This is a genomic window from Vogesella sp. AC12 (assembly GCF_024437575.1).
GTDB classification, from domain to species: Bacteria; Pseudomonadota; Gammaproteobacteria; order Burkholderiales; family Chromobacteriaceae; genus Vogesella; species Vogesella indigofera.
This window is the reverse complement of sequence record NZ_JANFNU010000013.1, coordinates 1-56,814: the sequence shown is the minus strand read 5'-3', so window position 1 is coordinate 56,814 and position 56,814 is coordinate 1. Positions and strand designations below refer to the sequence as shown.

Here is a 56,814-nt window from a genome sequence, read left to right as displayed (position 1 = left end):
TGCCGCCGGTATTTGCATAAGTGTTTTTAATGGTGGGGATGAAGCTGTCGGTGGTGGCAATCTGGCTGCCCGGGGTGCTTTTGGTGACGAGAAAAAACAAAAAAGCCCTTGATTGCTCAAGGGCTTAGATGTTGGTCTGGCGGAGAGGGAGTCCGCCACATCAGTGTCCATTGGTTACTCATGACATCCAGTACAGCCTAGATTTTACCGACTTCTCTGCCTATTCTTCATCCAGTGAGTGCTAGTGAGCGCAGCAGAAATCCACATCCAAGGTATGGGCTGAAGTATGGGCTATTAGGGTATGGGCTGGCATGACACCTGAGGAGAGCGGCATGGGATCCCTGACGACCAAAACAGTCGAGAAGCTGGCAAAGGCCGCGGTGGCCGGCCTGACCAATGCCGGTGACGGTCTCTATTTCAAGGTTGGCAAAACGGGTGGGACGAGTTGGATATTCCGCTTCAAGATTGCCGGCAAGAGTCGGGATATGGGACTGGGACGCTACCCCGAGGTCGGCTTGGCCGAAGCCAGAGACAAGGCCACTGAGGCGCGCAAGCTGGCCAAGACCGGGACCGATCCGTTGGCCGTACGTGACGCTGAGCGGGAGGCGAGGAAAGCCGCCCAGCAGGCCGAAGCCGCCCGTGCCGTGACTTTCAGGGAGGTTGCCGCCTCATACATCGCCGCGCACCGGGCTGGCTGGAAAAATGCCAAGCATGCCCAGCAGTGGGAAAACACCCTTGCCACCTACGCTCATCCGACTATTGGTGCACTCCCCGCACAAGATGTGACGACTGCGCATGTGCTGGAAATTCTGCAACCGATCTGGGCGACCAAACCCGAAACCGCCAGCCGCGTACGTAACCGCATTGAGCTGGTGTTGGATGCGGCCAAGGCTCGTAACCTGCGGCAGGGAGAGAACCCGGCGCGTTGGCGTGGTCACTTGGATAAGTTGCTGCCGAAGCGCTCACGGGTTCGTGCTGTAAAAAGCCATGCGGCCATGGCATGGGTAGAGCTGCCAGACTTCTTGGCCAAGCTGAGGAAACTGGAGGCCATCAGTGCCCGTGCGCTGGAGCTGACGATCCTCACGGCCTGCCGCACCTCTGAGGTACTGGAAGCAACCTGGGCCGAGGTTGACCTGGTATCGCGGACCTGGACCATTCCCGCCACAAGGATGAAGGCAGGCAAGGCGCATCGCATACCTTTGTCCGACGCTGCGCTAACTCTGCTGGAACAGTTGCCTCGATTCGAGGGCTCTTCTTACCTGTTTTCCGGGTTGAAGGCCGGCAAGCCGCTGTCCAACCAGGCCATGACCATGACGCTGCGCCGCTTGGGTAAAGGGCACCTGACCGTTCATGGATTCCGCTCGACCTTCCGTGACTGGGCTGCCGAATGCACCCACTATCCGCGCGAAGTCTGCGAACTGGCGTTGGCGCACCAGATCGCCGATGGTGCAGAGGCCGCCTATTGGCGCAGCGATATTTTCGAAAAGCGCTATGCACTGATGAACGATTGGGCTCGGTATGTAACAACTCCGTCGCCTGCTGATCCCATCCGGTAGGTTTCAGGCCTGCCTGCACGTTTCCCTGACAGGGCTGTTCTCCTCGCCGCCACTGTCTGTAGGGGGCGCTAAAGCCCCCATTATTTATTACGGTGTACGGTGCCTTTTCTAGTAGTCAGTCATGACAGTGGAGGTAACAATGGTCTATGGCTTTAAACTTCAGCTTCCAGAGGGCTCTTTTCTGCATTTTTTTATGCCAAGTGTCTTGGTGAGCGACTTGACGAATGGCGATGAAGAGAAGCTGCGGCAACCGCTCAAGGTGCACGATGTGCGGATTATGGAGAATGGCTTTCAGTTTATTTTCGATAAAAATGAGAAGCTATCCGTTGCATTTATTAGGCACAAACCGGAATTTTTTGATGAGTACCTCTCCCTGCTGGTCGCCCAAGGGGTACCACTTTCGTTGATCCTGGACTCAAATACCGTGCGAGCGACAAGGGGTGTCATCCTGTATTGCAACTGGAAAACCCACCGAATCGCCGCCAAGCTCGAACGTGAGATCAGGGCGGGAATGCGGACCTTTGAGGAGGTTCGTACAACCCATAATGAAGTTTTCATGGTTCCATCTTTTCAGAAATTTTTTACTGAATGCTTCATGACCGACACAATGCCGAAGGCCAAAAAGGGAAAGCGTCGAACCCATGATCCGTACATCGAAGCGCTCTATGCCCTTGCCTGCAGGATCTATCGTGAAACTCTGAGACTGTCATTCGAGAAGGCTTGCGAGGCTGCCGTCGAGCAGCGGCCTGATCTTGTGCCGTTATCATGGCGAGAAGACCCTGTGGGTAACCTAAAGCGTGAGGCTACCCGTTACTGGGACAAATCAGCCTACAGTCAGCTTAGCTTGCGCCAGAGTCGGGACAAATAAGCGCGAATATTCGTCCCTGACTCGATCAAATCTATTGCATAAATTCTTAGCCACATCCACCACACGCCACTGAGCGCAAAGGAGATATGGCTATGCCAACCCCCACCGAACCCCGCCGCATCATGCGACTGCCAGAAGTCCAAGCCATCACCGGCTTTGGCCGCGCGTGGATTTACCACCTGATGAACGAAGGCAAGTTTCCAAAGGCCTGCCGCATCGGTACTCGCGCTGTCGGCTGGGACAGCGAAGCCGTCAGGGAGTGGATTGAGTCTCGCCTGGGGAGCCGCGCGTGAAAAACAATGTCCATCCCGACGCACAAATCGACTCCGCACAGGTTGCTTCAATCGTCGACCGCCTCCTACTCCTGCGCAACCTGCACGACATACTAGGCAACGCGCTGATGGTATTCATCCACGATGAATATGCAGCCGCAGCCCTAACCGACTACATGGACGTCTATGATCGTGCCGCTTGTTTGCTTCCCAAACTGGAGTATCACCAACTGCACCAATGGAACCGCATTTTTGTTGATCTACAACAGCGGAGCACCGACGTAGCAAAGTTGCTGCGCGCTGGCCGGATCGAGACCATCGCTAGGTAGTCAGGAGGTTGTATATGAGCATCGCTGTCGATCCTAACCAAACTGCCCGCTTCCTCGCCGAGCTTGATCTGACCACGACCGCCTGGACGTTTCAGACCTTTGATGATGGCCCAAACCGGCGACCCAATCTGGCCCGATCCCTGCATGGCACTTTTCAGCAGCACGCCTCTGATCTGACTAGGCTGAGTGCCCAAGGCGCGGGAATTTTCATCACGGTGAACGAAACGGATGGGAGCGGCCGGCGCAAGGCGACCAATATTCGGCGCGTACGCGCGCTCTTTGCCGACTTCGACAGCCCCGCCCCTGATATCCTTGAGCGGCTGCGTGCCGATGTGATGCCACCCTCTATGATCGTCGAGTCCAGTGCTGGTAAGTTCCATGCTTATTGGTTGGTTGACGGCGTGGCGCTTGAAGAGTTTACTGCACTGCAACGTGCCATCGCCCATTGCTGGGGCAGTGATCCAGCCGTGAGCGACCGGGCGCGGGTGATGCGCCTACCCGGTTTCCCGCACCAAAAGGGCGAGCCGCAGGCCGTCCTCCTGCTTGAAGTTACGGGGAGGCGTTATGGCGAAGAGTTGGCCAACCGCTATCGGTCTATCACACCAGCCACTAAGGAGCCGGAGTGGCCGCCAGTGGGGGGGCAGCTGGCGCAGGACAGTGTGCTGGGAGCCTATGCTGCTGCCGCTCTTGAACACGCCTGTCATGCCGTTGCGGCAGCCATGGAAGGTTGCCGTAATGAGATTCTAAATGCCCAAGCGTTTGGGATTGGCCAACTGGTGGCCGGTGGCGAGATTTCCGAGGCGCGAGCTTGGGGTGCTCTGCGGGCCGCCGCCATGAGTACCGGCCTGAGCCATGCCGAGGCCGCCGCAACGCTACTCAGCGCATTCCGGGCGGCAGCCAAGCAGCCGCGCACAGCACCGACTGTGGATGCCGACTCGTTGCTTGACGATCTGGATGACGAACCGCCGCTCCGCCGTAACCTGACCCAGGTTGCCCTGTCAAATCTGATGGTCGCCACCATCCCGTCCGTGTGTTTCATCTTCCAACCGCTCTTCCCACGCCGACATGTCACCTTGCTAGCCGCGCACGGCGGCACCGGCAAGTCGAGCTTGGCTATTATCTTGGCTGCCCATGTTGCCTGTGGGCGAAGTTGGGCGGGCTTTCCCGCCGAACCTGGACGCGCACTGCTGGTGAGCCTTGAAGATGACGGGGACGTGTGCCGTGGCCGCCTGAGAGCAGCCGTGCTCTCCTACGGTCTGGACCCCGAGGCCGTGGCGCGAGGGATGGTGATACTCGACGGCACCGAGGGTGAGGCCGCGCTGATGACAGAAAGTGAGTACTCGGGACGAGCCATCCCGACCGCATGCCTGCGGGAGTTGAGTGAAGTGGCGCGAGATTTCGACCTGATCTTGATTGACAACGCTTCGGATGCCTTCGATGCCAACGAAAACAGCCGCCGAGACGTGCGTGCTTTCCTGCGAGCGCTGGCTAGGATCGCCAGGAGTAGTGAGGCCGCCGTGGTGCTGCTGGCGCACATCGACAAGGCCGCCGCCAGGGATGGTGCGCATGGTAATAGCTACAGCGGATCGACGGCTTGGCACAACTCGGCCCGCTCGCGCTTGGCGCTGGTCGCCGATGAGGCCGGCATCGTCACGCTGACACAGGAAAAGCTCAACCTAGGCAAGAAAGCCGACCCGGTATCGCTGGCCTTCACTGTCGGCCATGTGCTGATGCCGCTCGCTCTAATCGACGAGAGGGACGACGAACGGGACGTCCGTGACGTGCAGGCCGCTCAGGACGCCCACGCCGTTTACGACCTGCTGGCGCTGGCCATCGAGGCCGACATTACCATCCCTGTCGCCTCCAGCGGCCCAACTACCGCCTGGCACGTCTTGGCTGCACTCCCGGAAATGGGGAAGGTCTGGCGCACCAAAGACGGGAAAAGGCGTTTCCAGGCCGCGTTAGTTCGCCTGCAACGTGAGGGGCGAATCATCAAGGAGGCCTACTCGAAACCCAACCGGCACACCGGGGAGCGCTGGAAGTTGGCTTCTATGACTTACGCTCCAGTAGGGGAAAACTCACAGGAGAAAGGTGACAAAGTGCGCGCCAATATATCCCCCATACCCCCTAGCGCCACTGGCGCGCTTGGGGAGCGCCGCGCCAATGCGCGGGTCGGGGCAAGACATCAAACTGGCGCAACTGACGCAGACGCCGATTTCGATGATCTGATCTAGTATATCCGCCAGTGGTGTCTATCAAGTTGTCGTGATTTTGTCCTCCCTATGAGCTTTGGCGGAGCCTATTGAACACTTCGAAACTTCCCGAAAACCGCGCTCGGCGCCGCCCCCGGAGGCCGAGAAACCGGCGGAAGTACCTGTAGCGAGGCCCTGCCGCCGGGCTGGCCCGCTGAAACCGTGAAGACGGGAAACCGTGAAACCGGATAAATCGGGATTCACTGAAACCCGAAAAAGGCGGATTCAGTGCGGCTTATAGGCCCAGGCGTGGCGGCCTGCTGTGCTGCCCTGGTGCTGATAGGTGGGGCTGTGGCCTGCCGTGCTGGCCTGGTGCTGATGTGGTGGGCCGCCCAGCGTTGCGCCGGGCGGCTTAGATCAGCGGGTTATTCGTCGTCTTCATCGTCGTTTTTACGGGTCACCGGCAAGCCTAGTTCAAACAGGCGGGTTAACACAATGAAGATTCCGGCGGCGATAAAATTGCCGTGAAACAGCTGATAAACGGCCACGCTCAGGCAAATTACCTGCAGCAAGTTTACGTCCTTTATCTGCTGCAGTGCTTTGTTGTAGGCCCGGATATTTCGGTATTTTTTCACGGCACCCCCCTGTCTCGATCTTGACTTTGGCTTCCCAGAACGAGGAGGGAAGTGCCTAATCATGGTGACGATTCATTGGATTGTAGACTGCCAGTTTCTGATATCTAGAGTAAGTTCTGAACGATGCCTGAGCCGTAGGATCCGATCGACGTTCCCCCGGTATTGAGTAGCACGTGACTTTAGAGTCCAATCAACCACACACGGAGATTGGACATGAAGAAACGATTCACCGAAGAACAGATCATAGGCTTCCTGCGCGAAGCAGAGGCAGGCATGCCTGTTGCCGAGCTGTGCCGCAAGCACGCCTTCTCGGAAGCCAGCTATTACCTCTGGCGCAGCAAATTTGGCGGCATGAATGTCTCGGAAGCCAAGCGGCTCAGGGAGTTGGAGACCGAGAATGCGCGCCTGAAGAAGCTCCTGGCCGAGACCATGCTCGAAAACGAGATTGCCAAGGAGGCCCTGCGAAAAAAGTGGTAGGCGCACCGTCACGGCGGGAGCTGGTGCGCCATCTGGTGGGCAAGGGACTCAGCGAGCGTCGATCGCTGCGTCTGGCAGGCATGAGCCCCAGTTCATTCCGCTACCAGCCCGCCATCGATCGTAATGCCGCCTTGAAAGCGAAGATCATCGCGCTCGCGCAACGGCACCGACGCTACGGTGCTGGCATGATCTATTTGAAGCTGAGGCAGAGCGGCATGACAGTCAATCACAAGCGGGTAGACCGGCTCTATGCCGAAGCGGGTCTGCAAATTCGCAGGCGGAAGCGCAAGAAGGTGCCGGTGTCAGACCGTCACCCGCTGGCTCGTCCCCTGGCCGCCAATCAGGTCTGGTCGATGGACTTCGTGTTCGACCGGACGGCAGAGGGGCGTGTCATCAAGAGTCTGACCGTAGTGGATGATGCCACGCATGAGGCCGTCGCCATTGTGCCGGCGACGCGATGAGCGGCCTGCATCTGACGCGTGTCCTCGACCAGTTGGCGACAACACGCGGCTTGCCCAAAGCGATCAGGACCGATAACGGCAAGGAGTTCTGCAGCCGCGCCATGCTCTCCTGGGCGCATGCTCGAGGCGTTCAGCTCTTCCTCATCGAGCCGGGCAAGCCGAATCAGAACGCTTATATCGAATCGTTTAACGGGCGCTTCCGGGATGAGTGCCTGAACGAACACTGGTTCACCAGCCTGCGCCATGCCCAGGTCGTCATCGAAGCCTGGCGTAGGGAATACAACAATGAAAGACCCAAGAAAGCGCTGAGTGGTTTGACGCCGACGGCCTACGCCAAATCACTCGCTGAGAAATCAGGTAAATTAAGCTCGGACTCTAAAGCCCTCTGCTACTGAAAACGGGGGGACGTCGCCTGATATCTAGAATAAATTCTGGACGATGTCTGAGTCGTAAGATTGCGATGGCGATGGCCACCTCTGCTGGTGGTGGCCAGATATGCGAATAGTGTGCCAGGGAGGGAGGGAGGGGCTTGCTCATGCCGTCATTCTATTGTCGGACGCAAGACATGATTTGTGAAACAAAGCCCCGCTAGAAGACAAACTGTTCATACTCTAATGGCACATTAAAAGACTCGCGTAAGAACGTCAGGTAAGCCTCGGCATCTGCCGTGAGAGCATGGGGGGAGACAATTACTAGGCGATCAGCTCGATCAGCGGAGCAGCCCCAATATGCATACTCCAACAGTTGCGGGATCGCTTGCCGAATGCAAGCTTTAAGAGTTCCTGCGGTCTTGATCTCGTAGAAAGTACAAGACCCAGGATGTTTAACTACTATGTCAATAGATGTGCCTTCACCGGTCGGCACCTCCGTACCCACATTGGCCTCTCCGTACTGAACACACATTCTCTCGTAGAGCTTATTCTGGATCTCGTTGTGCACGAGGTTTGCACTTTTGGGGGCGCCCGCATTAACGGCAACTGAACCTGTTTTCTTCGAGCTATGGCCAGCGACAAACTTGAAGCCTTCCCCAGATACCGGCCCATCCTCACCAGAGAAAAAATCAAGATCTTCAAGCCCCCCTTCTTCCGAACAAGCAGAAAGCCAACCGGAGAATTCTTGAGGGGGTACGCCAAAGACCTCATGAAGGTTTAGTGCAATGCACTCTTCCTCCACCGTGTTATTACCTGACCAGCCCGCTAATTTCAGTTTTCTGACCAACACTTTCTTTGCTAAAGGACCTAATCCCTGCAGGTTGAACAAACTGGACAAGTCATACGAAACCTTGCTTTTCGAATGAAAAGTACTGAACCCGAGTTCTTCGACGATGCAAGCAAAATTGGTAAAGGCCTTGTCTTTGAGCAGTCCATCTCGATTGACAGTTCCAACATAATGGCCCGTCCCCCCCGCCCGCATTGCATCAATCAGGTTCTTATGGCTGAAGATAATGGCAACAAAGACTAAGGCATTGATGTGGTTGCCACCAAACTGTCGGACTGTGTTCCACTCTTCTGGGACTGTACCGTCTGGCGCTACCGATAGATTTTTTCTCGCCTGCCCAGCATCAATATTGATGCCAAGTTCTTTACCCTGGACTTTCGACATGATTACGTCCTTGTCGAACTTTTTGAGTAGGGCGGCGATTTTATGGGCGCCATGTTTTGTCAGCGAGACGTTAAGCTTGGCCAGGTTAGTCATCTATGCACTCGGCGTTAAAAAATATGCCGAATGATAGCATTGGCGAGGACAATACGCCCCATCTGCATGACGGAGCATACTGCCACATTGACCTACCTAACTAAGAATAAACACTCCTCTACATCACGATGGCGATCTTTCTGGCGACCCAATGTCATGTGCTGGTGGTTAGTCAGCACGATCTCGACGCCTCTACCCGGACAGCATTCTTCGATGAGTTGCTCGATTTCACCTGGGGAGATCATGCCCGTGTTGCTGTAGCTAAGTACAAGTGACGAACTGGATTCCATGACTCCAGTAAACAGGTCTCTAAACGCTTGTTTCACTTGAGTAGCAATGCAGAAAGGGGACTGATGGCGCCCTTCTCTGTAGCGCCCCTTAACCACTTTCCCCCCTTTAACTTGAATTTCAGGGTAGTCGTAGAGGACTAACGTCTCAATGGCGTGGTAGAAGCGGCTGTAATGAACGAAACAGTAAGGTGGGTCCGCATAGACCGTACCACCAGAAAGACTCTTAAGACAATCTTTGAAGTCTAAGGTAGTTGTCTTATGTGGAACCGCTGGAGGTTGATCGGACAACGAAAATGCCACCTCCATGTATTTACGTCGGAAGTAACTGCTTACTTCACGCCGTCTGTATATTACGATATCTCTCAGCGATGACGTCGTCTTTGCATCTCGATACTGAGCATAATGGCCGGTCCCTTGACTGGTGTAGGCCATTGCGTACATAAGAGACGAAAGGATTAGGGGAAAAGAGGGGCTCTGACGGAACCGTTCAGCAGCTTGGCGAATTGCATCAATCCAAAGACACTGCTCCGCCGACCACCATGTTCCGGAGTAGTACTTGGTGAAAAGATGCCAAGCATCGGAGAATGGCTGATCAATTAGCTTCTGTTGAGCAAGTTCAATCGCTGCAAACTCCTCAAGAGAAAAATCTTGCTTGTAGTCGACAATCACATGACCAAGCGCAGGGGTTTTTTCATAGACGGTCTTTTCGGCTACTTCTAAGATTTCGTCAGCTGTCGGCATCCCTTTATATCTGTACACCTGCAGATAGGCTTGAGCCAAAACCTCAGAGTAGGCTTGGATGTCGTTCGAGTGGACAGGAACGAGGTGGCCGATGGCTCCAGCAAGTGATGCACTACCAGCAAAGAGATCGCACACAGCACCACCAGAATAAACGGAGTTGATGCCCTCTAGCACGAAGTCCATGATTGCGGACTTAGATCCCATGTATTTCACATAGTGCGGGTACGCACGTTCAGTGAGCATAAAACGATCTACTCCTTTTTCAACTAGCATGTATCTCTTTCAAAGCAGTGTGAAGCGAGTAGGCAGTAATGTACCTGATTGCTGCCATAGCACCGACCATCCCTTATGTCGGCAAGGGCCGACGATCTGCCCTTGCTCACGCTGGTGAGCTGCGGGTTGGTTCAAGAGGTCATAAGCTTCAAGGAATCATATAGAAGGTTACTGGCAAGTAGCTACCTTATTCCCCTGTCCACTACGTCCAGGGCATAACATTCGGCCGGACCCTCGCTTTGGGTTGTCACCATGAGGGGGGCACCTGAAGTGGCAGCTTTACCTAGCTTCAGCCAAGGTATGGGTTAAAGTATGGGCTGAAGAGGGGAAAACAAAAAAGCCCTTGATTGCTCAAGGGCTTAGATGTTGGTCTGGCGGAGAGGGAGGGATTCGAACCCTCGGTACGCTCGCACGTACGCCTGATTTCGAGTCAGGTACATTCGACCACTCTGCCACCTCTCCGACTCAGGCTGCACATTATAGACTTCGATTTTTGATCGGTCAAGTGTATTTCATGAATATTGGTGCAGGACGGTGGCTGCGGCATACTGGCTGTCGAAGACACGCCATGCTGCGTGCCCATGACGTTAACAAAGGGATTGCCGTGAAATTGTCAAAACGCCTGTCCGCCATTGCCCCGTTCCAGGTGATGGCGATTCTGGAAAAGGCCCGCGCCTTGCAGGCGGCCGGCCATGATGTGATCCATCTGGAAGTGGGCGAGCCGGACTTCGCCACACCGCAGGCCATCGTCGATGCCGGCCGTGCGGCGCTGGCGGCGGGGCATACCTATTACACCGCGGCGCAGGGGCTGGCCGAGCTGCGCCAGGCGATTGCCGCGTTCTACCAGTCGCGCTTCGGCGTGACGGTGGCGCCGGAGCGCATCATCGTCACGCCGGGTGCGTCCGGCGCGCTGCAGATTGCCCTGTCGCTGCTGGTGGACGAAGGCGACGGCGTGTTGATGGCCGATCCGACCTATCCATGCAACCGCCACTTCGTCAGTCTGCTCGGCGGCGTGCCGCAGACGGTGCCGGTCGGCGCGGCGACGCGTTACCAGTTGCTGGCCGACGAGCTGGATGCCAACTGGCAGCCGAACACGGTGGCGGCGATGGTGGCCACGCCGGCCAACCCGACCGGCACCGTGCTCAGCCGCGACGAGATCACCGCGCTGGCCGAACGCTGTCGCGCCCATGGCGGCGCGCTGATCGTGGACGAGATCTACCAGGGGCTGACCTACGGCGCCGATTCGTTCTCGGCCTTGCAGCTGGCGGACGACGCCTTCGTGATCAACAGCTTCTCCAAGTATTTCCAGATGACCGGCTGGCGGCTGGGCTGGCTGGTGGTGCCGCCGGCCTATGTCGAGCCGGCGATCCGGCTGGCGCAGAACCTGTTCCTGTGCCCGCCGGCGGCGGCGCAGCACGCCGCGCTGGCGGCATTCCAGCCGGCGGTACTGGATGTACTGGAAAGCCGCCGCGCCGAGTTTGGCCGGCGGCGGGATTTCCTGCTGCAGGTGTTGCCAACGCTGGGCTGGCGCATCGACGCAGTGCCCGACGGCGCCTTCTACGTCTACGCCGATGTGTCGGCGGTGACGTCCGACAGCTTTGCCTACTGCCAGCGCATGCTGGACGAGGTCAAGGTGGCGATTACACCGGGCGCGGACTTCGGCAGCAACCGCGCCGGCAGCTATGTGCGCGTCGCCTACACCACCGGCATCGACCGTCTGGCCGAGGCGGTGGCGCGCATGAAGACGGTGCGCTAGCCGCTGCGCGCCAGCCACAGCATCGCCAGCAGCGCGCAGGCGGCGTGGCTCCATGCCAGCCGGCGCAGTGCGCTGGCGGTGTCCTGCGGCGAGCGCCAGCTGATGATGAAGGGGCGGCGGTCGGCGGGGCGTTGCAGGTGATGGCTGATCGGGATGGCGGCCAGCGCGCGGTGGTTGCGGCCAACCTCGCCATGGGCGGTCTGGCGCGCTTGTTCCCACTCCTCGCTGCTGAGCGTGCCGTCGCCGTTCTGGTCGAAGCGGCGCAGCAGTAGCGCCGGGTCCTGTTTCCATTCGTTCAGCGTCAGCTGCAGGTCGTCACGGAAGGCCTGCCGGTCCGGCTGGCCGCCGAGGCTGCGCAGCTCGCCCAGCGCGTACAGCGGGTCGCCGATGGCGATCCAGCGCTCGCTCAGCACGTCGTCGCCGTCATGCCAGCTGCGCTGGTGGCGGGTTTCGATGCTCGCGCCGGCCGGTTGTACGATGATCTCGCCGCGCCGGTCCAGCAGCCGGAACGAGTCGTCGCTGCACAGGCGTTCGCTGCGCTGCGGGCGTTGCTGGCGACCGTTCGGACGCCGTTCCGCCTGGTACCACACGCAACGCATGCCGCCAAACGGGGTCACCAGTGGCGGGCCGTCCAGCGCCGCGGCCTCGCCAAAGCATTCGCAATAGCCCTGTGCCGCCGCCTGCGAGGTGGTGGTCGGGGTGTCGGCCACATGGCGGTACTGGCGGTAGAAGTGCAGCCACAGCGCCACGCCGAGCAGGGCGCCGGCCGCCGGCAGTAGCCGCGGTGGCAGTTCGTCCAGTTGCCAGGCCAGCAGGGATAGCAACAGGTAGGGCAGCAGCGAGGCGTAGCGCTGTTGCAGCGCCGCGAGCAGGGTCATGGTGGTGTGGCTCAGCGTTCGAACAGCGCCTTGACGTCGACGTCGCGTTTTTCCGCTTCGGCAAAACGCAGCGCGCGCGCAGTGCGGAAGCCGAACAGGTTGGCGACGAACACGTCGGGGAATTGCTCGATGCGCACGTTGTTGTTGTTGACCGCTTCGTTGTAGAGTTCGCGGCGATCGGCAATGCCGTCTTCCAGCTGGCTGATGCGCTGCGCCAGGTGGCTGAACTGCACATCGGCCTTCAATTCCGGATAGGCTTCGGCCACCGCGAAAATCTGGCCGAGCAGGCTGCGCAGCTGGCCTTCCAGCTCGCCGATGCGGCCAACGTTGCCGGCGCGGGCGGCCTCCGACATCGCGGCGCGCGCTTCCATTACCTGTGTCAGGGTGTCCTGCTCGAACTGGCCGTAGTGGCGGCAGACATCGACCAGCTTGGGGATCTCGTCGTGGCGCTGTTTCAGCAATACGTCGATATTGGCCCAGCTCTTGCTGACCTCGTGCTTCAGGCGCACCAGGCCGTTGTAGAGCAGGATGCCGTAGAAAAGCAGCACCACGAATGCAGAAACGAACAGGAAAAATGGCATGAGCGGGTGTCCTTTGAAATTCGATGCCATCGTCACCGCAGTGCTGGCGGGTGTCAAGAAAGGGGCGAGATGACTTCTCTCAATATTGTCGGCGGCGGGCGTCTGGGCAAGAGCGTGGCGCGGCTGGCGCACGCCAGCGGCCGCTACCGCATCGGCGCGCTGCTGTGCCGCAGTCAGGCGTCGGCGCTGTCGGCGCGGGACTTTGTCGGTGCCGGTGTGGCGCTGACGGATCTGGCGGCCCTGCCGGCGGCCGACATCACCCTGCTGGCGGTGCCGGACGGCGAGATTGCCGGCGTGGCGGCCGATCTGGCGGCGGCGCGGGTGATTGCCGCCGGTAGCGTGGTGTGTCACGCCAGCGGCGTCGGCGAGGCGGCCTTGCTGGCGCCACTGGCGGCGCAGGGCGTGCTCTGCGCCAGCCTGCATCCGGCATTTTCCTTTGCCGATCCGGCGCGTGCGGTGGCCGGTTTTGCCGGCACCCGCTGCGCGCTGGAGGGCGACGCGGCGGCCCTGCCGTTGTTGCAAAGCTTGGCCGCAGACATCGGCGGCGTACCGTTCGTGCTGGCGCCCGGCGGCAAGGCGGCCTACCACGCCGCGCTGTCGATTGCCTCTAATTATCTGGTGACTCTGCACGATCTGGCGGCGCGGGTGGCGGCGCAGGCCGGCATGACGGACGAGGTGGCTGCCGCGGTGCTGGGCGGGCTGATGCGACAAACGCTGGAAAACACGCTGGCGTTGGGACCGGCGGTTGCGCTGACCGGCCCGATCGCGCGTGGCGACGCCGGCACCGTGGCGCGCCACCGGCAGGTGCTGTCGGCGACGGACGACGCGCTGTACTGCGCCTTGGGCGCGGCGACGGCAAGATTGGCCGCAGATCGGCTGACGGCGGCACAGCAACAGGCGCTGGCAGCGGTGCTGGGGTCGCCGGCCGTTTAGCGTCAGGGTGTGATGGGTTCCGGATGGAGGAGTCGGGATGACGGACGACGGACTGCAGCAGGTGGTGCTGGCGGCGCTACAGCACGAATTGCGGCGCCAGGGCGAGAGTGATGACTATCCGGGCAGTTCCGCCGCGGTCGGGGCGCCGGAGCGGGCGGCCTTGTGCGGGGTGTTTGATCTGGAGGCGCTGGCCGAGGCGGTGTGCCGGGAGCTGCAAGGGCACGACTAAGGGATGCCGGTGCGGTTTGTTGTCGCGTCTGAACAAAGGTTGGCCGCAAGTGTTGCGGCCAACCTTTTGTTATCAGGCGGCGTGAATCACGAAGATCGCCGGTCGCTTGTGGAAGTCCGGCGCCTCCTTCGTCCAGTCCTTCACCAGCCGGCTGACGATGGTCTGCGTCGGCGCGGTCAGGTCGGCGGCCACGCACAGCCGGGTGGCCGGCGCCAGCGTGTCGCGCAGTTGCTGCAGCAGCGCGTTGTTACGGTACGGTGTTTCAATGAACAGCTGGGTCTCGTTGTTCTGCCGCGAACGCGCCTCCAGCGCCTTGATTGCCTTGCCGCGCTCTGCGGCGTCCACCGGCAGGTAGCCGTGGAAGGCGAAGCACTGGCCATTGGCGCCGCTGGCCATCATCGCCAACAGGATCGACGACGGCCCGATCAGCGGCTCGACGCGATAGCCTTTCTCGTGTGCCAGTGCCACCAGCTGCGCGCCGGGGTCGGCCACCGCCGGGCAGCCGGCTTCCGACACCAGTCCCACGTCCAGCCCGGCGGCCAGCGGTGCCAGCAGCGCGGCGACTTCCGCCGGCTTGGTGTGCTCGTTCAGCGTGTTCATCACCAGCTCGCGAATCGGCGTGCTCACGCCCAGCTGTTTCAGGTGTTTGCGGGCGGTTTTTTCCGCCTCCACCACAAAGTGGCTGATATGGGTGACGCGGGCGCGCTCGCCCTCCGGCAGCCACGGGGTGTCGCCTTCGCCCAGCGGGGTGGGGATCAGATACAGGGTGCCGGCCATCACAGGATCTCCACGCCTTCGTTTTGCAGCATGCTTACCAGTGCGAACAGCGGCACGCCGATCAGTGCGTTGGGGTCGTCGGCTTCCACCTTTTGCAGCAGTGCGCCGCCCAGCGTCTCGCTCTTGGCGCTGCCGGCGCAGTTGAGGGCGTCCGGCTCTCGCGTCAGGTAGTTGCGGATCTGCTGCTCGGTCAGCTGGCGCAGGGTGACTTTGGTGATGCCGACGTCTTCCTGGATGTGGCCGCTCTTGCTGTTGTACAGCGCCAGCGCCGAGTGAAATACCACGGTGCGGCCGCTCATCCACTTGAGCATCGTCACGCCGTTTTCGAAGCTGCCGGGCTTGCCGATCTGCTGGCCGTCGAGCAGTGCCACCTGGTCGCCGCCGATGATCAGTGCCTCCGGGAAACGCTCGGCCAGCGACATCGCCTTGCTGCGTGCCAGGCGCACGGCAGTGTCGAGTGCGGTTTCGCCCGCTAGCGGGGTTTCGTCGCACACCGGCGCCACGGCGGTGACCGGCAGGCCGAGGCGTTCCACGATTTCGCGGCGGTAAGGAGAGGTAGAGGCAAGCACGATCTGCATGTCGGTCATCCGTGGTAAAGAGGGTGCAGGCTGCCTGTTGCATCAATGGCTTGTTGCCGCCGCTGCCGCAGTCAGTATGCTGGTTTGTTTTGACAAAGTGATGGCGCTGATAATATCATGCCGGGTTTATGTCTAACCCGATTTTGATTGATCCGCTCGCGTTTGCCCGCGATGGCGCTTCGTTGCAAAACGAACGGCCGGTTGCGACGCTCGCCGAGCGCGTACATGAGCTGCTGGCATCCGATGCTGGCGTGGTGAAATTCGAAGTGGAAGGTTTTCAGGACCGTCTGCTGCGACCCTCGCTGCGTTACCGTCTGTCTGCCACGCTCAGCGTTGAATGTCAGCGTTGCCTGACGCCGATGCCGTTCGAACTGGAAGCAGGGGGTGTGATTACCCTGTTCTCCCGCGAGGACAAGCTGGAAGCAGCGGTAGAGGCCGATGACGAACTGGACGCCATTCTGGCGGAAGAAACTTTCGACGTTATCGCACTGATCGAAGACGAAATTATCATGGGCTTGCCGCTGTCGTTGATGCACGACGACTGCGACACGGAAGAACTGAAGCGCGCCAAGGCCGACAAGCCTAATCCGTTTGCGGTGCTGGCGGCGTTGAAGCAATCCAAGTCCTGAACGTTTAACTTGAATCCTTAGGAGTCGACCATGGCTGTTCAACAGAACAAAAAGTCCCCGTCCAAGCGTGGCATGCACCGCGCACACGATTTTCTGACCGCTCCGTCGCTCGCTAAAGAGCCGACTACCGGTGAAACCCACCTGCGTCACCACATCAGCCCGAACGGCTTCTACCGTGGTCGTCAGGTTGTGAAGGCCAAGGGCGAGTAATCGCTCCTTACGATTATCCTTACCTTCATAACAACAGGTAGGTTAACTACCGTGTCACGTTGATGACTATCACCGTAGCGGTCGATGCAATGGGCGGTGACGTTGGCCTCAAGGTCACTGTCCCTGCATCTGTCCAGTTCCTTAGCGACACTCCCGATGTCAATCTTGTACTGGTGGGCGATCAGGCGGCAATCGAAGCCGAGCTGATGGCACTGCCTGCCTCCGTGCGCGCGCGCATTACGGTTCGTCATGCCTCCGAAGTGGTGGGGATGGACGAGTCGCCGCAGCTGGCACTGAAGAACAAGAAAGACTCGTCGATGCGGGTGTCGATCAATTTGGTCAAAGAAGGCCTGGCGCAGGCAGCGGTTTCCGCAGGGAACACTGGTGCGCTGATGGCGACGGCCAAATTCGTCCTGAAAACCATTCCCGGTATTGACCGCCCCGCCATCGCCAAGATGATGCCCGGCATCAAGGGCAATACCTGCGTGCTGGATCTGGGTGCCAACATCGATTGCTCGCCGGAGCAGTTGTTGCAGTTCGGCATCATGGGTTCCGAACTGGTGGCCAGCCTCGAACACCGGACGAATCCAAGCGTCGGCTTGTTGAATATCGGCTCCGAGGACATCAAGGGCACCGAGTCGATCAAGCGTGCGGCAGAGCTGCTGCGCGAATCCGGCCTGAATTTCTACGGTAACGTCGAAGGCAACGACATCTTCAAATCGACGGTAGATGTGGTAGTCTGCGACGGATTTACCGGTAATGTTGCGCTGAAAGCCTCCGAGGGGTTGGCGCACATGATTTCTACGTTCCTGCGCGAAGAGTTTGCCCGCACGTGGTGGACCAAGCTGTGTGCCCTGGCCGCGATGCCGGTGCTCAAGCTGTTCAAGGCCCGTGTGGATCCCCGTCGTTACAATGGCGCCAGTTTTCTGGGGCTGCGGGGAATCGTGGTGAAAAGCCACGGTGGAACTGACGCGCTGGGATTTCGTATCGCGCTGGAGCAAGCTTGCGAGGAAGTTCGCGCCAACGTGATTGGTCACATTGCAGACCGGGTTGCCGTTCAATTACAAAATATCAAGCAATCCGAGTCAGAAGCTAAAGACAGCGCATGACCTATTCCCGCATTCTCGGTACCGGCAGCTACCTGCCGGAACTACTGATGACGAATGCGATGCTGGCTGAACGTGTCGAAACCAGTGACGAGTGGATTGTCTCTCGCACTGGCATTCGTGCGCGCCACATCGCTGCCGATGACCAGAAGACCAGTGACCTGGCCTATCTGGCGTCGCTCAAGGCTATTGAAAGCGCCGGTATCGAGGCCAGCGAGCTGGACCTGATCATCGTCGCCACCACCACGCCGGACATGGTGTTCCCCAGTACCGCCTGCATCCTGCAGGAAAAGCTCGGCGTGCCGGGCATTCCTGCGTTTGACGTGCAGGCCGTGTGCGCCGGCTTCATGTATGCGCTGGTGACCGCCAACAACTATATCAAGGCCGGCATGGCCAAGAAGGTGCTGGTGGTTGGTGCCGAGCTGATGAGCCGCATTCTGGACTGGGACGACCGCCGTACCTGCGTGCTGTTTGGCGATGGCGCTGGCGCCATGGTGCTGGAAGCGTCGGACGAACCGGGCCTGCTGCACGCCAAGCTGGCCGCCGACGGCCGCTACCAGGGCATCCTGAATACCCCGGCGCAGATCGCTGGCGGCAAGATCCAGGGCATGCCTTACCTGCACATGGACGGCCCGGCCGTGTTCAAGTTCGCGGTCAAGGCACTGTCCGATATCGCGGAAAAGACGCTGGACGAAGCCGGCGTGGCGCAAGCCGATGTCGACTGGCTGGTGCCGCATCAGGCCAACCTGCGCATCATCGAATCCACCGCCAAGCATTTGAAACTGTCGATGGACAAGGTGATCGTCACCTTGCCGGAGCAGGGCAATACCTCGGCGGCCTCCATTCCGCTGGCGTTTGACTGCGCGGTGCGCGATGGTCGCATCCAGCGCGGCCAGACTGTGCTGCTGGAAGGCATCGGTGGCGGCTTTGCCTGGGGCGCGGTGCTGCTGCGCTTCTAAGGGGCTGTGCGCGACAGGTGGTCGCCTGTCGCGCGCCTTGCGCTACGAAACTGTCAAAACATCGTTCAGCTGCAGTGAACTGCGGCGATCATACGAGCGTTTGACAGTTTCTTTTGCATAAATCGCAGCAAGCGGTCATCATTCACCCCGTTTCAAAAGGAGACCCCGAGATGGCGTTTGCCTTTCTTTTTCCCGGTCAGGGCTCGCAGAGCCTGAAAATGATGGACGGCTTTGCCGACCTGCCGGTAGTAAAACAGACATTTGACGAAGCCTCGGCCGCCCTGGGTGAAGACCTGTGGGCAATGCTGCAGGCGGAGACGCCGGAGGCGATCAACGCCACGGTCAATACCCAGCCGCTGATGCTGGCCGCCGGTGTGGCCACTTACCGCGCCTGGCTGGCGCAAGGCGGTGCCTTGCCGGCTGCCCTGGCCGGGCACAGCCTGGGCGAGTACAGCGCGCTGGTGGCTGCCGGGGCGCTGGATTTTGCTGATGCGGTGAAGCTGGTGCGCTTGCGCGCCGAGGCGATGCAGGATGCGGTACCGGCCGGTGAGGGTGCGATGGCCGCAATCCTCAACCTGTTCGATGACGACATCCGCACCGCCTGTGCCGAAGCGGCACAGGGCGAAGTGGTGGAACCGGTGAATTTCAATTCGCCGGGGCAGGTGGTGATTGCCGGCAACAAGGCTGCGGTGGAACGCGCGATGGAGCTGTGCAAGGCCAAGGGTGCCAAGCGCGCGCTGCCTTTGCCAGTATCGGTGCCGTCGCACTGCTCGTTGATGAAGCCTGCCGCCGACAAGCTGGCTGCAGCACTGGCCACGATCCAGATCAACTCGCCGCAGATTCCGGTGCTGCATAATGCCGACGTTGCCGCCTATGGTGACGCCGACCAGATCCGTGACGCGTTGACGCGTCAGCTGTACCGTCCGGTGCGCTGGACCGAAACCATCCAGCAGCTGGCTGCCGGTGGCATCGTGCTGATGGCCGAATGCGGCCCGGGCAAGGTGCTGGCCGGTCTCGCCAAGCGTATCGACGGCAACGTGAACTGCCACGCGCTGACCGATGCCGCCAAGCTGGAAGCCGCTCGCGCCGAGCTGGCGTAAAGACACAAGGTTGGCCGCATGCGGCCAGCCAGGAGAGAGACAATGAGTTTGCAAGGTAAAGTTGCGCTGGTCACCGGCGCCTCGCGCGGTATAGGTGCCGCCATCGCCGATACGCTGGCTGCCGCCGGCGCCAAGGTGATCGGTACCGCCACCTCCGAAGGCGGCGCCGCCGCCATCGGCGAGCGCCTCGCGCAGTGGGGCGGTGTCGGCATGGTGCTGAACGTCGGTGAAGACGGAGCCATCGACGCGCTGGTCGACACCATCAGCAAGGAATACGGCGATGTGGCGATTCTGGTGAACAACGCCGGCATCACCCGCGACGGCCTGCTGATGCGCATGAAGGACGAAGACTGGGATGCAATCATGGATACCAACCTGAAGTCGGTATTCAAGACGTCCAAGGCGGTGATGCGCGGCATGATGAAGGCACGCTGGGGCCGCATCATCAACATCGCGTCGGTGGTTGGCGCGATGGGTAACGCCGGTCAGGCCAACTATGCGGCCGCCAAGGCCGGCATCATGGGCTTCACCAAGTCGATGGCACGCGAAGTCGGCAGTCGCGGCATTACCGTCAACTGCGTGGCACCGGGCTTCATCGATACCGACATGACCCGCGCGCTGCCGGAAGCGCAGCGTGAGGCGTTGGTACAACAGATTGCACTGGGTCGCCTGGGCGCGGCACAGGACATCGCCGATGCTGTCGATTTCCTGGCATCCAGCCGTGCGGCTTACGTGACAGGCCAGACCCTGCACGTGAACGGCGGCATGCTGATGCCGTAAGCGGCAACGGCAACGAATAGTTTTGTGGTTTTTGCCAGTGCAGCATGAGCATGCTGGCGGGTCAAAAGCCGGACTGACTGCCGATTCGTGGCCAATATCATGGCAATGATGTGACTGCGGTAGGCTTGGGCAGGTTTTTTTTGTAGAATGGCGGGGTTTTGTTGTCCCGTACACAGAAAGGTAAAGGATTTAAACAAATGGAAAACATCGAAGCGCGCGTTAAAAAGATCGTTGCCGAGCAACTGGGCGTGAACGAAGCCGAAGTTAAAATCGACTCTTCGTTTGTTGACGATCTGGGCGCCGACTCCCTGGATACCGTTGAACTGGTAATGGCACTGGAAGAAGAGTTCGAGTGCGAAATCCCGGATGAAGAAGCCGAGAAGATCACCACCGTTCAGCAAGCAGTAGACTACGTTACGGCTCACCTGAACAAGTAATCCCCCCGGGGCTTACCAGGACCTCTGCCGGTGTAGCCTAGGCTCGCCTGCAGAGGTCTTTTGCTGTAGTGGCTCTGAAACGTGCGTTTGATTTAATGGTCCGCCATTAAGCGCCGTCCGTTCAGGACTATCGGGAGATTCCCTCCCTTTTTTCGCGGAGATACCCTGTGTCAAAACGCAGAGTAGTAGTGACCGGCCTGGGCCATGTGTCCCCGGTCGGCAACGATGTGAGCAGTGGCTGGGCCAATCTCCTGGCCGGCAAGAGTGGTATCACCACCATTACCCGCTTCGATGCCAGTGATATTGCCTGCCAGGTCGCGGGCGAAGTCAAAGGCTTCGACATTACCCAGTACATTTCGGCGAAAGACGCGCGCCGCATGGATGTGTTCATCCATTACGGCATCGCGGCTGCGCTGCAGGCGGTGGCGGATTCCGGCCTCGACGACGTGCCGGGCCTGGACAAGACCCGCGTCGGCGTGAACATCGGTTCCGGTATCGGCGGCCTGCCGCTGATCGAGGAAACCGGCGTTGCCCGCCACGAAGGCGGCATCCGCAAGATCGGCCCGTTCTTCATTCCTGGCTCGCTGATCAACATGGTTGCCGGTCACGTATCCATTCTCAAGGGCTATCAGGGTCCGAGCTATGGCATCGTGTCCGCCTGCACCACCGGTGCCCACTGCATTGGCGACGCCGCGCGCGTGATCCAGTACGGTGACGCCGACGTGATGGTGGCCGGTGGCGCCGAAGGCACCATCTCCAGCCTGGCGGTAGGCGGCTTTGCCGCGATGAAGGCACTGTCGACCCGCAACGACGATCCGGCGACCGCCTCGCGGCCGTGGGACAAGGGCCGTGACGGCTTCGTGATGGGCGAGGGTGCCGGGGTGCTGGTACTGGAAGAGTACGAGCACGCCGTCAAGCGTGGCGCCAAGATCTACGCCGAGCTGGTTGGCTTCGGCATGAGCTCCGACGCGCACCACATCACCGCGCCAAGCGCGGAAGGCCCGGCCCGTGGCGTGCTGAACGCGCTGCGTGACGCCAAGCTGAATCCCGAGGACGTGCACTACGTCAACGCGCACGGCACCTCCACGCCGCTGGGCGATGCCAACGAAACCAACGCGCTGAAGATCGCGTTTGGCGACCACGCCACGAAGCTGGTAGTGAACTCCACCAAGTCGATGACCGGCCACCTGCTGGGCGGTGCCGGCGGTGTGGAAGCGATCTACTCGATTCTGGCGGTGCACAACCAGGTGTCGCCACCGACCATCAACCTGCACGATCAGGATATCGAAGGCGGCTGCGATCTGGACTACTGCGCCAATACCGCGCGCGACATGAAAATCGACGTGGCGATCTCCAACTCCTTCGGGTTTGGCGGTACCAACGGCACGCTGGTATTCAAGCGCGTGTAAGCCACGGCAAACGGTGTCGAAACCGTTGACAGCCAAGACCGCTGCGATAAACTCGCGCGGTCTTTTCTTTTTGCGGCCAACATGACGTTGCTGTTGCCGCAAGATGGCGGGTAGTGCCGGCAGTCGCAGCCGCGCTGGCAAGGCATGGCGGCGGATGTATAGTCCTATTAGGTGGCAGGCGGCGACGAGCAAGTGACGCCGCCCGTGCCCGGTCAGCCGCCCCGCCATCCTTGCCGCAACCGAACCTCAGGCCCTGCTGCCATGCACTGTGAACTGCTGAGTTTTACCCCCGATCTGCTGGCGCTGCATGCCCATGATCGCGCCCGTTTCCCCTACCTGATGCAGTCGTCTGGAGACAGCGGCTGGGACATCCTGATGGCCCTGCCGCAGCAAACCCGCATCTATCGCGAAGGCGAGGGTGCGCAATTCCTCGACGACGTGCGCGCGCTGCCAGTGCCGCAGGCGGTGGCCAATCCGCACCGGCTGCCGTTCAGCGGCGGCTGGTTTGTCTATCTTGGTTACGACCTGCTGTCCGAGTTCGAACCCAGCGTGCCGCAGGCGATCAGCGACAGCTTCCCGCTGGCGGTGCTCAGCCGCATTCCCGCCGCGCTGCTCTACGACCGCGTGAAGCAGGAAAGCTGGCTGCTGGCGGAAACGCCGGCGCAGCTGGACACGCTGAAACAGGCGCTGGTGGAGTCGGAGCCGTTTGCGGCCAAGCCTGTGGTGCTGCAGGCGCTGGAAGAAGACCCGCCGCACTGGTACACCGACGCGGTGGTCAAGCTCAAGGACTACATCTACGAAGGCGACGTGTTCCAGGTCAACATCTCGCGCGGCTGGCGTGCCACGCTGAGTGAGGAAGTACGGCCGGTGGACCTGTACGCCGCGCTGCGCCGCGCCAACCCGGCGCCGTTCTCGGCGCTGGCCGATTTCGGCGACGCGCACATCGTCAGCTCCTCGCCAGAACGGCTGGTGCGTGTGCACGACGGCTGGGTGGATACCCGCCCGATTGCCGGCACCCATCCGCGCTCGCCGGATGCAGCCGAGGACGCGGCGCTGAAGCAGCGACTGATCTCCAGCATCAAGGAGCGCGCCGAGCACGTGATGCTGATCGACCTGGAGCGCAACGACCTCGGCCGCATCTGCCAGCCCGGCAGCGTGGAGGTCAACGAGCTGATGGCGGTGGCCAGCTACGCCTACGTGCACCACATCGAGTCCAATGTCCGCGGCCGCATCCGCGATGGCGTGGGCACCGTCGACGTGTTCCGCGCGCTGTTCCCCGGCGGCACCATCACCGGCTGCCCGAAAGTGCGCACCATGCAGATCATCCGCGAGCTGGAAAACAGCGCGCGCCGCGCCTACACCGGCAGCCTCGGCTATCTTAACCGCGACGGCACGCTGGACCTCAACATCCTGATCCGTACCTTCATGCAGCAGGGGCAGCAGCTGCGCTTCCGCGCTGGTGGCGGCATCGTCGCCGATTCCGATCCGCAGCGTGAATTGCAGGAAACCCGCCACAAGGCGCGCGGCCTGTTGCGGGCGCTGGGCGTGGAGCAGGCGTGATGCTGATCAACGGCCAGCCGGGCACCCAGATCAGCGCCAGCGACCGTGGTCTGGCCTATGGCGATGGTCTCTATCGCACGCTGGAAGCGCGGCACGGCACGCCGCTGCTGTGGCACTGGCAATGGCAAAGGTTGGCCGCAGACTGCGCCGCGCTGCGCCTGCCGTGTCCGGACGAGGTGCTGTTGTTAAGCGAGATTGCCACCGTTGCGGCTAACCTTGAGCGCGCGGTCATCAAGATCGTGCTCACCCGTGGCGTCGGCCAGCGTGGCTACGCGATGCCGGCAGAGTGCACGCCGACCCGCATCGTCAGCGCCAGCGCCTGGGCCGGTTACCCACAAGAGCGCGCGGCACAGGGCATCGTGGCGCGCTGGTGCGACACGCGGCTGGCGATCCAGCCGCGACTGGCCGGCATCAAGCACCTCAACCGCCTGGAAAACGTGCTGGCGCGCAGCGAATGGACGGACCCGGCCATCGCCGAAGGGCTGATGCTGGACATGGACGGCACGGTGGTGGAGGGCACCATGAGCAACCTGTTCATCGTGCGTGCCGGCGAGTTGATCACCCCGCTACTGGACCGCTGCGGCGTGTCCGGCGCCATGCGCGCCTGCGTGATCGACACTGCGGCCAACCTTGGCCTGCACGTGCGCGAGGTGCGGCTGTCACCGGATGAGGTGCTGGCGGCGGACGAAGCCTTCGTTTGCAACAGCCTGGCCGGCATCTGGCCACTGCGGCAGCTGGAGACGCGGCAGTGGCAGCCCGGCGCGCTGACCCGCCGCCTGCAGCAGCTGCCCTGATCTATCGCCGGCGGCTAGCGCAGGCCGGCACTCACCATCCTCCCCTGAGCTGAGCCTTGCCCCACTGCTGTTCGCCGCCATGCCGTCAGCGGCACCGGCTCAGTGCCATCCCGCCAGCGTGCGCCACGCCAGCAACAGCGCAAAGCCGATCAGCAGCACGCCGCAGGCCTTGTCGACCAGCAACTGCCCGCGTGCACCCAGCTGCGACAGCAGCCGACCACCGCCGTAGGCCAGCAGTAGCCACCATAGTGCCGAGCCGGCAAACACGCCCACCACCATCAGCATGCTGTCGGCCAGCGACGGCGTGCGCGCGCCGGCCAGCCCGGCGAAGATGGCGATGAAGGACAGGATGGTCATCGGGTTGGTCAGCGTTAGCGCCAGCGCGCTGCTGTAAGCGCGCGGCAGGCTGTGTACGCTGGCGGCACGTGCGGCGTGGCTGGCCGCGTCGCGGCGCAGGGTGGCGATGCCCAGATACAGCAGCAGCACGCAGCCGGCCAGCGCCAGCGGTGTCGCTAGCCGCGTCAGCAGCGCGATCAGCGTGCCGAGGCCGGCGGCGCCGATCGCGGCGTAGATGGCGTCGGCGGTGGCGGCGCCCAGCCCGGTGACAAAGCCGGTGGCCGCGCCCTGACGCAGCGTACGCTCGATGCACAACAAACCCACCGGCCCGACCGGCGCGGCAATCGCCAGCCCGATGAGGGCGGCTTCGACAAATAAATAGCTGCTTTGCATGGCGTCTTGCTCCTCGATGTGATGACTTAGTGTGCGATGGCAGCGCCGCGCGCACCATGGCGGATCTTCGCCAAAATGCGATGTCGGGTTTATATTCTTAGGTCAAACAGCAGAAAGGCTTGCAAATGGAAGTGGATAGCAAATCATGGCTGATCCTGCAGGCGTTGCAGGACAATGCGCGGCAATCGCTGACCGAACTGGCGCAGACGGTAGGGCTGTCCGTGCCTGCGGTATCGGAGCGGGTGAAGCGACTGGAAGAGGCGGGGGTGATCAGCGGCTACCACGCCGCGGTGGCGCCGCTGAAGGCCGGCTTCGCGCTGTCGGCGCTGGTCGGCATCACCGTACCGCAACCGGCGAAGAAGGTGCTGCTGGAAAGGTTGGCCGCAATGGCGGAAGTGCAGGAGTGCCACCACGTGACCGGGGTCGATTCCTACGTCTTTCGCGTGCTGGCGCGCGACGTGTCGCATCTGGAGCTGCTGGTATCGCGGCTGAACGATCTGGGCGAGACGCGCACCAGCATCATCCTGTCGACCCCGCTCAGCAACCGGCCGGTGTTGCCGCCGAGGTAGGGGAGGTGGAGCAGGTGGTCTTTCCTAAGAGTAGATATGCCTGCTATCGACCCAAATCGGAAGTTGGCGGCACATGGAATCAGTCGTTTGACCTCAGGTATGGACTGTTAGGGCTGTCGCACTAGCTGCGAATTGCTGGACTGCCGTTCAGGAATAAATAAGCGAATGTCTTGTTCCCAAGTGCCGAGCCCGTTTACTTCAAGCCCGATGCGGGCCGGCAGCCACCGATCCTCTGGCTGTGGAGCAAGAAGCTGGATGGACTTCACTTGCTCCACGCATTGGAAAGGAGTGTACTCTTCGTTGATGTCGCCATACGGTATCGCAGCAAGCCTAATCGCTTCAAGCTTGGCCAATTGTTCGAACCAGAGGGAACGACCAAATAACGAATAGTACTCCCCTAGCCGGGAGCCAAACCTCAGAGAAAATGGCGTCTCGCCCTTCTGATGCCATAGACACAGCTGAATTTTCTGAGGAAGTGCATCAATACCTGAGACGGTTGCAAAATCTCCATTTTCTAGGGAAATGTCACCATTAACTAGTTTTAGATCCCGTTTAAGATTCTGCGCGGCTATTCGAGGGGGTCTGTGCTCAACGGTTGCAGATACGTAAATTTTTCCGCTCTCTTTTCGCCACGCAGGGGCTTGGCTAAGAACTCTGCCATCACCTAGTGCGTTTACGAGAACGTATCGCTCATCTCTTGGTAGATCATCAAAATGCTCGCTCATCCTGATGAGGCGATCTGGCCCGCCAGATACAAAGTGATCGAGCCTGATTGTCCACTCCATAGCATTGGTTCCCACAACCTCCCCCGTGGCTACGATCTCAGGCCCCAATGCAATAAGTGATATAGCTTCTGCAAAACGGCTTGTACCGGCCAACTCAGTGGCAATTACTTTTTCATGCGCTTCCTTCATTTGCTGCAAAAAGTCAGCGGTATAAGTTGTCTCGTCTCTGTCAATCAGCGTGGCATGTGTAGCACACATCCAGATAGCGTTGCCGATACTTGAGCGCTCTTCCGACGTCATTGCTTCCAAGTATCTCCGAGCGCCTTTACCTGGAGCGGCTGCGTGAATGTGCGCAGCTACACCTACGTTTGCACTCGCACTTGGAGATTCATCGCTTGGTCCGATAGTAAGTCGATCGCACCCTGAAAATGAGCAGCGATAACCTGCTCGCAGAGCAATCGCCTTTTTCACCGCAGCCGTAAAGTCATCTCTGTTTGTCATGTAATTACAAGCCAATCTATCTTGGTAGTCATTGTAGTGGCGCCCTGCATGCAACAGCCATCATGTTGAATGTCTGCATTATGTAATTTTCGTGAGCGGCAGCTCCTAGCCGATAGCAATCATGCTAGCACACGGGCATGGCTATCCCCTCCAGCCGACGACGCTCCCCAAAACGATGCGGCCAACCTTTTCCAAGGTTGGCCGCATTGTTTTCAAGCCAGCAGGCAGGTTATTGCAGCCGTTGCCGCAGCCAGCGGCTGAAGCCCTCCACCCCCCACGACAGCAGCAGCATGGCCAGGATCAGCGTGGCGGCGTTGGACAGCTGGAACAGCGACAGCGCCAGATACAGCTGCTGGCCGAGGCCGCCGGCGCCGACCAGGCCGAGGATGGCGGCGATGCGGATATTGTTTTCCCAGCGATACAGGGTGTAGGCGACCCACTGCGGCAGCGCCTGCGGCAGCAGGCCGTAGCACAGACAGGCAATACGGCCGGCGCCGCTGTGGCGCAGCGCGGCTTCCGCGTCCGGCGGCGTGTTTTCCAGCGTCTGTGCGAACAGCCGTCCCAGCACACCGCTGGTGTGTACCGCCAGCGCCAGCACGCCGGCGGCCGGGCCGAGGCCCAGCGCCAGCACCGCCAGCGCACCCCACAGCAGATCCGGCGTGCCGCGCAGGAAATTGAGCAGCAATTGCACCGGCGCGCGCAGCCAGCGCGGGCCGCGGTTGCTGGCTGGCAACGCCAGCAGCGCACCGCCGATGAAGGCCAGCGCGCTGCCCAGCGCCGAGACCAGCAGCGTTTCCAGCACGCCACTGCCAACCTGGACGAGGAAGTCGCCACGCAAGGTTGGCCGCAGGAATTCCTGGGCGAAGCGCCACAGCCCGGCGACATCGAACGGCGCCTCGCGCCATTGCGGCCACAGCCACAGCAGCGACAGGGCCAGCAGCAGTAGCGTGCCGGCGGCCAGTCCGGCGCCACCGGCGCGGCTGTGGATGGCGGCGCGGCTGACGCGGCTGACGCCCTCGGTCAGCGCCACCAGCGCGGCGAACAGCAGCAGCAGGCTGCCGACTTCGCCGCCGTTCAGCATCCGCATCGAGGTATCCAGCAGCAGGCCGAGGCCGCCGGCGCCGACAAAGCCCATCACCGCCGAGGCGCGGATCGCGCATTCCCAGCGGTAGACGCTATAGCTGATCAGCTCGGTCGCCGCCTGCGGCAGCAGCGCGTAGCCGAAGATGGCCAGCCGCGACGCGCCGCTGGCGGCCAGTGCCGCCGCGGCCTGCGGCGGCTGCGATTCCAGGATTTCGGCGTAGACCTTGCCCAGCATGCCGCCGTAGGCCAGCCCCAGCGCCAGCACCGCCGGCAGGCTGCCAAGTCCGGCGGCGCGTACCAGCAGCAGCGCCCACACCAGGTCCGGCACGCCGCGCAGCACGATCAAGACGCCGCGCAGCAGGCGTTGCAGCCACTGCCAGCCGCGGGCCGGCGCGTCGCCGCACAGCGTGTCGCGGTCCAGCGCGCGGCTGGTCAGCAGCGCCAGCGGCAGGCCGATCAGCACCGCCAGCGCGAGGCCGCTGCTGGCAATCGCCAGCGTGGTGGCGGTTTCGCGCAGCAGGTCGCGCAGGAAGGTGCCGTCGGTGCTCGGCGGGAAGAAGTCGGCGACAAAGCGCCACAGCGTGCCGGCGGTGTCGCCCTCGGCCAGCAGCAGCGGGTTGAAGCCGGTGTAGACCATCGCCGCCAGCAGCAATAGCGGCGTGGCGATGAGGCCGGCCAGCCGCGACGCGCGTGCCGGGTCGTGCAGGCTGGCGCTCAGCATGGCGCGATCCGGATGCCGCTGCCCAGCGCCGGCTCGTCGGCGGTGGCCGGCTGTTCGCCGGCGTACAGCGCCGCCAGCAGCGACGGGGTGACCTCGGCGCGCGGCAGGTCGAAGGCGATGCGGCCGTCACGCAGGCCGATCAGACGCGGGAAGTGGGCCAATGCCAGCTCCACCGAGTGCAGGCTGACCAGCAGCGTGGCGCCGCGCTGACGGGCATCGGCGCACAGCAGCGCAACGGTGTCGTCGGCCAGGCGCGGGTCCAGTGCCGATACCGGTTCGTCGGCCAGTAGCAGCTCGGGTTGCTGGTACAGCACGCGGGCGATGCCGACGCGCTGGCGCTGGCCGCCGGACAGGCGGTCGCAGCGCTGCCACAGCTTGTCGCCCAGCTGCACCCGCTGCAGCGCCTCGCGGATGGCGGCGACATCCTGCGGCCACAGCAGGCGGCTCAGTGCGGCCAACGTTGACAGCTGGCCGAGCTGGCCGGCGCCGATCGCGGTGACCACCCGTTGTAGCGCCGGCAACGGCGGATGCTGGTACACGCTGCCGATGCGGCTGCGCAGCCGGCGCAGCGCCGGGGCGCGCAGCTGCCACGGGTCCAGCCCCAGCAGCTGCACACTGCCGCCGTCGGGACGGTGGCAGCTATTGGCCAGCAGCAGCAGCGACGACTTGCCGGCGCCGGACGGGCCGATCAGCGCCACCTGCTCGCCCTGCGCCAGTTGCAGCGACAGCGGCTGCAGGATGCGGCTGCCGCCCAGGCTCAGGCTGGCCGCGTCAAAACGCAGGCTCATTGCAGCAGGCCGGCTTCCTTGGCAGCGGTTTCGATGCCCTTGTAGTTGGCGGCCTTGGTCGGGATGAACTTGCTGGCGCGTTGCAGATCGAGAATGGCTTTGTGCTCGGGGTTGGCCGCATTCAGCTTCAGGAACGCCTGCTGGATTTTCTGCTGCAGTTTTTTATCCAGGCTGCCGCGCACGGTCCAGTTGTAGTCGAAGTACGGCGGGGTGGTGCCCAGCAGCTTGACCTTGCTCTGGTCGACCTTGCCGGCCTCGACCAGCTTGTCCCACACCGAGGCGTTCAGCACGCCGGCGTCGACCTTGCCGGAGGCAACCCAGGCCACGGTGGCGTCATGCGCGCCGGAGTAGCCGACGCTCTTGAAGAAGGTTTCCGGCTTGATGTGTTGCTTTTGCAGGAAGTAGCGCGGCATCAGGTGGCCGGAGGTGGACGAGGCGGAGCCGAAGGCAAAGCTCTTGCCCTTCAGCTGCTGCAGCTTGCTGATGCCGCTGTCGGCATTGACGATGTATTTGGAGGTGAAGCGCGAATCTTCCTCGCGCTGCACCAGCGGCACCACTTTGCCGCGCTGGCTGGCCTGCACGAAGGTAAAGCCACCCAGCCACGCCATGTCGATCTGATCGGCGTTGAGCGCGGTGACCACGGCGGCGTAGTCGCTGACCGGCACGAACTGCACCTTCATGCCCAGTTCTTTTTCCAGGTACTGGCCCAGCGGCGCGAACTTGCGTTGCAGCTCGGTCGGGGCTTCGTCCGGAATGGCGGAGACTTTCAGCAGCGCTTCGGCGTGGGACAGGGTAGCGGCGGCCAGCAGCAGGCCTGCCACGGACAGTTTGGCAATGTTCATGAGCGGATTGTCTTTCGGGTTGGGCGGGCAACAGGCCGCCACCATCAAAAAAGCAGTCGCGCGGACTGCTCGGTGCAGGCGGACGATAGGCCGCCAAAGTGGCCGTATTTTATGCCAGATCGGCGCGCGCGCCTAATCGCGTCAGCATAAAACGGGGGGGCACGCCGGCATTGCCGGCCGTACGCGGCGCTTGCGGCCAACCTTGTCGCCTGCAAGGCCGTGACGGTGCGGTCGGAGGCGGCGCAGGCGTCAGTCGACGCGGTAGCGGATCCAGCCGCGTGCCTGCAGGCAGCTGCGGTAAAGGTCGTCGCGCGCGCGCTCGTTGATGTCGTAGCTCTCGGTTTCGGCGTCCTGCCAGTACGGCAGCGTGCGGCTGCAGCGGGTGCCGGCAGGCGAGCAGAACCAGGACGGGCCGAAGCGCGGCGCTCGGGTGACTCGCTCGCCCGCCAGCGGCGGGAAGGCCTGCACCGCTTCCTTCTTGCACTGGAAACTGTCTTCGTCAAAGTTGGCGTCGTAGCGGGTAGCGTGGCGCCACTGGTAAGTGGCACAGCCAGCCAGCAGCAGCGCGGCCGCCACGCCGAGCAGGACGGGTTTCATGCTCGCTCTCCTTGCCGCGCCCGGCGGCTCAGTGTTGCCGCACTGTATCGCGCCTGGCGGCCCAGCGGTACAGCGCGAGGCCGGCGACGATCATCGGCACGCTCAGCCACTGCCCCATGCTGATGATGTCGGACTGGCCGAAGATGCCGGCGTCCGGGGTGCGGAAGAATTCGGCGATGAAGCGGAAGCTGCCGTAGCCGATCAGGAACACCGCCGACACCTGCCCCAGCGGCCGGCGCCGTGCCGAGAACAGCCACAGGATCACGAACAGCGTCAGCCCTTCCAGTGCCGCCTGGTAAAGCTGCGACGGGTGGCGCGGCATGGCATCGACGTGCGGGAAGATCATCGCCCACGGCAGGTCGTGGCTGGCGATGCGGCCCCACAGCTCGCCGTTGATGAAGTTGCCGATGCGGCCTGCGGCGAGGCCGGTGGGCACCAGCGGCGCCACGAAGTCGCTGATCTGCCAGAAGCTGACCTTTTTCTTGCGCGCAAATAGCAGCATGGCGACCAGCACGCCGATAAAGCCGCCGTGGAAGCTCATGCCGCCCTTCCAGACCATCAGGATCTCGGCCGGGTGAGCCAGATAGTAGCCAGGCTGGTAGAACAGCACCTCGCCCAGCCGCCCGCCGGCGATGACGCCGAGCACCGCCCAGGTCAGGAAATCGTCGAGATCCTTGCCGTTCCAGCCGCAATCCGGCTGCTGTTTGATACGGACATGGCCCAGCCACAGGAACAGGCCGAAGCCGACGAGGTACATCAGGCCGTACCAGTGGATGGCCAGCGGGCCAAGCTGGATGGCGACAGGGTCAAACTGGGGATGGATCAGCATTTGTCAGGTATGTGCGTTTGCGGTAAAAGGATAGGGATAAATTATACGGAAAGCGTTACCGGTCGTCGCGCGGCTACCCGCAGTGCGACGCCTTATGTGTAGAACATGCCGGCACCCGCAAGTTCTACCGGCCGGGCAATATCCCGCCCGGCCCGTGACGCGCCGCCAGATCAAAGCGACAAAGCCATTACTGCATTCAAGGACACATCATGCCTCAATACCGCTCCAAGACCTCGACTTCCGGCCGCAACATGGCGGGTGCCCGCGCCCTGTGGCGCGCCACCGGCATGAAGGACGAGGATTTCCAGAAGCCGATCATCGCCATCGCCAACTCCTTCACCCAGTTCGTACCCGGCCACGTGCACCTGCACAATATGGGCCAGCTGGTGGCGCGCGAGATCGAAAAGGCCGGTGGCGTAGCCAAGGAATTCAACACCATCGCCGTCGATGACGGCATCGCCATGGGCCACGGCGGCATGCTGTACTCGCTGCCAAGCCGCGACCTGATCGCCGACAGCGTGGAGTACATGGTCAACGCCCACTGCGCCGACGCGCTGGTGTGCATCTCCAACTGCGACAAGATCACCCCCGGCATGCTGATGGCCGCGCTGCGGCTGAACATCCCGGTGGTGTTCGTGTCCGGCGGCCCGATGGAAGCCGGCAAGGTCAACTGGCGCGGCACCGAGCGCAAGCTGGACCTGGTCGACGCCATGGTTGAGGCCGCCAACAGCGCGATCTCCAACGAGGATGTGGACAAGGTGGAGCGTTCTGCCTGCCCGACTTGCGGCTCCTGCTCCGGCATGTTCACCGCCAACTCGATGAACTGTCTGACCGAGGCGCTGGGGCTGAGTTTACCCGGCAACGGCTCGATGCTGGCCACCCACGCCGATCGCAAGGAACTGTTCCTGCGCGCCGGTCGCCTGATCGTGGAAATCGCCAAGCGCCATTACGAGCAGGACGACTACAGCGTGCTGCCGCGCAGCATTGCCACCAAGCAGGCGTTCGAGAACGCGATGAGCCTGGACGTAGCGATGGGCGGCTCCACCAACACCGTGCTGCACTTGCTGGCCGCCGCACACGAAGCCGAAGTCGATTTCAAGATGGCCGACATCGACCGCATCTCGCGCAGCGTGCCGTGCCTGTCCAAGGTGGCGCCGGCCACGCAGAAGTACCACATGGAAGACGTGCACCGCGCCGGCGGCGTGGTGGCGATCCTGTCGGAGCTGGATCGCGCAGGCCTGATTCAGCGCGAGGTGCCGACCATCCACAGCGCCACTATGGGCGCCGGTCTGGAGGCGTGGGACATCCGGCGCCACGGCGCCGACAGCGAGGTGCACCGCTTCTACCGCGCCGCGCCGGGCGGGGTGCCGACCACCATCGCCTTCAGCCAGAGCATGCGCTACCCGACGCTGGACGACGACCGTGCCGAGGGCTGCATCCGTGACAAGGAACACGCGTACTCGCAGGACGGCGGCCTCGCCGTGCTGTACGGCAACATCGCCGAGCGCGGCTGCATCGTGAAGACCGCCGGCGTCGACGACTCCATCCTCAAGTTCACCGGCCGCGCCCGCGTGTTCGAAAGCCAGGATGACGCGGTGGCGGCGATTCTGGCCGACAGCGTGGTGGCCGGCGACGTGGTGGTGATCCGCTACGAAGGCCCGAAAGGCGGCCCGGGGATGCAGGAAATGCTGTACCCGACCTCGTACCTGAAGTCCAAGGGCCTGGGCAAGGAGTGCGCGCTGCTGACCGACGGCCGCTTCTCCGGCGGAACCTCCGGCCTGTCCATCGGCCACGTGTCGCCAGAGGCGGCGGAAGGCGGCGCCATCGGTCTGGTGGAAGAGGGCGATCGCATCGAGATCGACATCCCGAATCGTGGAATCCGTCTGGCCATTTCCGACGAGACCCTGGCCGCACGCCGCGCGGCGATGGAAGCCAAGGGTGCGCAGGCCTGGAAACCGGTGGACCGCCAGCGCGTGGTCAGCCCGGCGCTGCGCGCCTATGCTGCGATGACCACCAGCGCCGACACTGGCGCGGTGCGTGACGTGTCGCAGGTCGAGCGCAAGTAAGCCATCCCTATTGCGGCCAACGTTGGCCGCATCCCGTCAAAACGGCAGCCCCTGCGGGCTGCCGTTTTTCATGGTCGTCGCGGCGCTGGTTACGATTGGTCACAGTTTGCCGGGCACGCTGCCGCTACCATGCTGTTGCCACAGGCTTAAACAGATGATCGCGGTTGTTGATCGTATTTCGATACAAAAGCGGATTGTCTGCGCCGGTCCAGGGACTCGTGTCATGAACCGGTAACGAGCGTGGGCAGGGCTGGTGCCAGTACCGGGTTTCAGGATCCGGGTTGCCGGCTCGCGACAGACAGCATGACCTTATCCATAACAAGCAGCGGCCAAAGAACACGCTGCACATGGCAACGAAGAACAAACAGCAAACGGGAGAGATAGATGTTCAAAACGGTAAAAGCCCAATTCATGGCTATGGTGGGCGCAGCGGCCATCGGCATCGTACTGATGACCATCTGGGCGCTGTTCAACCTTGGCCAGACCCTGACCGAGCAGGCGGTGCGCGATACCCGCCGGCTGGCAGAAAGTGCGGCCAGACTGGTGGAAAGCTATGAGGCACAGGCGGCGACGCTGGGTGAGAACGAGGCACAAAAGCAGGCGATGGCGGCGGTGATGGCGATGCGTTTCGGCGAGGACGGTTACTTCTTCGTCACTGACGAGCGCTTCACCTACCTGGGCCACCCGATCCGTCGCAACCTGGTCGGCAGCAGCATGACGACGCAGGTCGACCCCAACGGCGTCAACCTCGGTGAAGCTTTCCGCCAGGCGCTGGCCGGCGGCGGCGTCGCCGAGTATCACTGGGCCAAGCCCGGTTTTGAGCAACCGGTAGGCAAGATCGCAGTCGTCCAGAAAACGGCCCGTTGGGGCTGGGTAATCGGCACCGGCATCTACGTCGACCATATCGACAACGCGGTGTGGCGCCAGGCGCTGTTCCTCGGCGCCGGCTTGGTCGGCCTGTTGCTGCTGCTTCTGGCCATCGGCTACGTGATCGGCCGCCGCCTGGTCGGCCAGCTCGGCGGTGAGCCGGCCTACGCGGTGGAAGTGGTGGCGGCGATTTCCGCCGGGCGGCTGGATACCGCGGTCGATGTCAGCAAGGCCGAGCAGGGCAGCCTGTTGCTCAGCATCGCCGACATGCAGCAGCACCTGCGCGACATGGTGGGGCAGGTGATCACCAATGCCGACTACCTGGTGTCGGTGGCCGACGGGCTGATGGACAACGTCGACCGCGTCGCCGGCGGTTCCGACCGCCAGAGCGGGGCGGCCACCGCGATGGCGGCGTCGGTGGAGCAGATGACGGTCGGCATCAACCATATCGCCGCCAATGCCGAACACGCACACGAGCTGGGGCGCAACTCCGGCCAGCTGTCGCGTGACGGCGCGGCGGTGGTGCGCAAGGCGGTGGACGAGATGCGGGTGATCAGCGACGTGGTCGGCACCGCCTCGCAAAGCCTGCAGCGGCTGGTGGAGGATGTCGGCAATATTTCCTCCATCGTCGGCGTGATCCGCGATGTCGCCGACCAGACCAATCTGCTGGCGCTGAATGCGGCGATCGAGGCGGCGCGTGCCGGCGAGCTGGGCCGCGGCTTTGCCGTGGTCGCCGACGAGGTGCGCAAGCTGGCAGAGCGCACCGCGCAGGCCACCGGCGACATCGTCGACAAGATCGAGCAGATCCGCCGCCTGTCGGCCGATACCAGCCAGGCGATGGTGGAGACGGTGGCGCGCGTCGCCGCCGGCCGTGCGCTGGCCGACGAGGGCGGCACGGCCATCGCCAGCATCGAAGAGGCGTCGGCGGCGGTGCTGCGCGCGGTGGAGGACATCTCACTGGCGCTGAAGGAGCAGAGCGTGGCCAGCAACGACATCGCCGTCAACGTCGAGGGCATTGCCGGCAGCGCCAGCGACAACGCCGCCGCCGCGCGTGCCGCCGCCGACGCGACGCAGAGCATGCACGGCCTCGCCGGCGAGCTGCACCAGTCGGTGACCAAGTTCCACCTCGGCTAAGCGCCGCCTGTTCGTGCCCGCCGCCGGCCAAGGTGGCGGGTACGGCTTTGACGGCAGCGCTTGCGGCCAACCTTGGCAGCGGCCGGGGAGTGTGTTCTCCTTGCGCCTTTGCCGCCGGAGCCTCCGATGACCCCACCTTCCCCGCTTGACGCCGCGCTGGCGCAGTATTTCGGTTTTGACGGCTTCCGCGACGGCCAGCGCGAGGTGGTGCAGGCGCTGCTGGACGGCCATTCCGCGATGGCGATCTTCCCCACCGGCTCCGGCAAGTCGCTGTGCTACCAGCTGGCCGCGACGCAGCTGCCGCACCTGACGCTGGTGATCTCGCCGCTGTTGGCGCTGATGCGCGACCAGCTGGCATTTTTGCAGCAGAAGGGCATCGCCGCGGCGGCCATCGACTCCAGCCAGAGCCGCGACGAGGCGCAGCAGGTGATGGCCGACGTGCGCGCCGGGCGCATCAAGGTGCTGATGGTGTCGGTGGAGCGGCTGAAGAACGAGCGCTTCCGCCGCTTTATCGCCGAAGTGCCGCTGTCGCTGCTGGTGGTGGACGAAGCGCACTGCATCTCCGAGTGGGGCCACAACTTCCGGCCGGATTACCTCAAGCTGCCGCAGTACCGCCAGCAGCTGGCCATCCCGCAGGTGCTGCTGCTGACCGCCACCGCCACTCCGGCGGTGATGCAGGACATGGCGCGCCGCTTCGATATCGCGCCCGAGCACATCACCGTCACCGGCTTCTACCGTTCCAATCTGCACCTGCACGTGCGCGCGGTGGCACAGGCGGACAAGGACGCGATGCTGCTGAAGCTGCTGGCGCGCACGCCGGGCGCCGCCTGCGTGGTGTACGTCACCCAGCAGCAGACGGCGGAAACGTTGGCCGCACGGCTGCAGGCGCAGGGTGTCGGCGCCGCCGCCTACCACGCCGGGCTGGACAGCGCGCTGCGCGAGCAGATCCAGGACGAGTTCATGCGTGGTGACACGCCGGTGATCGTCGCGACGATTGCCTTTGGGATGGGCATCGATAAAGGCAATATCCGCCAGGTGATCCACTACGACCTGCCGAAATCGGTGGAAAACTACAGCCAGGAAATCGGCCGCGCCGGCCGCGACGGCGAGGTGTCGCTGTGCACGCTGCTGGGCAACCGCGACGGCCTGCACGTGCTGGAAAACTTCGTCTACGGCGACACGCCGCAGCAGGCATCGATCGCGCTGGTGTTGCAGCGCATCCGCGACGAGGCGCAGCACGGGCAGTGGGAGATGACGCTGTACGGCTTGTCGGCGGACAGCAATATCCGCCAGCTGCCGCTGAAGACGCTGCTGGTGTATCTGGAGGTGCAGGGCATCCTGCAGGCGCAGTACAGCTACTACAGCGATTACCGCTTCCAGCTGCGAGAGGACGAAGCTGCGCTGCTGGCGCACTTCAAGGACGAGCGCCGCGAGTTCGTCGCCGCGTTGCTGACACACAGCAAGCTGGGGCGCAGCTGGTACGCGTTCGACTTCGACAGCTTTCTGCAGGCCTTCCCCGGCCAGCGCCAGCGCGCGGTGACGGCGCTGGAATTCATGGACGAGCGCGGCTGGCTGACGCTGGAAACCAAGCAGATGACCGAGGTGTACGCGGTGAACGACGCCGCCTTCGATGTCGCCACACTGGCCGCCAGCCTCTATCGCCAGTTCCAGGCGCGCGAGGACAGCGAACTGGCGCGGCTACAGCAGATGCTGCGCCTGTTCGAAACGGAAAGCTGTCTGAGCTTCGCGCTGGCTAGCTATTTCGGCGACAGCGCGGCGCCGCGCGAGTGCGGCCATTGCCTGGTGTGTCGCGGCAAGCCGGCACGGTTGCCGGCAGCCCCGGCGCTGACAGCACTGGACGCGGCCACGCTGCACGGCGCGCTGGCGGCGCTGCACGACAAGCTGGGTGCGGCCGCGACGCCGCATCTGGCGGCCTGCTTCTTGTGCGGTATCACCCTGCCACGGCTGACGGCGCTGCGCGCGGCACGGCTACCCGGCTTCGGCCGCTTTGCCGGCTATCCGTTTGCCAGCGTGCGTGAGCTGTTGTCGGTGGAAATGGCGTAAGGGGAGGCGTTGCGGCCAACCTTGGCCGCAACGTTTGAATGCTCAGTAGAAGCCGAGTGCGCCGAGCAGGCTGAAGATCAGTACGAAGCAGGTGATGCCGGTCAGCAGTAGGTTGGTCTGCTTTTCCTTGTGCAGCGAGGTTTCCAGCGAGCGCTCCTGCGACTGCAGGCTGTGCAGCTTGTGCTGCAGCTCGGCGCGTTCCTCATCGTGGCGCGACAGCGTGGTCAGCAGCGCGTTGAGCGATACCTCGGCCACCTTTTCGTTGTCCCAGCCACTGATCAGCTGCCGCACGCGGGCCTTGTGATAGCGGCCGTGTACCTGGCTGCCGTCATCCCACTCGAAATCGAAGCCGTGCGCCGCCAGCCGGCTGTTGCGGTGCGCGCGCGCCTCTTCGCCCTCCGCCTCCGGCGCCGGCAGCACGCTGGGCAGCACGCGGTAGTCCGGGTAGCGTTGTTTCAGCCAGCTGATCGCCTGCGAGTAGGCGTAGCCGGACAGGCCGAGACCGGAGATTTCCGGGCTGAGGCTGAAGCCGGATTTCGGCCCGAACGACACCGTGTGCGACGGGTGATCGACCGCCACCTGCAGGCAGTTGCGGGTGTTCATCCATTCTGACGCCTCGCCGCGCAGCGGCAGCCACTGGCTGCCCTCGGCGCGGGCGAAGGTGACGAACTGGATGCGGAAAAAATCGGACTGGAAGGTATGGCCGCTGCTGATGCGGCTGAACAGGTAGATCGGCACCCCGTTGTCGAGCAGCGCGATCAGCTGCTCCGCCTGCGGCGTGCTGCGGCCGGCAAGATGGCTCTCGTCTTCCGGCGACGGCAACGGGATCGCCTCCGGCTCGCTGGCGGTTTTGTCGATTTTCGGTGGCGTTTTCAGGCTTCGGCTGGACATGGCGGCATGGTTTCAATCGTGCGTGGCGGCTAGCGTACACCATTGGCTGCCGGACGTCAGGAAACGAGGGCGGCTGAGGTAGTGGATAAGCAAGAGCCACCTTTCGGGTGGCATGCGGCTTCTTCTGCGCCAGCATGGCAGCGGTCGCTCACGAGCGGGCGGTCGCGCACCATCTCTAGGATGGTTTCTTGCACGGATGTTCTCTACAGCAACTCGCTGAGAGTGGCCTCGGTCCAAATGGTCGGATTGGGCTATATCTTGGTCAATAGCCAAAGAGTCATCCGGTGGCGAGGAGCTTCTTTGGTCTGATGAACCAGATCGGGAGGGCATGAGATCATGTTCAACAAGGATCGTTTTATCCAGGATTGCTTGAGCGCTATTTCCGGGGGCCATGAGGCGATTAGTGAGCTGGTGGCCGAAGCGGTGTCGGATAGCGCCGGGGTGATGGCCGAGCTTGGCGAGCCGCAACATGCCGGCCTTACGCCGCTATTCAGGTCGCCTGATCTTACCGTCATCAGCTTTGTCTGGGCGCCGTGCATGAGCCTGATGCCGCACAATCACCAGATGTTTTCGGTGGTCGGCATCTATACCGGGCGCGAGGACAACGTCTTCTGGAAGCGGACGGGAACGACGATAGAGGCAGTCGGTGCCAAGTCGTTGGGGGCTGGCGATGTTGCCACGCTCGATAGTGACGTTATCCACTCGGTGCTGAATCCGATCGGGAAGATGACTTGTGCGATACACGTCTATGGCGGAGATTTCTTCGCACCCCCCATACCGCGCAGTGAATGGGACCACGAAACGCTCATCGAAGCGCCATGGAATGTCGAGCACGCCAAGTCGCTGTTTCGGGAGGCCGAGGCACGCTTTCGTGCGAGCCTCGGATAGCCGGGTCAATTCAAGCCGCCTTGTTTTGAATTGCGGCCAACCTTTGTGCGCCGGCCAAGCCCAAGCAGCACCGCAATGAAAAATGGCTGCTTCCGTCACCGGAAGCAGCCATTTGCCTTGTCAGGCCAAGCCGGCTTGTCACACCGGCCAAGCCTGACGTGACGCTTACGCCAGATCGAAACGGTCCAGGTTCATCACCTTGCTCCACGCTGCCACGAAGTCGTTGACGAACTTCGGCTGCGCGTCGCTGCAGGCGTACACCTCGGCCAGTGCCCGCAGTTGCGAGTTGGAGCCAAACACCAGGTCCACGGTGGTGGCGGTCCACTTCTGTGCGCCGGTGGCGCGGTCACGGCCTTCCAGTACGCCGTCGGTGGCGGATTTCTGCCACTTGGTACCCATGTCGAGCAGGTTGACGAAGAAGTCGTTGCTCAGGGTTCCGGGGCGCTGGGTGAACACGCCGTGCTGTGCCTGGCCGGCGTTGGCGCCCAGCACGCGCAGGCCGCCGATCAGCACCGTCATTTCCGGCGCGCTCAGCGTCAGCAACTGCGCCTTGTCGATCAGCAGCTCGGCGGCGGCGCCCTCCAGCCCGGGCTGCACGTAGTTGCGGAAGCCGTCCGCACGTGGTTCCAGCACCGCGAACGAGGCGACGTCGGTCTGGTCCTGCGTGGCATCGGTACGACCCGGCGCAAACGGCACGGTCACCTGCTGGCCGGCCTGCTTGGCGGCGGCCTCGATGGCGGCACCACCGGCGAGCACGATCAGGTCGGCCAGCGAGATCTTCTTGCCGCCGGCGGCGCCGGCGTTGAAGTCCTGCTGGATCGCGGCCAACGTTTGCAGTACCTGCGCCAGTTGCGCCGGCTGGTTGACCGCCCAGTCTTTCTGCGGCGCCAGGCGGATGCGCGCGCCGTTGGCGCCGCCGCGCTTGTCACTGCCACGGAAGGTGGCGGCGGCGGCCCAGGCGGTGCCGACCAGCTGTGCCACGGACAGGCCGGAGGCGAGCACCTTGGTCTTCAGCGCGGCGATGTCCTGCGCGTCGACCAGCGGGTGGTCCACGGCCGGCACCGGGTCCTGCCAGATCAGTTCTTCCGCCGGTACCAGCTTGCCGAGGTAGCGGGCGCGCGGGCCCATGTCGCGGTGGGTGAGCTTGAACCAGGCGCGGGCGAAGGCATCGGCAAATGCCTGCGGGTCCTGATGGAAGCGGCGCGCAATCGGTTCGTAGATCGGGTCGAGGCGCAGCGACAGGTCGGCGGTGGTCATCATCGGCGGGTGCTTCTTGCTCGGGTTGTGCGCGTCCGGAATCATGTCTTCCGGCTTCACGTCCTTGGCCACCCACTGGTGCGCGCCGGCCGGGCTCTTGGTCAGTTCCCACTCGTAGCCGAACAGGGTGTTGAAGTAGCCGTGGTCCCAGGTGGTGGGGTTGGGTTTCCACGCGCCTTCGATGCCGCTGGTGGTGGCGTGCACGCCCTTGCCGCTACCGAACTGGTTGATCCAGCCGAGGCCCATTTCCTCGAGTGGTGCGCCTTCCGGTTCCGGGCCGACCAGTGCCGGGTCGCCGGCGCCGTGCGCCTTGCCAAAGGTGTGGCCGCCGGCGACCAGCGCCACGGTTTCCTCGTCGTCCATCGCCATGCGGGCGAAGGTTTCGCGCACGTCACGCCCGGAGGCGACCGGGTCCGGGTTGCCATTGGGGCCTTCCGGGTTGACGTAGATCAGGCCCATCTGCACCGCGGCCAGCGGGTTTGCCAGCTCGCGATCACCGCTGTAGCGCTTGTCGCCCAGCCAGGTGCTCTCCGGTCCCCAGTAGATGTCTTCTTCCGGCGCCCAGATGTCCGGGCGGCCGCCGCCGAAGCCGAAGGTCTTGAAGCCCATCGATTCCAGTGCCACGTTGCCGGCGAGGATGAACAGGTCGGCCCACGACAGCTTGCGGCCGTATTTCTGCTTGATCGGCCACAGCAGGCGGCGCGCCTTGTCGAGGTTGCCGTTGTCCGGCCAGCTGTTGAGCGGGGCGAAGCGCTGGTTGCCGGTGCCGGCGCCGCCGCGGCCGTCGGCGATGCGGTAGGTGCCGGCGGCGTGCCAGGCCATGCGGATCATCAGGCCGCCGTAGTGGCCCCAGTCCGCCGGCCACCAGTCCTGCGAATCGGTCATCAGCGCGTGCAGGTCGGCGACCACGGCATCCAGATCCAGGGTCTTGAATTCTGCGGCATAGTCGAACGCCTCGCCCATCGGGTCGGACTTGGCGGAGTGCTGGTGCAGGATGCCCAGCTTCAGCTGATTGGGCCACCAGTCACCGTTGGAGGGGCCGCCGGCTACGGTGTGCGGGGCTGCGCTACCCGAAAACGGGCACTTGGCTTCTGTCGACATGGTTATCTCCTGTTGCTTTTGATTGCCAGCGGATCACGCCAGGTGGCGGGTCCGCTGCGGTTGGCTGGGGTTGACTTGACTGCTGATCTGAGCGTCATCGCCGGCGCCGGCCACCCGGCTGGTTGCCGGGCACTGGCCATCACGCGGGTTGCGGCCAACGTGGTGGCTTACTGCATCCACACCAGGTTGGCCCACATCTCGTCGAGGGTGATGTGCTGGCGGAAGAAACGTTTCATGGTCTTGCTCCTTGCAGATCGCTTGATGACTGGATTATGGATACCGGTTATGCATTTGTTAAATTGATTGTTGTTTTTAGTTTGTTAGCTTTTTGCTATTTATCTGCCATGCCGCCCGCATCGGGTGCCCATTGCGCCGTGCTGGTGCACGCGCCATGTCGTGGTGATTCTTTTTATAGCGGCAAAGTGGCGAATTGGCAGCGCCGGCGGCGCTTTTTGCTGGCACGGCAATTGCTCAATAGTCGGCGAGGGTAGCTGTGGTGGCTGCGCCTCGCTTGAGAGTCTGTCCCGTTGCTTCTGTCGGCATACTGCTAGACACGCCCGTTCCCGCGCTGGGGGCGGGCGATTTTTTTGCGCCGCCCGCGCGCCGCGGCGGTTAAGCAATGCCGCGCAACGCGCTATACTCGCCGCTTCGATCACCGGGGGTGTCTGCCGCAGGCAGACTGAGAGATACCCCAGAACCTGATCTGGGTCATGCCAGCGGAGGGAGCGTGATGCGCGGCCAGTCCGCGTCCCGCTTCTTCTTTTGGTCGGCACCATTACCAAAAGAGGATGTCTGCAATGTTCAAGAAGTCCGTACTGCTGCTGGCGCTGGCCGGCGTTTCCCTGACTACCCTGGCCGCCGAGCTGCGGGTGATGACGCACAGCTCGTTCAGCCTGCCGAAAGAGCGCATCGCCGAGTTCGAGAAGCAAAGCGGCGCCAAGCTGGCCATCATCAAGGGCGGCGATGCTGGCGAGATGCTCAACAAGCTGATCCTGACCCGTGCCAATCCGGTGGCCGACGTGGTGTACGGCATCGACAACACCCTGATCGGCAAGGCCAACGCCGCCGGCGTGCTGGAGCCGACCAGCAGCAAGGTTGGCCGCAACGTGGCGGTGGCCAGCCTGCCGGGCGCGGTGGCCATCGACTACGGCTATGTCACCCTCAACATCGACAAGGCCTGGTTCGCGAACAGCAAGCTGCCGCTGCCGGCGACGCTGGACGACCTGACCAAGCCTGCCTACAAGAACCTGCTGGTGGTGGAAAACCCGGCGACCTCCAGCCCCGGTCTCGCCTTCCTGCTGGCGACCATCGCCGGTAAGGGCGAAGAGGGCGCCTTCCAGTGGTGGGGCAAGCTGCGCGACAACGGCCTGAAGGTGGCCAAGGGCTGGAGCGAGGCCTACTACACCGACTTCACCCGCAACGGCGGCGCGCGCCCGATCGTGGTCAGCTACGCCACCAGCCCGGCGGCGGAAGTGTTCTACAGCAAGGAAAAACTGGCCGAATCGCCGACCGCCAACCTGTTGCTGAAAGGCGGCGTGTTCATGCAGGTGGAGGGTGTGGCCAAAGTCAAGGGCGGGCTGCAGCCGCAGCTGGCACAGCAGTTCGTCGATTTCCTGCGCGGCGAGGCGGTGCAGAAAGAGCTGCAGACCAGCATGTGGATGTACCCGGCGGTCGCCGGCGTGGCGCTGGCGCCGGTGTTCAAGCACGCCGCGCAGCCGGCCAGCTTCAGCAACCCGGACCTGAAGGCGATGCAGCACAAGACCGCCGCCTGGGTCAGCCGCTGGACGCGACTGGTGATCAAGAACGCGCCGTGATGCGGCGGGCTGCCGGCGCGCTCCGGCAGCGGGGTGTTTTCGCGACGGTAACGGCGGCAGCCGTTACCGTTTTCCATTGTCGTGATGCAGAAAGTGTTGCCCTTGTCTGATTTCCGCTGGCTGGCCTTGCCGCCGCTGTTATTTCTGCTGCTGCTGGTCGGGCTGCCGCTGTCGCGCCTGCTGTACGAGGGCGGGCTGGCATTCAGTCCGGCGCTCCTGAGTGATGCCTACCTGCAGTGGCGCCTAGGCTGGTCGCTGCTGCAGGCGGCGGCCACCTGCGTGCTAACTCTATTACTCGGCCTGCCGCTGGCGTGGGTGCTGGCGCACTTCGAGTTCCGCGGCCGCGCGCTGCTGTTGCGGGTGCTGATGCTGCCCTTCGTGATGCCGACGCTGGTCGCCGGCCTCGGCGTGCTGGCGCTGTTCGGCCCGCACGGCGTCAGCGGGCTGAACCTGCAGGACACGCCGTGGCTGCTGCTGTACGGCAACCTGTTCTACAACCTGCCGCTCTTGATCCGCGCCGCGGTGGACGGCTTCGACCACGTGCCGGCCAGCCGGCTGATGGTGGCGCGCACGCTGGGTGCCTCGCGCTGGCGCGCGTTCTGGCGCGTGGAGTGGCCGGTGGTGCGGCCGTGGCTGGCGTCGGCGCTGTGCCTGATCTTCTTGTACTGCTTCTCCGGCTTCGGCCTCGCGCTGCTGCTCGGCGGCCAGCGGTACGCCACGGTGGAGGTCGAGATCTACTCGCTGGTCGCCTACGAGCTGAACCTGGCCGATGCCGGCGCACTGGCGCTGCTGATGCTGCTGCTCGGCGCCGTCATCGCGCTGCTGTACGCGCTGATCGAGCGCCGCCTGGCGCGGCCGGACAAGCGCAGCCCGCCGCTGCGCCAGCCGGTGCAAGGTTGGCCGCAACGGCTGCTGCTCTTGGCCAGCCTGCTGCTGTTGGCGCTGTTTGCCGCCGCGCCGCTGCTGGCGGTGCTGCTGCGCGCGCTGCTGGCTGATGCCGCGGCGTGGCGGGTGCTGCTGCAGGACGACACCCTGCTGGCGCTGGGCAACACGCTGCGCTTTTCGCTGCTGGCGCTGCTGCTGGCGACTCTCCTGGGCCTGCTGCACGGGCTGGCGGCGCAGCGCAGCGCCGGCCTGCGCGCGCTGATGTTCCTGCCCTTCATGGTGTCGCCGGTGTGCGTTGCCTTTGGTCTGCTGCTGGCCTATCCCGCCTACAGCGCGACGCTGGCGCTGCTGGTGGCCGCCTACGCGCTCCTGGCCTACCCGTTTGTCGCCAAGGCGGTGGTCAGCGCTCGCGACGCCTTGCCGCCGGCGCTGCCCAATGCCGCGCGCACGCTGGGCGCGTCGCCGTGGCGCGTGTTCTGGCGCGTCAGCCTGCCGCTGATGCGCCCGGCGCTGCGCCGTGGCATGGCGTTTGCCGCCGCCACCGCCGTCGGCGAGTTCGCGGTCAGCCTGTTCCTGTCGCGCCCGGAATGGCTGACGCTGACCACGCTGATCTACCAGCATCTGGGCCGCCCCGGCGCGGCCAACCTTGAGGCGGCGCTGGTGTTGTCCAGCGTACTGCTGCTGCTGGCGCTGCTGGCATTCATGGCCATCGAGTGGCCGGAGAAGACCCATGCTCGAACTTCGTGACCTGGCGCTGGCCTTTGCCGGCCGCCGTGTGCTGGACGGCCTGTCGCTACAGGTGGCGGCCGGCGAAACCGTGGCCCTGCTCGGCCCCTCCGGCGAGGGCAAGTCCAGCCTGCTGGCGGTGATCGCCGGCCTGTTGCGGCCACAGCGCGGCCAGGTGTGGCTGGGCGGGCGCGACATCAGCCGCCTGCCGCCGGAAGAGCGCCAGCTGGCGATGATGTTCCAGGACCACGCCTTGTTCCCGCACCTCGATGCTGCGGCCAACGTGGCTTTCGGCCTGCAGGAACGCGGCGTGCCGCGCGCCGTCGCACGGCAGCGTGCCGAGGCGGCGCTGGCGGCGGTGGGGCTGGCCGGCCGTGGCGCGGCCGCCTGCCACCAGCTGTCCGGCGGCGAGCAGCAGCGGGTGGCGCTGGCGCGGGCGCTGATCGGCGAGCCGGCGCTGTTCCTGCTCGACGAGCCGTTTTCCAGCCTCGACACCCATCTCAAGCAGCAGCTGATCGACGACCTGCGCCAGCGGCTGTCCGCGATGGCGGTGCCGACGCTGCTGGTGACGCACGACCGCCACGAGGCGTTCGCGCTGGCCGACCGCGTCGCCATCCTGCAGCACGGACGGCTGATCCAGGTCGGCACCCCGGGCGAGGTGCTGGCGCGGCCGGCCAGCGCCTGGGTGGCGCGCTTCGTCGGCTTCGACAACGTCGCCGCCGATCACGCCATCCCGCCGGCGGCCTTCCTGCTCGGCGATGGTCAGCCGTTGCGCACGGTGAAGCTGGTCGAGCCGCGGGTGGAGGGCTGCCGCGTGGTGGTGGCCGGCGACGACGGCGACTGGGTGCTGTCGCTGTCGGCGCGCGAGCTGGCCACACAGCCGTATCCGCAGCGAGGCGGCCATCTGGCGGTGGGCGTCGATGCCGCGGCGCTGCTGCGCTGGTAGCGCTTTGCGGCGTCAGCCAGCGGCACGCGGCCGGCGCCGGGCTTGAGGCGGAACAGGTGCCGGGCGCGGCTTTTGGTGTAAACTGCCACGCCTGTTTCCGGATAATTGCAGAAAGAACGCACCATGAAGCCGCATATTCTCGACACCCTCCACCAAGCCCGTAGCGCGCTGGACGCGCTGCTGGCCAATCCGGCGGCGCTGGCTGCCATCGGCGATGCCGGTGATGCGCTGGTGAACGCCTTCCGCCAGGGCAAACGGGTGTTCAGCTGCGGCAACGGTGGCTCGATGTGCGACGCGATGCACTTTGCCGAGGAGCTGTCCGGCCGCTACCGCCTGAACCGCAAGGCATTGCCGGCGGCGTCGATCAGCGACCCCAGCCACATCAGCTGCGTCGGCAACGATTACGGCTACGAGGCGATCTTCTCGCGCTATCTGGAGGCGCACGCCGGGCAGGGCGACGTGCTGCTGGCGATCAGCACCAGCGGCAGCAGCAAGAACATCCTCGCCGCTGTGAACGCGGCGAAAGCGCTGGGCGTCACCGTGGTGGCGCTGACCGGCCGTCCCGGTTCGGTGATCGGCGAGCTGGCCGACATCGACGTCTGCACCCCCGGCGGCCAGTACGCCGACCGCGTGCAGGAGCTGCACATCAAGGTGATCCACATCCTGATCGAGTCGGTGGAGCGCGAGCTGTTCCCGGAAAACTACGCCTGATTGTCATCGGCATGAAATATAAAGCCTGCTCGTGAGCAGGCTTTTTTTTATTCAATTGCGACATGGTGTTACAGCTTTCCCGCTGCAGCAGTCTGGTTTTATCTTGGCTTTAATTGAGCAGGATTGGCATGAAAGTCGTTCCGGTGGCATTTCCCAAGGCAAGGCTTGGAAATTGTGCGCCGCAGCATGCGAATTGCGTCATAAAATTGCTTATATGCTATGTCTTTGGCAACTAAGTAGAAATACTGGGTGCCAAAAGATCGCATTGCGCTGGGGCCGGGTTGGCACTAGATATCAACAGTGATGTCATCAGGATTACCCCTGGTGCCGCGCTCAACCCCACCGGAGCCACCCCCATGCTGCGCAATCCCACCATCGGCCAGCGTCTCAGTTTTCTGGTCATCGTCCTGCTCGCCATCGCCGCCTTCCTCGGCGGCTACGGCATGTATACCCAGTCCAAGATTATTGCCGATTTTTCAAGTACTTATCACGATCGCGTGGTGCCGCTGCAGCAGCTGAAGCTGGTGGCGGACGGCTACGCGGTCAGCATTGTCGATGCCGCGCACAAGGTCCGCGCCGGCGCGCTGAACCGCGACGGTTTTCTCGCCAATCTGGATCAGGCGCGCACGCAGATCCGCCAGCAGTGGCAGGCCTACCGCGCCACCGAGTTGACCGCGAACGAGCTGCAGCTGGCGCAGCAGGCGGAGCGCAGCATGCAGGCGGCCGACCATACCGTCGACCGGCTGCGCGAACTGGTGGTGGCCGGCGATAACGCGGCGTTGCAGACATTTAATGACGCGCAGCTGTATCCGGGGCTGGACCCGGTATCGGGGCGCATCTCCGCGCTGATCGACCTGCAGCTGAAGGTGGCGGCGCAGGAGTACGCCGCGGCCGAGGCCGACGCCGCCTTCTGCGCGCGGGTGTCGCTGGCGCTGATGCTGCTGGGCATGGTGCTGGGTGCGGCGCTGGGCTACACCATCATCCGCCGTTTGCTGTCGCAACTGGGCGGCGAGCCGAACGACGTGGTGGCGCTGGCCGGACGCATCGCCAACGGCGACCTCAGCCTGCAGCTGCCGGTGCGCGGCGGTGACCGCCACAGCATCGTCGCCTCGATGGCGCAGATGCAGCAGGCGCTGATCGCGCTGGTGCGCAACCTGGATGGCATCGTGGCGCGGCTGACGGTGAATGCGTCCGAACTGGCGGCCGCCTCGGAGCAGGTCGCGGTCAGCGCCGAGGAACAGACCCGCTCCGCGGCGTCGATGTCCGCCGCGGTGGAGCAGCTGTCGGTGAGCATCGCGTCGGTCAGCGACAATGCCCGCGATGTCGCCACCGACGCGCAGGCGTCCGGCAGCCTGGCGCAACAGGGGCAGGGCATCATCGAGCGCACCGTGCACACCATCCACCAGGTGACGCAGCAGGCGCGCGACGCCAGCCGCCAGGCGGACCTGCTCGGCAACAAGTCGCAGCAGATTGCCAATGTGGTGCAGGTGATCCGTGACGTGGCGGAGCAGACCAATCTGCTGGCGCTGAATGCGGCGATCGAGGCCGCCCGTGCTGGCGAGCAGGGTCGCGGCTTTGCCGTGGTCGCCGACGAGGTGCGCAAGCTGTCGGAGCGTACCGCGCAATCCACCGCCGAGATCAGCAGCATCATCGGCGAGATGCTGGACAACAGCCAGCGGGTGGTGGCCGGCATACACGGCACGGTCGGGCAGATGGAGGACGGCCTGCAGCAGAGCCAGCAGGCGCAGGGCGCGGTGGCCGGCATCGGCGACAACGTTGGCCGCATCAACCACGCCATCGCCGAGATCTCGGTGGCGCTGGTGCAGCAGCAGGCGGCCGGCAGCGGCATCGCCGGCAATGTCGAGCAGGTGGCGCAGATGTCGGAGGAAACGTGCAGTGCCGCGGCACAAACGGCGGCATCGGCCGGTCAGCTGGAGCAGATGGCGCACGAGCTGAAGGCCGCCATCGATTTCTTCTCGCTGCCCGCCACCAGCGCGCCGGCACGCGACACGGCGTTCGCGATGCCGCTGGCCAGCCGGCTGCAACCCGCCTGATGTCGTACCAGCCGGACCGTAGCAAGCGACACGGCCCCATTCAGGGCCGTGTTGTTGTTGGCGCTCAGAACGGGTTCACGATCTGGCACGCTCACGCGGGACAAGGCGAAACCGGCTGAGGCAGCGGCGTTTATCCCGATGTAACAAGCATGCCGCCACCGTTTTGAACGCGGCATCACCCCGTTGATATCAGTCGCAGCGGATCGTGTCAGGCAGCGACGGTTTCCTGCGGCTGGCACACGTCCACCCAGTGGCCGTCGACCACGGCGACCAGCTGCGCCAGGCTGATGCGCACCGCGGTGTGTACGTCGCCGGCGGCGGGCAAGACCTCGTCAAAGGCCTGCAGCGAGCTGTCCAGATACACCGGCAAGTCGGTGGCGAGGCCGAACGGGCACACGCCGCCGACCGGGTGCCCGGTCAGCGCTTCCACCTCGTCGGACGGCAGCATGCGGCCCTTGCCGAAGGCTTCCTTGAATTTGCGGTTGTCGATGCGGGCATCGCCGCGCGCCACCAGCAAGACCACCCGGCCATCGCCCAGGCGGAACGCCAGCGTCTTGGCGATGCGTCCCGGCTCGACCCCATGCGCCTCGGCCGCCAGCGCCACGGTGGCGGTGCTGGTTTCCAGTTCGATGATGGCGATGTCCGGCAGGCGGGCGGCAAAAAACTCACGGACGGATTGCAGACTCATGGCGACCTCGGCTTGATGGCGAAGCGTTTATCTTGACAAGGTCGACGGGGTTTGAACATCCCCCGCACCCCGGCTGGCCGGGGGGATGCGATGGCGCTGTGGCGGTGGTGGCGAGCCGGCGGGGGATGTCGGGAGACCAGGCTGCGTCCGCCCGAGCCCCCGAGATGCTGCGACGCAGGGCGCAAAGGTTGGCCGCAGCGCGCGGGGAGGACACAGCAAAACCGCCGCGAGGGCGGCGGTTTGCTTGGCGGGATCGGCCGGCGGCCGGCGCGGCTCAGTTGTGCCGGTCGCGGCCGCGTTGCTGCTGCTGTTCAAGTAGCAGCTCTTCCTCGGTTGGCGGCCTGCCTCTGGATGGCTGCCGTTGCTGTGGCGGCTGTCTGGTTTCCGAATCCTGTTGCCGCTGCTCGGTGCGGGAGCGGTTCGGGTTGCCCTGTGGTTGCCGTGGCATGTCGGGTCGCTGTTGCTGCTCGATCCGCGGTTGGCCCGGTGCGGACTGCCGTGGTGCGTCCTGTTGTGGTTGACGGCCTGGTGCTTGCCGCACGTCGGGGCGTTGTTGCTGCTCCATCCGCGGCTGGTTCGGCGCGGGTTGTCGCTGCATGTCCGGTGCAGGCTGGCGGCCTGGTGACTGCCGCACGTCGGGTCGCTGTTGCTGCGGCTCGGTTCGCTGCTGGTTCGGCACCGGTTGTCGCTGCATGTCCGGTGCAGGCTGGCGGCTTGGCGATTGCCGCACGTCGGGGCGTTGCTGCTGCTGTTCGATCCGCGGCTGGCTCGGGCTGCCTCGCTGCTGGAAATGCTGCTGCGTTACCTCTTCGCGTGGCTGATAGCGGTAATTCCGCGAGCGGATCTCGCGCAGCTGTTCGGACGAGCGCGGATAGTTTCTTTCCGAATATTGCCGCTGATAGTGCGGCAATGGTGCCGGGGCGGGTGCGGAGCGCTGATCCCAGCGATCCCAGTCACGATGGCGTTCGCTCCAGTCACGCCCCCAGTGTTCGTCCCAGCGCGGCGCGCGGTCGGCACGCCAGTAACGGAAGTACATCGGCGGCCGGCGATAGTAGCGGATCGGCACCCGCAACACGAACAGCGGCATGTATTCCGGCTCTACCTCCCACCACGGCCCGTTGTACCAGTCGCTGGCATACCAGCGGTCGTCCTCGTAGGCCCAGTACAGCCCGTCGTAGAAGAAGAAATTGAAGTTGAGGCGGGGGGCGTAGTAAACCGGATAGCCCGGCACCCTGACCATGGCCGGATACGCCGGCAGGTTGATGCCCAGGCTGATGCCGGGCAGTTCGATGCCAATGCCGATACTGAGCTGGGCGTGGCTAGGCAGCGCCGGGAATAGCAGCATGGATAAAGCAAGCAGGAGATAGCGCATTTCGGTTCTCCAGTAGGATAAACAGCCATCGCGGCGACGACTGTTGTGACCGAGGCTTGCCGACGAAGACGAGATCGTGGGCACTGAATGGAGCTGGAACAAACGAAGGCGAGAGCAACCAGTCCGCGTGAAGGCGCCTGCCATACCGGTTTCGGCGCCCATCAAGCTGCCAGCAGGGCCGTGCTCCGCCGTGTCGGGAACCATGCCGCTGCGACAACCACCTGTTGCCAAACAAAGACGGCTCCGTACGGAGCGCGCAATGAAAAAAACACACTGTGTGGCACAGCCATGCATCCAGGCGCGCCCTTGCACCAAGGGTGAATTAACAACGCTTCATCTTTACATTCTAGGCCGGATACGCCGCATTGCGAGGGCTACCGGCGGGCCTCGCCCGCAAGCCCACGCCGCGGTCGTCATGCCGCAGCGCTATCTGCCGCCATCCACCCGTGGCGTGCGCGACTACAAAGCCAACTGCGCAAGGGGGCCAGGCAGGGGGCAGTCACTTGAACGGCTGCCGAGGCGAACGACCTGCGGCCGGAGACGTGGCAGCGGGGCAGGTTGTCGGCCAAAACGGCCATCCAGTCCCCAGGCATGGCGTGGCCGATTGCCGCTAGCAAACAGACATTCGATGACAAACAACGATGTCTCCACGGAGCTGGGGTAACTGCAGCCAGATATCCGGCGCATATCGGACGCGAGTGAGGTGACTTGCCCGCCAGTTGACACGCCCCCGGCGAACTGCGACCCTTCCCGCCTCAATTTATTAGCCATTGCCCGCCATGAAAATCACCCAAAACACCGCCGTCACCCTGCGCATGAAAGTTACAGACAGCCAGGGTCTGGTTTACGACGATGGCAAGAATCCCGTCTCCTACCTGCACGGCGACTACGACAACCTGTTTCCTAAACTGGAAGCCGCACTGGAAGGTCAGGAAGCAGGCTTTCAAACCACGCTGGAACTCGCAACTGAAGACACCTTCGGCGAGCGCGACGAAGCCCTGGTCACCACCATGCCCAAGGCCGACTTCCCGCCCGGCGTCAAGGTCGGCGGCCAGATCCAGCGCATCGGCCCGGATGGCGAGCCGCGCTACTACTTCGTCACCAAGATCAAAGGCCCCACCGTATTGCTGGACGGCAACCACCCACTGTGCGGTAAGACCCTGCGCTTCGCCATCACGGTAGCGGACGTGCGTGAGGCAAGCGCCGAGGAAATTGCCCACCAGCATGTACATGGCGAGCACGGGCATCAGCACTGATACCTCCCCGCTCCTCACAAACAAGGCCCTCCCTCCGTCGGGAGGGCTTTGTTTTGCCTGAACCCCACCTGCTATGGCCAGGAAGCGCGATCAGATGCTAGCGCTTTTCGGCAAGCTGGGATCCTGTCCCAGCCATGCCGAAGTCGTCGCCATGAATCGTACGGCGAACTCCGTTGTTGGGTGAGCAAGTCCCCCAAGCCAGGAGCGATAGGCTCGGGACGCTGCGGCGCATTTGCGCAGGCGTGACAACAGAATCGCCATCTACTCTATGCCTTTCGCAATCAGGCGCAGTCGGAGGCATGCGCTTTTACGATGGCTACGGATGAAGTGTTCACGGGGAGGCACAGGGCTGCGGTCAGCAGTGCCAAGCTCATATGGCACAAGTAGACGGCATTAAAGTCAGCACGTTGTAAACCGGGGCTCCCGAGCAGTAGGACGGTGAGGGCGACACCCATGACTGAACCAATTTGCCGTATCGCCTGGTTGATGGCAGCACCTATGGCGTAATGGCCGGAGGGTAGGTGGCTGACCGCCGCCCCCGACAGCGCCGGCAACACCATGCCCACGCCAAGGCCACTCAACAGCATGCCCGGCAGCCAGTCGGTCAGATACGCGGGCTCGGTGCCGGGCACCAGCAAAAACCACAGCGCGCTGGCCGCGTAGATCAGGCCTCCCACAACCAGCAAAGGTCGGTGACCATGCCGGCTCGCGATTCGGCCCGACACAGCGGCTACCGGAATCACCAGCAGCGGTCCGGGTGCCATTGCCAGACCAGCCAGCGGCAACGAATAGTGCCAGATCGACTTCATGTAAAAAAAGAAGGCGAAAAACATCATCGAGAACGCGATGCCGAAGCTCAACGTTGCGAGATTGACGTAACGGTATGTGGCATTGCGGAACAAGCCCAGGTCCACCAGTGGCGCGGTGCTAACCCGAGCCCAGACGACAAATCCGACGACGCATGCTAACCCGATGCCTGCAGCAGCCAGCAGCTCATGGCGTGACCAGGCTGGCGACTCCGCTTGCACAATGGACAGCGCCAGTGCGCCGATGCCGACGATCAGCAAGCCCATGCCCACCAGGTCCAGTGGGCGCCCCTCGGTAGGTTGCTTCGTTTCCGTCAGCAGTGTTGCACCGCGCCAGATGGCAAGAAGACCCATCGGCACATTCAGGTAGAACGCCCACTGCCACCCGAGCGATGTGATTACTAATGCCCCCAGACTGGGGCCCACCGCTGCCGCCAGACCACCGACCGCTCCCCATAGGCTGACCGCCACAGCACGTTTGTTTGTCGGGAACGCCGCCAGCACGAGCGAGAGCGATGCCGGCGTCAGCAATGCAGCCCCAATGGCCTGCAGAACTCTGGCTGCGACCAGTCCCTCTACGCTGACCGCCAAACCACAGGCCACAGAAGCCGCCAGAAACAGCGCAACGCCAACGAGAAATACCTGCTTGTGCCCGTGCTTGTCTGCCAATCCGCCGGATGGGATCAGCATCGCAGCATAGGCCACGGTGTAGGCATTGAGCACCCACGAGAGGTCTGCCGCAGTAGCCAGCGGGCAACCGGCCCGCAAGGCGCTGAAGGCGGCGAACAGCATGGTGCCGTCCATAGAAACAAGAAACACCGCCACACTGGCCACCCAGAACACCGGCCATGGTGAGGCGGTGCTGGGGGGCATGCTGGACAAAGCCTGTTCCATGCTGGCGCGCGAGGACATGCTGGACTTTCTGTCTGAATCTGTCATAAGGCTCTTCCGGTCATTTAGGGTGCTCGCTCCCTCGGCGCCAGGCTCATTGAGGTGCGTGCCACTGTTAGAGGGGCGGGATCGATTCAGGCCAGCCCAAACGTTTTCCGCAGGCCTTTCTCGACCGGGCCGGCAGGCATGAAGCGGCGCAGCCTGGCCAGCAGAGACGCCTCACCTTTGGGCGTATGGCGCATCTTCCAGGCGCCCAAGGCGGCATCAACAATCGTGGCGGCCACGCCATCGGGCTCGGGCGCTTTTTGGACATTGTTCAGGATTGCCTGGGAAACGACGCCGAGCTCCTTGTCGTAGTCGGAGATTCTGGAAGCGGTCTGCGGCGCATTGAGGTCCAGCTTGGTTTTGGTGAAGGAGGGTTCGACCAGCGCCACACGTATGCCGAACTGGCGCACCTCGTGATCCAGGGTCTCGGACAGTCCTTCAACGGCATGCTTGGAGGCCGAATAGAGCGCCATGTACGGCGCTGGTAGAAAACCCAGCACCGAACTGACGTTGACGATGCGCCCGGAGCGCTGCTCGCGCATGTGCGGCAGCACGGCCTTGATCGTGCGCAAGAGGCCGAACAGGTTGGTGTCGAACAGTGTCTGGGCTTCGGCAATCGACGTTGCTTCCGTGGCGCCCAGCAAGGTCATGCCCGCGCTGTTGACCAGCACGTCGATGCGCTTGGCTTGATCGATGATGGTCTGGATGCCCCGTTGAATTGACGCGTCGTCACGGATATCCATCTCGATGAGGGCAACGTCGGGTATGGCTTGCGCTTTGGCCGTGTTGCGCACCGTGCCGAATACGCGGCAGCCCTGTTTGGCAAATTGCATGGCGGCGGCACGGCCGATACCCGACGACACGCCGGTAACGACGACAACTTTGGAATTCGGCATGGCAGTTCCTTCTTGTGTAGGTGATTTGGATTGGGGGGTCAGCTTTGCGACGGGCTTGGCCTGATCTTGAACCAGATGGAATACATGGCCGGCAGGAACACGAGCGTCAGGATCGTCCCGGCAAAGGTGCCGCCGATCAGCGTGTAGGCCAGCGTTCCCCAGAACACCGAATGGGTCAGCGGGATGAAGGCCAGGATTGCCGCCAGTGCGGTCAGGATCACCGGACGCGCGCGCTGCACGGTCGCTTCGACCAGCGCACGGTATGGGTCCAGCCCGGCCTCTTCGTTTTCGCGTATCTGCCCGATCAATATCAGCGTGTTGCGCATCAGGATGCCCGACAACGCAATCAGGCCGACCAGCGCATTGATGCCAAAGGGCTGCTGGAACAAGAGTAGCGTCGGCACCACGCCGATCAGTCCCAGCGGGCTGGTCAGGAACACCATCACCATGCCGGCGATGGAGCGCACCTGCAGAATGATGATGAGCAGGGTGATGGCCAGCATGATGGGGAAGATCGGCAGCATGGCGACCGTTGCCTTGCCCGATTCTTCGATGGCGCCAGCCTCCACGATGCGGTAGCCCGCCGGCAGCTTGGCCGTGATAGGCTGGAGTTGCCGGGTCATGGCCGTGGACACGTCAGGCGGCTGCAGGCCTTCGGCGATGTCGCCCCGCACCGTGATGGTCGGCACCCGGTCGCGTCGGCGCATGATTGGCTCTTCCATGCGTACCTCGACCTTGCCCACCTGCGACAGCGGGATGCGCTGCCCGTTGGCGCCGGCCAGGGTGAAATCGCCGATCCTGGCCGGGTCGAGGCGGGTGTCGCCGGCCGAACGCGCGACGACCTGCACCGTGCGAATGTCCTCGCGCACAGCGGTGACAGGAATGCCGCTGAGCAGGAATTGTAGTTGTTGCGCCACGGCGCTGGAGGTCAGGCCCACCGCCTGCAAGCGGTCCTGCTGCAAGGTGAAGTGCAACGTGGGTACGCGTACCCCCCAATCCGTATTGACCGTGCGCATCAGCGGGCTGGCGTCCATGACCTGCTGCACCTCAGCCGCCACTTTGCGCAATACCGCCGGATCCGGGCCGCTGACCCGGTAGGCTACCGGGAAGGGCGAATAGGGGCCAAACACGAGCTGGGTGACGCGCAGGCGCGCCTCGGAGGCCAAACCATCGGCGATGGCCTGCCGCAGCCGGTGTTTCAACGCCTCGCGCTCGTCCTGGTTGTCCGTTCGCACCACGATTTTCGCAAACGACGGATCAGGCAATTCCGGGCCCATCGAGAAATAGAAGCGCGGCGCACCCTGGCCGATGTAGGAAGTAACGATCCTGGCTTCCTCTTGCTTGGCCAGCCAGGCTTCCACCTTCCCGGCCGCGGCGCTGGTCTGGGTGATCGACGTGCCATAGGGCATCTGCACCTCGACCAACACTTCAGGCCGGTCGGAGATCGGGAAGAACTGTTTCTTGACCACCGCCATGCCGAGTACCGACACCACGAAAAGGCCGATCACCGAGCCGGCGACGATCCACTTGCGGGCAATGACGCGCCCCAGCAGCTGGCGAAAGCGGT

At 63.3% G+C, this 56,814-nt stretch carries 51 protein-coding genes, 1 tRNA gene, 1 pseudogene and 1 riboswitch; of the genes and pseudogenes, 31 read left to right on the top strand and 22 right to left on the bottom strand.

Features of this window, described 5'->3' with window-relative positions:
- Window positions 1–332: 332 nt before the first annotated feature.
- The 5 genes from NOM55_RS15695 (at window position 333) to NOM55_RS15675 (ending at window position 5,259) form a co-directional block, all read left to right on the top strand.
- On the top strand, window positions 333–1,556 hold the full coding sequence (locus NOM55_RS15695) for a site-specific integrase (RefSeq protein ID WP_255909579.1): 1,224 nt from the start codon (window positions 333–335) through the stop codon (window positions 1,554–1,556).
- Between the two features lie 121 nt (window positions 1,557–1,677).
- A complete protein-coding gene (locus NOM55_RS15690) occupies window positions 1,678–2,424 on the top strand; it encodes a hypothetical protein (protein WP_255909578.1) in 747 nt (248 codons plus the stop codon).
- 86 nt (window positions 2,425–2,510) lie between these two features.
- The gene (locus NOM55_RS15685; protein ID WP_255909577.1) at window positions 2,511–2,717 is read left to right on the top strand and encodes an AlpA family transcriptional regulator; all 207 of its coding nucleotides are present in this window, start codon (window positions 2,511–2,513) and stop codon (window positions 2,715–2,717) included.
- Complete coding sequence (locus NOM55_RS15680) at window positions 2,714–3,025, top strand: hypothetical protein (RefSeq protein ID WP_255909576.1); 312 nt, start codon at window positions 2,714–2,716, stop codon at window positions 3,023–3,025. Before NOM55_RS15685 ends, NOM55_RS15680 begins: the two co-directional genes overlap by 4 nt.
- A gap of 14 nt (window positions 3,026–3,039) precedes the next feature.
- Window positions 3,040–5,259, top strand: a complete 2,220-nt coding sequence (locus NOM55_RS15675; RefSeq protein ID WP_255909575.1) for an AAA family ATPase — start codon at window positions 3,040–3,042, stop codon at window positions 5,257–5,259.
- Between the two features lie 383 nt (window positions 5,260–5,642).
- Here NOM55_RS15675 and NOM55_RS15670 read toward each other — a convergent pair whose 3' ends face one another.
- Complete coding sequence (locus NOM55_RS15670) at window positions 5,643–5,852, bottom strand: hypothetical protein (RefSeq protein WP_255909574.1); 210 nt, start codon at window positions 5,850–5,852, stop codon at window positions 5,643–5,645.
- Between the two features lie 213 nt (window positions 5,853–6,065).
- Here NOM55_RS15670 and NOM55_RS15665 point away from each other — a divergent pair.
- A pseudogene (locus NOM55_RS15665) lies at window positions 6,066–7,185 on the top strand (IS3 family transposase).
- 193 nt (window positions 7,186–7,378) lie between these two features.
- Here NOM55_RS15665 and NOM55_RS15660 read toward each other — a convergent pair.
- The 3 genes from NOM55_RS15660 to NOM55_RS15650 form a co-directional block, all read right to left on the bottom strand.
- A complete protein-coding gene (locus NOM55_RS15660; protein WP_255909573.1) occupies window positions 7,379–8,485 on the bottom strand; it encodes a hypothetical protein in 1,107 nt (368 codons plus the stop codon).
- Between the two features lie 92 nt (window positions 8,486–8,577).
- On the bottom strand, window positions 8,578–9,789 hold the full coding sequence (locus tag NOM55_RS15655) for a DNA adenine methylase (RefSeq protein WP_255909572.1): 1,212 nt from the start codon (window positions 9,787–9,789) through the stop codon (window positions 8,578–8,580).
- Between the two features lie 372 nt (window positions 9,790–10,161).
- A tRNA-Ser gene (locus tag NOM55_RS15650) sits at window positions 10,162–10,251 on the bottom strand.
- A gap of 142 nt (window positions 10,252–10,393) precedes the next feature.
- Between NOM55_RS15650 and NOM55_RS15645 the strand changes: the two genes are divergently transcribed.
- Window positions 10,394–11,545 carry a pyridoxal phosphate-dependent aminotransferase gene (locus NOM55_RS15645; protein ID WP_255909571.1) on the top strand — a complete coding sequence of 384 codons (1,152 nt, stop codon included), beginning with the start codon at window positions 10,394–10,396 and terminating at the stop codon, window positions 11,543–11,545.
- Here the strand turns inward: NOM55_RS15645 and NOM55_RS15640 are convergent.
- On the bottom strand, window positions 11,542–12,423 hold the full coding sequence (locus NOM55_RS15640; protein WP_255909570.1) for a hypothetical protein: 882 nt from the start codon (window positions 12,421–12,423) through the stop codon (window positions 11,542–11,544). The genes NOM55_RS15645 and NOM55_RS15640 overlap by 4 nt on opposite strands.
- 11 nt (window positions 12,424–12,434) lie before the next feature.
- A complete protein-coding gene (locus NOM55_RS15635) occupies window positions 12,435–13,004 on the bottom strand; it encodes a LemA family protein (protein ID WP_255909568.1) in 570 nt (189 codons plus the stop codon).
- A gap of 69 nt (window positions 13,005–13,073) precedes the next feature.
- Between NOM55_RS15635 and NOM55_RS15630 the strand changes: the two genes are divergently transcribed.
- The gene (locus tag NOM55_RS15630; protein WP_255909566.1) at window positions 13,074–13,937 is read left to right on the top strand and encodes a Rossmann-like and DUF2520 domain-containing protein; all 864 of its coding nucleotides are present in this window, start codon (window positions 13,074–13,076) and stop codon (window positions 13,935–13,937) included.
- 37 nt (window positions 13,938–13,974) lie between these two features.
- A complete protein-coding gene (locus NOM55_RS15625) occupies window positions 13,975–14,166 on the top strand; it encodes a hypothetical protein (protein WP_255909565.1) in 192 nt (63 codons plus the stop codon).
- Between the two features lie 72 nt (window positions 14,167–14,238).
- Here the strand turns inward: NOM55_RS15625 and NOM55_RS15620 are convergent, their stop codons facing one another.
- Window positions 14,239–14,943, bottom strand: a complete 705-nt coding sequence (locus NOM55_RS15620) for an SAM-dependent methyltransferase (protein WP_255909564.1) — start codon at window positions 14,941–14,943, stop codon at window positions 14,239–14,241.
- Window positions 14,943–15,521, bottom strand: a complete 579-nt coding sequence (locus NOM55_RS15615) for a Maf family nucleotide pyrophosphatase (protein WP_255909563.1) — start codon at window positions 15,519–15,521, stop codon at window positions 14,943–14,945. The genes NOM55_RS15620 and NOM55_RS15615 overlap by 1 nt, the downstream gene beginning before the upstream one ends.
- A gap of 128 nt (window positions 15,522–15,649) precedes the next feature.
- Between NOM55_RS15615 and NOM55_RS15610 the strand changes: the two genes are divergently transcribed.
- The 10 genes from NOM55_RS15610 (at window position 15,650) to pabC (ending at window position 24,505) form a co-directional block, all read left to right on the top strand.
- Window positions 15,650–16,150 (top strand): DUF177 domain-containing protein, encoded by a 501-nt coding sequence (locus NOM55_RS15610; RefSeq protein ID WP_255909562.1) that lies wholly within the window; start codon window positions 15,650–15,652, stop codon window positions 16,148–16,150.
- A 30-nt stretch (window positions 16,151–16,180) separates the two neighbouring features.
- A complete protein-coding gene (rpmF, locus tag NOM55_RS15605) occupies window positions 16,181–16,360 on the top strand; it encodes a 50S ribosomal protein L32 (RefSeq protein WP_017509929.1) in 180 nt (59 codons plus the stop codon).
- Window positions 16,361–16,422: 62 nt separating this feature from the next.
- Entirely contained in the window at window positions 16,423–17,469 is a 1,047-nt protein-coding gene (gene plsX, locus NOM55_RS15600; protein ID WP_255909560.1) for a phosphate acyltransferase PlsX, read from the top strand.
- Window positions 17,466–18,425 carry a beta-ketoacyl-ACP synthase III gene (locus NOM55_RS15595; protein ID WP_047965579.1) on the top strand — a complete coding sequence of 320 codons (960 nt, stop codon included), beginning with the start codon at window positions 17,466–17,468 and terminating at the stop codon, window positions 18,423–18,425. Before plsX ends, NOM55_RS15595 begins: the two co-directional genes overlap by 4 nt.
- 170 nt (window positions 18,426–18,595) lie before the next feature.
- Window positions 18,596–19,525, top strand: coding sequence for an ACP S-malonyltransferase (gene fabD / locus NOM55_RS15590; protein ID WP_255909559.1), 930 nt, complete (start codon window positions 18,596–18,598; stop codon window positions 19,523–19,525).
- A gap of 18 nt (window positions 19,526–19,543) precedes the next feature.
- A complete protein-coding gene (fabG, locus tag NOM55_RS15585; RefSeq protein ID WP_369793022.1) occupies window positions 19,544–20,305 on the top strand; it encodes a 3-oxoacyl-ACP reductase FabG in 762 nt (253 codons plus the stop codon).
- Window positions 20,306–20,502: 197 nt separating this feature from the next.
- Window positions 20,503–20,742 (top strand): acyl carrier protein, encoded by a 240-nt coding sequence (gene acpP, locus NOM55_RS15580; RefSeq protein ID WP_047965576.1) that lies wholly within the window; start codon window positions 20,503–20,505, stop codon window positions 20,740–20,742.
- Window positions 20,743–20,909: 167 nt separating this feature from the next.
- Window positions 20,910–22,151: a beta-ketoacyl-ACP synthase II gene (gene fabF / locus NOM55_RS15575; protein ID WP_255909558.1), complete on the top strand. Its 1,242-nt coding sequence runs from the start codon at window positions 20,910–20,912 to the stop codon at window positions 22,149–22,151.
- Between the two features lie 261 nt (window positions 22,152–22,412).
- Window positions 22,413–23,711, top strand: a complete 1,299-nt coding sequence (locus NOM55_RS15570; protein WP_255909556.1) for an aminodeoxychorismate synthase component I — start codon at window positions 22,413–22,415, stop codon at window positions 23,709–23,711.
- Window positions 23,711–24,505: an aminodeoxychorismate lyase gene (pabC, locus tag NOM55_RS15565; protein WP_047965573.1), complete on the top strand. Its 795-nt coding sequence runs from the start codon at window positions 23,711–23,713 to the stop codon at window positions 24,503–24,505. The genes NOM55_RS15570 and pabC overlap by 1 nt, the downstream gene beginning before the upstream one ends.
- 99 nt (window positions 24,506–24,604) lie before the next feature.
- On the opposite strand, the gene NOM55_RS15560 is transcribed toward pabC, so the two are convergent.
- Complete coding sequence (locus tag NOM55_RS15560) at window positions 24,605–25,234, bottom strand: LysE family translocator (RefSeq protein ID WP_047965572.1); 630 nt, start codon at window positions 25,232–25,234, stop codon at window positions 24,605–24,607.
- A 125-nt stretch (window positions 25,235–25,359) separates the two neighbouring features.
- On the opposite strand from NOM55_RS15560, the gene NOM55_RS15555 reads away from it, so the two are divergent.
- Window positions 25,360–25,803, top strand: a complete 444-nt coding sequence (locus tag NOM55_RS15555; protein WP_255909554.1) for an Lrp/AsnC family transcriptional regulator — start codon at window positions 25,360–25,362, stop codon at window positions 25,801–25,803.
- A 107-nt stretch (window positions 25,804–25,910) separates the two neighbouring features.
- Here the strand turns inward: NOM55_RS15555 and NOM55_RS15550 are convergent, their stop codons facing one another.
- From NOM55_RS15550 to lgt, 6 genes are all read right to left on the bottom strand, one after another.
- Complete coding sequence (locus NOM55_RS15550) at window positions 25,911–26,837, bottom strand: hypothetical protein (RefSeq protein WP_255909552.1); 927 nt, start codon at window positions 26,835–26,837, stop codon at window positions 25,911–25,913.
- A gap of 421 nt (window positions 26,838–27,258) precedes the next feature.
- Window positions 27,259–28,833, bottom strand: a complete 1,575-nt coding sequence (locus tag NOM55_RS15545; protein WP_255909550.1) for an ABC transporter permease — start codon at window positions 28,831–28,833, stop codon at window positions 27,259–27,261.
- Entirely contained in the window at window positions 28,827–29,621 is a 795-nt protein-coding gene (locus NOM55_RS15540) for a phosphonate ABC transporter ATP-binding protein (RefSeq protein WP_255909547.1), read from the bottom strand. Before NOM55_RS15540 ends, NOM55_RS15545 begins: the two co-directional genes overlap by 7 nt.
- Complete coding sequence (locus NOM55_RS15535) at window positions 29,618–30,463, bottom strand: putative selenate ABC transporter substrate-binding protein (RefSeq protein ID WP_255909544.1); 846 nt, start codon at window positions 30,461–30,463, stop codon at window positions 29,618–29,620. The genes NOM55_RS15540 and NOM55_RS15535 overlap by 4 nt, the downstream gene beginning before the upstream one ends.
- Before the next feature lie 249 nt (window positions 30,464–30,712).
- Window positions 30,713–31,060: a hypothetical protein gene (locus NOM55_RS15530; protein WP_255909542.1), complete on the bottom strand. Its 348-nt coding sequence runs from the start codon at window positions 31,058–31,060 to the stop codon at window positions 30,713–30,715.
- A 28-nt stretch (window positions 31,061–31,088) separates the two neighbouring features.
- Window positions 31,089–31,889, bottom strand: coding sequence for a prolipoprotein diacylglyceryl transferase (lgt, locus tag NOM55_RS15525; RefSeq protein WP_255909540.1), 801 nt, complete (start codon window positions 31,887–31,889; stop codon window positions 31,089–31,091).
- 209 nt (window positions 31,890–32,098) lie between these two features.
- On the opposite strand from lgt, the gene ilvD reads away from it, so the two are divergent.
- The 3 genes from ilvD to NOM55_RS15510 all read left to right on the top strand — a co-directional run bounded on the left by ilvD (window position 32,099) and on the right by NOM55_RS15510 (window position 38,020).
- The gene (ilvD, locus tag NOM55_RS15520) at window positions 32,099–33,955 is read left to right on the top strand and encodes a dihydroxy-acid dehydratase (RefSeq protein ID WP_255909537.1); all 1,857 of its coding nucleotides are present in this window, start codon (window positions 32,099–32,101) and stop codon (window positions 33,953–33,955) included.
- A gap of 411 nt (window positions 33,956–34,366) precedes the next feature.
- A complete protein-coding gene (locus NOM55_RS15515) occupies window positions 34,367–35,956 on the top strand; it encodes a methyl-accepting chemotaxis protein (protein ID WP_255909535.1) in 1,590 nt (529 codons plus the stop codon).
- A gap of 126 nt (window positions 35,957–36,082) precedes the next feature.
- Window positions 36,083–38,020 (top strand): ATP-dependent DNA helicase RecQ, encoded by a 1,938-nt coding sequence (locus tag NOM55_RS15510; RefSeq protein WP_255909533.1) that lies wholly within the window; start codon window positions 36,083–36,085, stop codon window positions 38,018–38,020.
- A gap of 42 nt (window positions 38,021–38,062) precedes the next feature.
- Here NOM55_RS15510 and NOM55_RS15505 read toward each other — a convergent pair whose 3' ends face one another.
- Window positions 38,063–38,911, bottom strand: coding sequence for a hypothetical protein (locus tag NOM55_RS15505; protein ID WP_255909531.1), 849 nt, complete (start codon window positions 38,909–38,911; stop codon window positions 38,063–38,065).
- A gap of 336 nt (window positions 38,912–39,247) precedes the next feature.
- Between NOM55_RS15505 and NOM55_RS15500 the strand changes: the two genes are divergently transcribed.
- Entirely contained in the window at window positions 39,248–39,799 is a 552-nt protein-coding gene (locus tag NOM55_RS15500; protein WP_255909529.1) for a hypothetical protein, read from the top strand.
- A 165-nt stretch (window positions 39,800–39,964) separates the two neighbouring features.
- On the opposite strand, the gene katG is transcribed toward NOM55_RS15500, so the two are convergent.
- Entirely contained in the window at window positions 39,965–42,157 is a 2,193-nt protein-coding gene (katG, locus tag NOM55_RS15495) for a catalase/peroxidase HPI (protein WP_255909527.1), read from the bottom strand.
- 212 nt (window positions 42,158–42,369) lie between these two features.
- Between katG and NOM55_RS15490 the strand changes: the two genes are divergently transcribed.
- The 6 genes from NOM55_RS15490 to NOM55_RS15465 all read left to right on the top strand — a co-directional run bounded on the left by NOM55_RS15490 (window position 42,370) and on the right by NOM55_RS15465 (window position 49,293).
- Window positions 42,370–42,648: a hypothetical protein gene (locus NOM55_RS15490; RefSeq protein ID WP_255909525.1), complete on the top strand. Its 279-nt coding sequence runs from the start codon at window positions 42,370–42,372 to the stop codon at window positions 42,646–42,648.
- A gap of 156 nt (window positions 42,649–42,804) precedes the next feature.
- Window positions 42,805–42,900, top strand: a riboswitch (TPP riboswitch).
- A gap of 54 nt (window positions 42,901–42,954) precedes the next feature.
- Window positions 42,955–43,971: a thiamine ABC transporter substrate binding subunit gene (locus NOM55_RS15485; protein ID WP_255909523.1), complete on the top strand. Its 1,017-nt coding sequence runs from the start codon at window positions 42,955–42,957 to the stop codon at window positions 43,969–43,971.
- Between the two features lie 84 nt (window positions 43,972–44,055).
- The gene (locus NOM55_RS15480; RefSeq protein WP_370687879.1) at window positions 44,056–45,603 is read left to right on the top strand and encodes an ABC transporter permease; all 1,548 of its coding nucleotides are present in this window, start codon (window positions 44,056–44,058) and stop codon (window positions 45,601–45,603) included.
- Window positions 45,587–46,528: an ABC transporter ATP-binding protein gene (locus NOM55_RS15475; RefSeq protein ID WP_255909519.1), complete on the top strand. Its 942-nt coding sequence runs from the start codon at window positions 45,587–45,589 to the stop codon at window positions 46,526–46,528. Before NOM55_RS15480 ends, NOM55_RS15475 begins: the two co-directional genes overlap by 17 nt.
- 123 nt (window positions 46,529–46,651) lie before the next feature.
- Window positions 46,652–47,239 carry an SIS domain-containing protein gene (locus NOM55_RS15470; protein WP_255909517.1) on the top strand — a complete coding sequence of 196 codons (588 nt, stop codon included), beginning with the start codon at window positions 46,652–46,654 and terminating at the stop codon, window positions 47,237–47,239.
- Window positions 47,240–47,595: 356 nt separating this feature from the next.
- Complete coding sequence (locus NOM55_RS15465) at window positions 47,596–49,293, top strand: methyl-accepting chemotaxis protein (RefSeq protein ID WP_255909515.1); 1,698 nt, start codon at window positions 47,596–47,598, stop codon at window positions 49,291–49,293.
- Between the two features lie 208 nt (window positions 49,294–49,501).
- On the opposite strand, the gene NOM55_RS15460 is transcribed toward NOM55_RS15465, so the two are convergent.
- Together NOM55_RS15460 and NOM55_RS15455 are read right to left on the bottom strand one after the other, a co-directional pair.
- Window positions 49,502–49,981, bottom strand: coding sequence for a YbaK/EbsC family protein (locus NOM55_RS15460; protein WP_047967558.1), 480 nt, complete (start codon window positions 49,979–49,981; stop codon window positions 49,502–49,504).
- Window positions 49,982–50,255: 274 nt separating this feature from the next.
- Window positions 50,256–51,353, bottom strand: coding sequence for a hypothetical protein (locus NOM55_RS15455; RefSeq protein ID WP_255909513.1), 1,098 nt, complete (start codon window positions 51,351–51,353; stop codon window positions 50,256–50,258).
- Between the two features lie 779 nt (window positions 51,354–52,132).
- Between NOM55_RS15455 and NOM55_RS15450 the strand changes: the two genes are divergently transcribed.
- Window positions 52,133–52,609, top strand: a complete 477-nt coding sequence (locus NOM55_RS15450; RefSeq protein ID WP_255909511.1) for a peptidylprolyl isomerase — start codon at window positions 52,133–52,135, stop codon at window positions 52,607–52,609.
- Window positions 52,610–52,890: 281 nt separating this feature from the next.
- On the opposite strand, the gene NOM55_RS15445 is transcribed toward NOM55_RS15450, so the two are convergent.
- From NOM55_RS15445 to NOM55_RS15435, 3 genes are all read right to left on the bottom strand, one after another.
- Window positions 52,891–54,327 (bottom strand): MFS transporter, encoded by a 1,437-nt coding sequence (locus NOM55_RS15445; RefSeq protein ID WP_255909509.1) that lies wholly within the window; start codon window positions 54,325–54,327, stop codon window positions 52,891–52,893.
- A 113-nt stretch (window positions 54,328–54,440) separates the two neighbouring features.
- Window positions 54,441–55,247, bottom strand: coding sequence for an oxidoreductase (locus NOM55_RS15440; protein WP_255909507.1), 807 nt, complete (start codon window positions 55,245–55,247; stop codon window positions 54,441–54,443).
- Between the two features lie 38 nt (window positions 55,248–55,285).
- Window positions 55,286–56,814 (bottom strand): efflux RND transporter permease subunit (locus tag NOM55_RS15435; RefSeq protein ID WP_255909505.1); only part of this gene is annotated, 1,529 nt, incomplete at its 5' end.

Coding starts and splice junctions, on each gene's coding strand:
- fabD (WP_255909559.1), top strand. CDS start 18,596: ATGGCGTTTGCCTTTCTTTTTCCCGGTCAGGGCTCGCAGAGCCTGAAA.
- NOM55_RS15570 (WP_255909556.1), top strand. CDS start 22,413: ATGCACTGTGAACTGCTGAGTTTTACCCCCGATCTGCTGGCGCTGCAT.
- NOM55_RS15690 (WP_255909578.1), top strand. CDS start 1,678: ATGACAGTGGAGGTAACAATGGTCTATGGCTTTAAACTTCAGCTTCCA.
- NOM55_RS15500 (WP_255909529.1), top strand. CDS start 39,248: ATGTTCAACAAGGATCGTTTTATCCAGGATTGCTTGAGCGCTATTTCC.
- rpmF (WP_017509929.1), top strand. CDS start 16,181: ATGGCTGTTCAACAGAACAAAAAGTCCCCGTCCAAGCGTGGCATGCAC.
- NOM55_RS15545 (WP_255909550.1), bottom strand. CDS start 28,833: ATGCTGAGCGCCAGCCTGCACGACCCGGCACGCGCGTCGCGGCTGGCC.
- NOM55_RS15595 (WP_047965579.1), top strand. CDS start 17,466: ATGACCTATTCCCGCATTCTCGGTACCGGCAGCTACCTGCCGGAACTA.
- NOM55_RS15515 (WP_255909535.1), top strand. CDS start 34,367: ATGGCTATGGTGGGCGCAGCGGCCATCGGCATCGTACTGATGACCATC.
- NOM55_RS15610 (WP_255909562.1), top strand. CDS start 15,650: ATGTCTAACCCGATTTTGATTGATCCGCTCGCGTTTGCCCGCGATGGC.
- NOM55_RS15685 (WP_255909577.1), top strand. CDS start 2,511: ATGGCTATGCCAACCCCCACCGAACCCCGCCGCATCATGCGACTGCCA.
- NOM55_RS15450 (WP_255909511.1), top strand. CDS start 52,133: ATGAAAATCACCCAAAACACCGCCGTCACCCTGCGCATGAAAGTTACA.
- NOM55_RS15460 (WP_047967558.1), bottom strand. CDS start 49,981: ATGAGTCTGCAATCCGTCCGTGAGTTTTTTGCCGCCCGCCTGCCGGAC.
- NOM55_RS15530 (WP_255909542.1), bottom strand. CDS start 31,060: ATGAAACCCGTCCTGCTCGGCGTGGCGGCCGCGCTGCTGCTGGCTGGC.
- NOM55_RS15635 (WP_255909568.1), bottom strand. CDS start 13,004: ATGCCATTTTTCCTGTTCGTTTCTGCATTCGTGGTGCTGCTTTTCTAC.
- NOM55_RS15485 (WP_255909523.1), top strand. CDS start 42,955: ATGTTCAAGAAGTCCGTACTGCTGCTGGCGCTGGCCGGCGTTTCCCTG.
- fabG (WP_369793022.1), top strand. CDS start 19,544: ATGCGGCCAGCCAGGAGAGAGACAATGAGTTTGCAAGGTAAAGTTGCG.
- NOM55_RS15510 (WP_255909533.1), top strand. CDS start 36,083: ATGACCCCACCTTCCCCGCTTGACGCCGCGCTGGCGCAGTATTTCGGT.
- plsX (WP_255909560.1), top strand. CDS start 16,423: ATGACTATCACCGTAGCGGTCGATGCAATGGGCGGTGACGTTGGCCTC.
- NOM55_RS15470 (WP_255909517.1), top strand. CDS start 46,652: ATGAAGCCGCATATTCTCGACACCCTCCACCAAGCCCGTAGCGCGCTG.
- NOM55_RS15445 (WP_255909509.1), bottom strand. CDS start 54,327: ATGTCCTCGCGCGCCAGCATGGAACAGGCTTTGTCCAGCATGCCCCCC.
- NOM55_RS15475 (WP_255909519.1), top strand. CDS start 45,587: ATGCTCGAACTTCGTGACCTGGCGCTGGCCTTTGCCGGCCGCCGTGTG.
- NOM55_RS15480 (WP_370687879.1), top strand. CDS start 44,056: ATGCAGAAAGTGTTGCCCTTGTCTGATTTCCGCTGGCTGGCCTTGCCG.
- NOM55_RS15630 (WP_255909566.1), top strand. CDS start 13,074: ATGACTTCTCTCAATATTGTCGGCGGCGGGCGTCTGGGCAAGAGCGTG.
- NOM55_RS15540 (WP_255909547.1), bottom strand. CDS start 29,621: ATGAGCCTGCGTTTTGACGCGGCCAGCCTGAGCCTGGGCGGCAGCCGC.
- NOM55_RS15465 (WP_255909515.1), top strand. CDS start 47,596: ATGCTGCGCAATCCCACCATCGGCCAGCGTCTCAGTTTTCTGGTCATC.
- ilvD (WP_255909537.1), top strand. CDS start 32,099: ATGCCTCAATACCGCTCCAAGACCTCGACTTCCGGCCGCAACATGGCG.
- NOM55_RS15535 (WP_255909544.1), bottom strand. CDS start 30,463: ATGAACATTGCCAAACTGTCCGTGGCAGGCCTGCTGCTGGCCGCCGCT.
- NOM55_RS15560 (WP_047965572.1), bottom strand. CDS start 25,234: ATGCAAAGCAGCTATTTATTTGTCGAAGCCGCCCTCATCGGGCTGGCG.
- NOM55_RS15660 (WP_255909573.1), bottom strand. CDS start 8,485: ATGACTAACCTGGCCAAGCTTAACGTCTCGCTGACAAAACATGGCGCC.
- NOM55_RS15615 (WP_255909563.1), bottom strand. CDS start 15,521: ATGCAGATCGTGCTTGCCTCTACCTCTCCTTACCGCCGCGAAATCGTG.
- NOM55_RS15640 (WP_255909570.1), bottom strand. CDS start 12,423: ATGACCCTGCTCGCGGCGCTGCAACAGCGCTACGCCTCGCTGCTGCCC.
- NOM55_RS15675 (WP_255909575.1), top strand. CDS start 3,040: ATGAGCATCGCTGTCGATCCTAACCAAACTGCCCGCTTCCTCGCCGAG.
- NOM55_RS15625 (WP_255909565.1), top strand. CDS start 13,975: ATGACGGACGACGGACTGCAGCAGGTGGTGCTGGCGGCGCTACAGCAC.
- katG (WP_255909527.1), bottom strand. CDS start 42,157: ATGTCGACAGAAGCCAAGTGCCCGTTTTCGGGTAGCGCAGCCCCGCAC.
- pabC (WP_047965573.1), top strand. CDS start 23,711: ATGCTGATCAACGGCCAGCCGGGCACCCAGATCAGCGCCAGCGACCGT.
- NOM55_RS15440 (WP_255909507.1), bottom strand. CDS start 55,247: ATGCCGAATTCCAAAGTTGTCGTCGTTACCGGCGTGTCGTCGGGTATC.
- NOM55_RS15505 (WP_255909531.1), bottom strand. CDS start 38,911: ATGTCCAGCCGAAGCCTGAAAACGCCACCGAAAATCGACAAAACCGCC.
- acpP (WP_047965576.1), top strand. CDS start 20,503: ATGGAAAACATCGAAGCGCGCGTTAAAAAGATCGTTGCCGAGCAACTG.
- NOM55_RS15655 (WP_255909572.1), bottom strand. CDS start 9,789: ATGCTAGTTGAAAAAGGAGTAGATCGTTTTATGCTCACTGAACGTGCG.
- NOM55_RS15555 (WP_255909554.1), top strand. CDS start 25,360: ATGGAAGTGGATAGCAAATCATGGCTGATCCTGCAGGCGTTGCAGGAC.
- lgt (WP_255909540.1), bottom strand. CDS start 31,889: ATGCTGATCCATCCCCAGTTTGACCCTGTCGCCATCCAGCTTGGCCCG.
- NOM55_RS15695 (WP_255909579.1), top strand. CDS start 333: ATGGGATCCCTGACGACCAAAACAGTCGAGAAGCTGGCAAAGGCCGCG.
- NOM55_RS15620 (WP_255909564.1), bottom strand. CDS start 14,943: ATGGCCGGCACCCTGTATCTGATCCCCACCCCGCTGGGCGAAGGCGAC.
- NOM55_RS15455 (WP_255909513.1), bottom strand. CDS start 51,353: ATGCGCTATCTCCTGCTTGCTTTATCCATGCTGCTATTCCCGGCGCTG.